The organism is Wolbachia endosymbiont of Trichogramma pretiosum (genome assembly GCF_001439985.1).
Taxonomy (GTDB): domain Bacteria; phylum Pseudomonadota; class Alphaproteobacteria; order Rickettsiales; family Anaplasmataceae; genus Wolbachia.
In genome coordinates this window covers 684,116-741,786 of sequence record NZ_CM003641.1, presented here as the reverse complement: position 1 = coordinate 741,786, position 57,671 = coordinate 684,116, and the positions used below count along the sequence as shown (strand labels likewise).

At 33.5% G+C, this 57,671-nt stretch carries 64 protein-coding genes, 2 tRNA genes and 3 pseudogenes (2 of these 69 running past the window's edge); 38 read left to right on the top strand and 31 right to left on the bottom strand.

Annotated features, from left to right (window positions below):
• Positions 1-43 carry the final stretch of a ribulose-phosphate 3-epimerase gene (gene rpe / locus wTpre_RS03565; protein WP_068652035.1) on the top strand. The gene continues 632 nt to the left of window position 1, outside the view, so 43 of the gene's 675 nt are visible here — the last part of the coding sequence; its start codon lies off the left edge, out of view; the stop codon is at positions 41-43.
• A 100-nt stretch (positions 44-143) separates the two neighbouring features.
• Here rpe and pnp read toward each other — a convergent pair whose 3' ends face one another.
• From pnp to truB, 3 genes and pseudogenes are all read right to left on the bottom strand, one after another.
• Positions 144-2,420: a polyribonucleotide nucleotidyltransferase gene (pnp, locus tag wTpre_RS03560; protein WP_068652034.1), complete on the bottom strand. Its 2,277-nt coding sequence runs from the start codon at positions 2,418-2,420 to the stop codon at positions 144-146.
• Positions 2,421-2,434: 14 nt separating this feature from the next.
• Positions 2,435-2,707 carry a 30S ribosomal protein S15 gene (gene rpsO / locus wTpre_RS03555; protein WP_068652032.1) on the bottom strand — a complete coding sequence of 91 codons (273 nt, stop codon included), beginning with the start codon at positions 2,705-2,707 and terminating at the stop codon, positions 2,435-2,437.
• A gap of 7 nt (positions 2,708-2,714) precedes the next feature.
• Positions 2,715-3,667: pseudogene (gene truB / locus wTpre_RS03550) on the bottom strand (tRNA pseudouridine(55) synthase TruB).
• Positions 3,668-4,025: 358 nt separating this feature from the next.
• On the opposite strand from truB, the gene wTpre_RS05845 reads away from it, so the two are divergent.
• Positions 4,026-4,187 carry a hypothetical protein gene (locus tag wTpre_RS05845; protein WP_179945502.1) on the top strand — a complete coding sequence of 54 codons (162 nt, stop codon included), beginning with the start codon at positions 4,026-4,028 and terminating at the stop codon, positions 4,185-4,187.
• Positions 4,188-4,262: 75 nt separating this feature from the next.
• On the opposite strand, the gene ribD is transcribed toward wTpre_RS05845, so the two are convergent.
• Positions 4,263-5,513 (bottom strand): bifunctional diaminohydroxyphosphoribosylaminopyrimidine deaminase/5-amino-6-(5-phosphoribosylamino)uracil reductase RibD, encoded by a 1,251-nt coding sequence (ribD, locus tag wTpre_RS03540; protein WP_068652028.1) that lies wholly within the window; start codon positions 5,511-5,513, stop codon positions 4,263-4,265.
• The gene (locus tag wTpre_RS03535; RefSeq protein ID WP_068652026.1) at positions 5,513-6,712 is read right to left on the bottom strand and encodes a deoxyguanosinetriphosphate triphosphohydrolase; all 1,200 of its coding nucleotides are present in this window, start codon (positions 6,710-6,712) and stop codon (positions 5,513-5,515) included. Before wTpre_RS03535 ends, ribD begins: the two co-directional genes overlap by 1 nt.
• 47 nt (positions 6,713-6,759) lie before the next feature.
• Between wTpre_RS03535 and wTpre_RS03530 the strand changes: the two genes are divergently transcribed.
• A complete protein-coding gene (locus tag wTpre_RS03530) occupies positions 6,760-7,182 on the top strand; it encodes a HesB/IscA family protein (RefSeq protein ID WP_068652024.1) in 423 nt (140 codons plus the stop codon).
• 26 nt (positions 7,183-7,208) lie between these two features.
• On the top strand, positions 7,209-7,883 hold the full coding sequence (locus tag wTpre_RS03525) for an ABC transporter ATP-binding protein (RefSeq protein WP_068652022.1): 675 nt from the start codon (positions 7,209-7,211) through the stop codon (positions 7,881-7,883).
• A 246-nt stretch (positions 7,884-8,129) separates the two neighbouring features.
• Here wTpre_RS03525 and wTpre_RS03515 read toward each other — a convergent pair whose 3' ends face one another.
• The gene (locus wTpre_RS03515) at positions 8,130-8,828 is read right to left on the bottom strand and encodes an alpha/beta hydrolase (protein ID WP_068652020.1); all 699 of its coding nucleotides are present in this window, start codon (positions 8,826-8,828) and stop codon (positions 8,130-8,132) included.
• A 134-nt stretch (positions 8,829-8,962) separates the two neighbouring features.
• On the opposite strand from wTpre_RS03515, the gene wTpre_RS03510 reads away from it, so the two are divergent.
• From wTpre_RS03510 to wTpre_RS03500, 3 genes are all read left to right on the top strand, one after another.
• The gene (locus wTpre_RS03510) at positions 8,963-10,150 is read left to right on the top strand and encodes a cysteine desulfurase family protein (protein WP_068652018.1); all 1,188 of its coding nucleotides are present in this window, start codon (positions 8,963-8,965) and stop codon (positions 10,148-10,150) included.
• A 200-nt stretch (positions 10,151-10,350) separates the two neighbouring features.
• The gene (locus wTpre_RS03505) at positions 10,351-11,073 is read left to right on the top strand and encodes a Bax inhibitor-1/YccA family protein (RefSeq protein ID WP_068652633.1); all 723 of its coding nucleotides are present in this window, start codon (positions 10,351-10,353) and stop codon (positions 11,071-11,073) included.
• A complete protein-coding gene (locus wTpre_RS03500; protein WP_068652016.1) occupies positions 11,074-11,610 on the top strand; it encodes a cytochrome c oxidase assembly protein in 537 nt (178 codons plus the stop codon).
• 33 nt (positions 11,611-11,643) lie between these two features.
• Here wTpre_RS03500 and wTpre_RS06765 read toward each other — a convergent pair whose 3' ends face one another.
• Genes wTpre_RS06765 through wTpre_RS06755 form a run of 3 tightly spaced genes read right to left on the bottom strand, consistent with a single transcriptional unit; the run spans position 11,644 to position 12,273 of the window.
• A complete protein-coding gene (locus wTpre_RS06765) occupies positions 11,644-11,808 on the bottom strand; it encodes a hypothetical protein (RefSeq protein WP_245609359.1) in 165 nt (54 codons plus the stop codon).
• Between the two features lies 1 nt (position 11,809).
• Positions 11,810-12,052, bottom strand: coding sequence for a hypothetical protein (locus tag wTpre_RS06760; RefSeq protein WP_369665140.1), 243 nt, complete (start codon positions 12,050-12,052; stop codon positions 11,810-11,812).
• Positions 12,053-12,072: 20 nt separating this feature from the next.
• On the bottom strand, positions 12,073-12,273 hold the full coding sequence (locus wTpre_RS06755; protein ID WP_245609357.1) for a hypothetical protein: 201 nt from the start codon (positions 12,271-12,273) through the stop codon (positions 12,073-12,075).
• Positions 12,274-12,392: 119 nt separating this feature from the next.
• On the opposite strand from wTpre_RS06755, the gene wTpre_RS03490 reads away from it, so the two are divergent.
• Both wTpre_RS03490 and wTpre_RS03485 read left to right on the top strand, forming a co-directional pair.
• Complete coding sequence (locus wTpre_RS03490; RefSeq protein ID WP_068652014.1) at positions 12,393-13,370, top strand: quinone oxidoreductase family protein; 978 nt, start codon at positions 12,393-12,395, stop codon at positions 13,368-13,370.
• A gap of 596 nt (positions 13,371-13,966) precedes the next feature.
• Complete coding sequence (locus wTpre_RS03485) at positions 13,967-14,548, top strand: hypothetical protein (protein WP_068652013.1); 582 nt, start codon at positions 13,967-13,969, stop codon at positions 14,546-14,548.
• A gap of 61 nt (positions 14,549-14,609) precedes the next feature.
• Here wTpre_RS03485 and dapA read toward each other — a convergent pair whose 3' ends face one another.
• The 9 genes from dapA to elbB all read right to left on the bottom strand — a co-directional run bounded on the left by dapA (position 14,610) and on the right by elbB (position 21,533).
• Positions 14,610-15,512, bottom strand: a complete 903-nt coding sequence (gene dapA, locus wTpre_RS03480) for a 4-hydroxy-tetrahydrodipicolinate synthase (protein WP_068652011.1) — start codon at positions 15,510-15,512, stop codon at positions 14,610-14,612.
• 9 nt (positions 15,513-15,521) lie between these two features.
• Positions 15,522-16,004: a single-stranded DNA-binding protein gene (ssb, locus tag wTpre_RS03475; protein WP_068652009.1), complete on the bottom strand. Its 483-nt coding sequence runs from the start codon at positions 16,002-16,004 to the stop codon at positions 15,522-15,524.
• Positions 16,005-16,072: 68 nt separating this feature from the next.
• A tRNA-Arg gene (locus tag wTpre_RS03470) sits at positions 16,073-16,146 on the bottom strand.
• 12 nt (positions 16,147-16,158) lie between these two features.
• Complete coding sequence (locus wTpre_RS03465; protein WP_068652007.1) at positions 16,159-16,956, bottom strand: hypothetical protein; 798 nt, start codon at positions 16,954-16,956, stop codon at positions 16,159-16,161.
• Positions 16,953-17,561: a hypothetical protein gene (locus wTpre_RS03460; RefSeq protein WP_068652005.1), complete on the bottom strand. Its 609-nt coding sequence runs from the start codon at positions 17,559-17,561 to the stop codon at positions 16,953-16,955. Before wTpre_RS03460 ends, wTpre_RS03465 begins: the two co-directional genes overlap by 4 nt.
• Before the next feature lie 4 nt (positions 17,562-17,565).
• On the bottom strand, positions 17,566-19,005 hold the full coding sequence (locus wTpre_RS03455; protein WP_179945506.1) for a hypothetical protein: 1,440 nt from the start codon (positions 19,003-19,005) through the stop codon (positions 17,566-17,568).
• 391 nt (positions 19,006-19,396) lie between these two features.
• On the bottom strand, positions 19,397-20,323 hold the full coding sequence (ispH, locus tag wTpre_RS03450; RefSeq protein ID WP_068652003.1) for a 4-hydroxy-3-methylbut-2-enyl diphosphate reductase: 927 nt from the start codon (positions 20,321-20,323) through the stop codon (positions 19,397-19,399).
• A gap of 63 nt (positions 20,324-20,386) precedes the next feature.
• Positions 20,387-20,695 (bottom strand): hypothetical protein, encoded by a 309-nt coding sequence (locus tag wTpre_RS03445; protein WP_068652001.1) that lies wholly within the window; start codon positions 20,693-20,695, stop codon positions 20,387-20,389.
• 139 nt (positions 20,696-20,834) lie between these two features.
• Positions 20,835-21,533, bottom strand: a complete 699-nt coding sequence (gene elbB, locus wTpre_RS03440) for an isoprenoid biosynthesis glyoxalase ElbB (protein ID WP_068651998.1) — start codon at positions 21,531-21,533, stop codon at positions 20,835-20,837.
• 140 nt (positions 21,534-21,673) lie between these two features.
• Here elbB and wTpre_RS06750 point away from each other — a divergent pair, with 140 nt between their 5' ends.
• The 4 genes from wTpre_RS06750 (at position 21,674) to wTpre_RS05675 (ending at position 22,808) form a co-directional block, all read left to right on the top strand.
• Positions 21,674-21,913: a hypothetical protein gene (locus tag wTpre_RS06750; protein ID WP_068651997.1), complete on the top strand. Its 240-nt coding sequence runs from the start codon at positions 21,674-21,676 to the stop codon at positions 21,911-21,913.
• A gap of 102 nt (positions 21,914-22,015) precedes the next feature.
• Complete coding sequence (locus wTpre_RS06745; RefSeq protein ID WP_068651995.1) at positions 22,016-22,435, top strand: hypothetical protein; 420 nt, start codon at positions 22,016-22,018, stop codon at positions 22,433-22,435.
• 18 nt (positions 22,436-22,453) lie between these two features.
• The gene (locus tag wTpre_RS06740; RefSeq protein WP_068651993.1) at positions 22,454-22,672 is read left to right on the top strand and encodes a hypothetical protein; all 219 of its coding nucleotides are present in this window, start codon (positions 22,454-22,456) and stop codon (positions 22,670-22,672) included.
• Positions 22,650-22,808 (top strand): hypothetical protein, encoded by a 159-nt coding sequence (locus tag wTpre_RS05675; RefSeq protein ID WP_157055013.1) that lies wholly within the window; start codon positions 22,650-22,652, stop codon positions 22,806-22,808. The genes wTpre_RS06740 and wTpre_RS05675 overlap by 23 nt, the downstream gene beginning before the upstream one ends.
• 256 nt (positions 22,809-23,064) lie before the next feature.
• Here wTpre_RS05675 and wTpre_RS03430 read toward each other — a convergent pair whose 3' ends face one another.
• The 7 genes and pseudogenes from wTpre_RS03430 to wTpre_RS03395 form a co-directional block, all read right to left on the bottom strand.
• Complete coding sequence (locus tag wTpre_RS03430; protein WP_068651991.1) at positions 23,065-23,652, bottom strand: 5-formyltetrahydrofolate cyclo-ligase; 588 nt, start codon at positions 23,650-23,652, stop codon at positions 23,065-23,067.
• Positions 23,636-24,265, bottom strand: coding sequence for a ferredoxin reductase domain-containing protein (locus wTpre_RS03425; RefSeq protein ID WP_068651990.1), 630 nt, complete (start codon positions 24,263-24,265; stop codon positions 23,636-23,638). The genes wTpre_RS03430 and wTpre_RS03425 overlap by 17 nt, the downstream gene beginning before the upstream one ends.
• A 33-nt stretch (positions 24,266-24,298) precedes the next feature.
• Positions 24,299-25,426 carry a SurA N-terminal domain-containing protein gene (locus wTpre_RS03420; protein WP_068651988.1) on the bottom strand — a complete coding sequence of 376 codons (1,128 nt, stop codon included), beginning with the start codon at positions 25,424-25,426 and terminating at the stop codon, positions 24,299-24,301.
• A gap of 119 nt (positions 25,427-25,545) precedes the next feature.
• Positions 25,546-25,636: transfer RNA gene (locus wTpre_RS03415), tRNA-Ser, on the bottom strand.
• 250 nt (positions 25,637-25,886) lie between these two features.
• Positions 25,887-26,806: pseudogene (locus tag wTpre_RS07495) on the bottom strand (transposase).
• Between the two features lie 371 nt (positions 26,807-27,177).
• Positions 27,178-30,651, bottom strand: a complete 3,474-nt coding sequence (locus wTpre_RS03400) for an ankyrin repeat domain-containing protein (protein WP_068651986.1) — start codon at positions 30,649-30,651, stop codon at positions 27,178-27,180.
• A 9-nt stretch (positions 30,652-30,660) separates the two neighbouring features.
• Positions 30,661-31,647, bottom strand: coding sequence for a hypothetical protein (locus wTpre_RS03395; RefSeq protein ID WP_068651984.1), 987 nt, complete (start codon positions 31,645-31,647; stop codon positions 30,661-30,663).
• 97 nt (positions 31,648-31,744) lie between these two features.
• Between wTpre_RS03395 and priA the strand changes: the two genes are divergently transcribed.
• The 16 genes from priA to hemA all read left to right on the top strand — a co-directional run bounded on the left by priA (position 31,745) and on the right by hemA (position 46,457).
• Positions 31,745-34,267, top strand: coding sequence for a replication restart helicase PriA (priA, locus tag wTpre_RS03390; protein ID WP_068651982.1), 2,523 nt, complete (start codon positions 31,745-31,747; stop codon positions 34,265-34,267).
• A 354-nt stretch (positions 34,268-34,621) separates the two neighbouring features.
• A complete protein-coding gene (locus wTpre_RS03385) occupies positions 34,622-35,167 on the top strand; it encodes an ankyrin repeat domain-containing protein (RefSeq protein ID WP_245609356.1) in 546 nt (181 codons plus the stop codon).
• A 1,535-nt stretch (positions 35,168-36,702) separates the two neighbouring features.
• Positions 36,703-36,870: a hypothetical protein gene (locus wTpre_RS07295; protein WP_369665139.1), complete on the top strand. Its 168-nt coding sequence runs from the start codon at positions 36,703-36,705 to the stop codon at positions 36,868-36,870.
• Between the two features lie 78 nt (positions 36,871-36,948).
• Entirely contained in the window at positions 36,949-37,209 is a 261-nt protein-coding gene (locus wTpre_RS06735) for a hypothetical protein (protein ID WP_245609355.1), read from the top strand.
• 40 nt (positions 37,210-37,249) lie between these two features.
• Complete coding sequence (locus wTpre_RS06730; protein ID WP_245609354.1) at positions 37,250-37,402, top strand: hypothetical protein; 153 nt, start codon at positions 37,250-37,252, stop codon at positions 37,400-37,402.
• A 139-nt stretch (positions 37,403-37,541) separates the two neighbouring features.
• Entirely contained in the window at positions 37,542-38,129 is a 588-nt protein-coding gene (gene recR, locus wTpre_RS03375; protein ID WP_179945535.1) for a recombination mediator RecR, read from the top strand.
• Between the two features lie 346 nt (positions 38,130-38,475).
• On the top strand, positions 38,476-38,637 hold the full coding sequence (locus wTpre_RS05670; RefSeq protein WP_157055012.1) for a hypothetical protein: 162 nt from the start codon (positions 38,476-38,478) through the stop codon (positions 38,635-38,637).
• A 37-nt stretch (positions 38,638-38,674) separates the two neighbouring features.
• A complete protein-coding gene (locus tag wTpre_RS03370) occupies positions 38,675-38,938 on the top strand; it encodes a hypothetical protein (protein WP_157055011.1) in 264 nt (87 codons plus the stop codon).
• Between the two features lie 180 nt (positions 38,939-39,118).
• A complete protein-coding gene (locus tag wTpre_RS03365) occupies positions 39,119-40,321 on the top strand; it encodes a P-loop NTPase fold protein (RefSeq protein ID WP_068651977.1) in 1,203 nt (400 codons plus the stop codon).
• A gap of 151 nt (positions 40,322-40,472) precedes the next feature.
• The gene (gene htpG / locus wTpre_RS03360; protein ID WP_068651975.1) at positions 40,473-42,377 is read left to right on the top strand and encodes a molecular chaperone HtpG; all 1,905 of its coding nucleotides are present in this window, start codon (positions 40,473-40,475) and stop codon (positions 42,375-42,377) included.
• 522 nt (positions 42,378-42,899) lie between these two features.
• Positions 42,900-43,067, top strand: a complete 168-nt coding sequence (locus wTpre_RS06725; RefSeq protein ID WP_245609353.1) for a hypothetical protein — start codon at positions 42,900-42,902, stop codon at positions 43,065-43,067.
• A gap of 188 nt (positions 43,068-43,255) precedes the next feature.
• Positions 43,256-43,615 (top strand): hypothetical protein, encoded by a 360-nt coding sequence (locus tag wTpre_RS06720; RefSeq protein WP_245609352.1) that lies wholly within the window; start codon positions 43,256-43,258, stop codon positions 43,613-43,615.
• Between the two features lie 33 nt (positions 43,616-43,648).
• A complete protein-coding gene (locus tag wTpre_RS06715; RefSeq protein WP_245609351.1) occupies positions 43,649-44,218 on the top strand; it encodes an ankyrin repeat domain-containing protein in 570 nt (189 codons plus the stop codon).
• A 5-nt stretch (positions 44,219-44,223) separates the two neighbouring features.
• On the top strand, positions 44,224-44,403 hold the full coding sequence (locus tag wTpre_RS06710; protein ID WP_245609350.1) for a hypothetical protein: 180 nt from the start codon (positions 44,224-44,226) through the stop codon (positions 44,401-44,403).
• Between the two features lie 130 nt (positions 44,404-44,533).
• The gene (locus wTpre_RS06705; RefSeq protein ID WP_068651973.1) at positions 44,534-45,199 is read left to right on the top strand and encodes a TomO hydrophobic C-terminal domain-containing protein; all 666 of its coding nucleotides are present in this window, start codon (positions 44,534-44,536) and stop codon (positions 45,197-45,199) included.
• Positions 45,200-45,260: 61 nt separating this feature from the next.
• Positions 45,261-46,457 carry a 5-aminolevulinate synthase gene (gene hemA, locus wTpre_RS03345; RefSeq protein WP_179945534.1) on the top strand — a complete coding sequence of 399 codons (1,197 nt, stop codon included), beginning with the start codon at positions 45,261-45,263 and terminating at the stop codon, positions 46,455-46,457.
• Positions 46,458-46,786: 329 nt separating this feature from the next.
• Here the strand turns inward: hemA and wTpre_RS03340 are convergent, their stop codons facing one another.
• From wTpre_RS03340 to rimM, 3 genes are read right to left on the bottom strand one after another with little or no spacing between them, the layout of a single operon-like run.
• The gene (locus wTpre_RS03340; protein ID WP_068651969.1) at positions 46,787-47,479 is read right to left on the bottom strand and encodes an inositol monophosphatase family protein; all 693 of its coding nucleotides are present in this window, start codon (positions 47,477-47,479) and stop codon (positions 46,787-46,789) included.
• On the bottom strand, positions 47,480-48,046 hold the full coding sequence (gene efp, locus wTpre_RS03335) for an elongation factor P (RefSeq protein ID WP_068651968.1): 567 nt from the start codon (positions 48,044-48,046) through the stop codon (positions 47,480-47,482). It abuts the gene before it with no gap.
• A 59-nt stretch (positions 48,047-48,105) separates the two neighbouring features.
• Positions 48,106-48,606 carry a ribosome maturation factor RimM gene (gene rimM, locus wTpre_RS03330; RefSeq protein ID WP_068651966.1) on the bottom strand — a complete coding sequence of 167 codons (501 nt, stop codon included), beginning with the start codon at positions 48,604-48,606 and terminating at the stop codon, positions 48,106-48,108.
• Positions 48,607-48,703: 97 nt separating this feature from the next.
• Between rimM and wTpre_RS06700 the strand changes: the two genes are divergently transcribed.
• The 7 genes and pseudogenes from wTpre_RS06700 (at position 48,704) to wTpre_RS03320 (ending at position 53,650) form a co-directional block, all read left to right on the top strand.
• A complete protein-coding gene (locus wTpre_RS06700) occupies positions 48,704-49,024 on the top strand; it encodes a DEAD/DEAH box helicase family protein (RefSeq protein ID WP_245609349.1) in 321 nt (106 codons plus the stop codon).
• Between the two features lie 91 nt (positions 49,025-49,115).
• Positions 49,116-49,397, top strand: a complete 282-nt coding sequence (locus tag wTpre_RS06695) for a hypothetical protein (protein ID WP_245609348.1) — start codon at positions 49,116-49,118, stop codon at positions 49,395-49,397.
• A gap of 165 nt (positions 49,398-49,562) precedes the next feature.
• Positions 49,563-49,928: a hypothetical protein gene (locus tag wTpre_RS06690; protein ID WP_245609347.1), complete on the top strand. Its 366-nt coding sequence runs from the start codon at positions 49,563-49,565 to the stop codon at positions 49,926-49,928.
• Between the two features lie 244 nt (positions 49,929-50,172).
• The gene (locus wTpre_RS06685; protein ID WP_245609346.1) at positions 50,173-50,376 is read left to right on the top strand and encodes a hypothetical protein; all 204 of its coding nucleotides are present in this window, start codon (positions 50,173-50,175) and stop codon (positions 50,374-50,376) included.
• Positions 50,377-50,596: 220 nt separating this feature from the next.
• Positions 50,597-50,737 carry a hypothetical protein gene (locus wTpre_RS06680; RefSeq protein ID WP_245609345.1) on the top strand — a complete coding sequence of 47 codons (141 nt, stop codon included), beginning with the start codon at positions 50,597-50,599 and terminating at the stop codon, positions 50,735-50,737.
• Between the two features lie 107 nt (positions 50,738-50,844).
• A complete protein-coding gene (locus tag wTpre_RS06675) occupies positions 50,845-51,990 on the top strand; it encodes a hypothetical protein (RefSeq protein WP_245609344.1) in 1,146 nt (381 codons plus the stop codon).
• 329 nt (positions 51,991-52,319) lie between these two features.
• A pseudogene (locus wTpre_RS03320) lies at positions 52,320-53,650 on the top strand (IS4 family transposase).
• Positions 53,651-53,781: 131 nt separating this feature from the next.
• Here the strand turns inward: wTpre_RS03320 and wTpre_RS03315 are convergent.
• The 3 genes from wTpre_RS03315 to ruvA form a co-directional block, all read right to left on the bottom strand.
• A complete protein-coding gene (locus wTpre_RS03315) occupies positions 53,782-54,993 on the bottom strand; it encodes a hypothetical protein (RefSeq protein WP_068651964.1) in 1,212 nt (403 codons plus the stop codon).
• 268 nt (positions 54,994-55,261) lie between these two features.
• Complete coding sequence (ruvB, locus tag wTpre_RS03310; RefSeq protein ID WP_068651961.1) at positions 55,262-56,251, bottom strand: Holliday junction branch migration DNA helicase RuvB; 990 nt, start codon at positions 56,249-56,251, stop codon at positions 55,262-55,264.
• The gene (gene ruvA / locus wTpre_RS03305) at positions 56,248-56,820 is read right to left on the bottom strand and encodes a Holliday junction branch migration protein RuvA (RefSeq protein ID WP_068651959.1); all 573 of its coding nucleotides are present in this window, start codon (positions 56,818-56,820) and stop codon (positions 56,248-56,250) included. Before ruvA ends, ruvB begins: the two co-directional genes overlap by 4 nt.
• Positions 56,821-57,106: 286 nt before the next feature.
• Between ruvA and wTpre_RS03300 the strand changes: the two genes are divergently transcribed.
• Together wTpre_RS03300 and wTpre_RS03295 are read left to right on the top strand one after the other, a co-directional pair.
• On the top strand, positions 57,107-57,634 hold the full coding sequence (locus wTpre_RS03300; RefSeq protein WP_068651957.1) for a c-type cytochrome: 528 nt from the start codon (positions 57,107-57,109) through the stop codon (positions 57,632-57,634).
• A 1-nt stretch (position 57,635) separates the two neighbouring features.
• Positions 57,636-57,671: the 5' end (the start) of an alpha/beta hydrolase gene (locus wTpre_RS03295; protein ID WP_068651955.1), read on the top strand. The gene runs 720 nt beyond the window's last position; 36 of the gene's 756 nt are visible here — the first part of the coding sequence; the start codon lies at positions 57,636-57,638; its stop codon lies beyond the right edge, outside the window.

The following is a 57,671-nucleotide window of genomic DNA, read 5'->3' as shown; positions in this document are numbered from 1 at the left end:
CATGAAAAAGGCTATAAACGATCTTAAAAATCTTTCGTTATAACCCTATAGACAACACAAACTATTTTTGTTGTCTTGTCAGTTTCAATAATTCCTATTATCCCAGTGCTTCGACACTGAGATAATAGAAAGTAAGTTCAACTTCAATAGAAACCTGATGATGAGTCGTTATTACCAAATTTTGGTCTGTGTCTATTACTAAAACCAGAACGAGGACGAGTAGGTCTGTTACTATGATAATTATCTCCAGGTTTTTTATTAAACGAGTTGTTATAATAATTATCCCTATTATTTAAACCATCTCTCCTTTCTTGATTGTAAAGCTTACCTTCAAAAAATTCACCTGTTTCTTGATCAACACGACGTCTTGATAATTTTGGACATCCACCTTTTTCAAAGTCAATTATCAAAGCTTTGAAGGTATCACCCTGTTTAAGTATATCCTCAATGGACTCTACATGTTGATTGGCTACCTCGCTTATATGCATTTTTCCTTTCCTTCCATTAAGAAGTTCTAGCTCTACGATAGACTTCTCTATCTTTACAACTTTAGCATCAATTATAGAACCTTGTTCTAGCTCTGTTATTGAATCAATCATCATATTTTTTGCAGCTTCAGCTTCAGTACTACTAATGGCAAAAACAGAAACTTTACCGTCATCACCTATTTCAATTTTTGCATTACTTCTTTCACATACACTGCGTATATTTTTTCCTTTAGCACCAATAGCTGCAGAAATTTTATCTTTATCTATATAAAACGATAACACTCTTGGTACATGATCTTTTATATCCTTACGATGTTCTGAAATTACTGCATTCATTTTTTCTAAGATATGTAATCTTCCGACTTTTGCTTGTTCTAAAGATTTCTCAACAATTTCAAAGCTTATACCAGGAATTTTCATATCCATCTGCAGTGCTGTAATCCCTTCGCTAGTTCCTGCTACTTTGAAGTCCATATCACCAAGATAGTCTTCATCGCCCAGTATATCAGAAAGTATTATATGCTCATTTTTGTCTTTGATGAGACCCATAGCAATTCCTGCAACGGGAGACTTTATTGGCACACCTGTATCCATTAATGCAATGGAAGTTCCACAAACTGTTGCCATAGAAGAAGAACCATCAGATTCCATAATCTCAGATACCACCCTTATTGTATAAGGAAATTCAGATTTATCAGGTAAAACAGGATGAATTGCTTTCCAAGCAAGTTTACCATGACCAATTTCTCTCCTTCCTGGTGCGCGTATAGAAGAAGCCTCTCCAACAGCAAATGGAGGAAAATTATAATGCAACATAAAATGTTCACGTCTATCGCCTTCAATGTCATCCACAATTTGCTCATCTTGTGTAGTACCAAGAGCAGTAACAACCAGTGCCTGAGTACTACCCCTTGTAAATAGCGCAGAACCGTGAGTCTTGGGTAGAATGTCAGCCTCAATTTCTATCTGGCGTATTTCATCATACTTACGGCTGTCTATCCTCACACTTTTCCTTCTAATCATTTCACGCACTAAGGATCTTTCAAAGCTTTTTACTGCATAAGTAATTAACTTTTCGTCTTTTCCAGCCTCTTTAAGAGTATTCAATATATTATTCCTTACTACTTCCAGAGCTTTAACTCGCTCTTGTTTTACTGTTTTTGAATATACTTCTTCAAAGTCTTTTCGATATTTTTCAAGTTCTTGAGTTATATTTGATATATCAACAGGAGCAAAGCTTTCAGGTTTATTGCCTACTGTATCAGCAAATTCTTTTATAAGCTCAATAACAGGTTGAAGATGTTCATGGCCGAATTTTATTGCACTCAAAACATTTTCTTCAGAGAGCTCTTTGACTTCCGATTCGACCATTAAGATCGAATTTTCATCACCAGACAAAAACAGATCCAAGTTGCTTGCTTTCATCTCTTGAACGGAAGGATTTAGTATATAATTGTTATTTTCATCACAACCGACCATAACTCCAGCTATAGTAAAGTGGAAAGGAACACCAGAAATTGCAAGAGCTGCGACGGTACCTATCAATGCCGGTACTTCAGGAGAATTGACCGTATCGTAAGTTAATAGATTACATACTATACTAATTTCATCATGAAAACCTTCAGGAAATAACGGTCTTATACTTCTATCTATTACTCTTGAAATTAAAGTTTCCCTATCAGATGGTTTTCCTTCTCTTTTAAAAAAACCACCAGGAATCTTACCCATGGCATAACTTTTTGCAATAAACTGCACATTTAAAGGTAGAAAATCAACACTTTCTTCCTTCTTTTTTCGTACAACAGTGACTAAGATAGAAGTATCTCCATAATTTACAACTACTGAACCATCAGCTTGACGTGCTATTTTCCCAGTTTCTAAAGATAAGGTACGCCCCTCCCAATCTATAGATTTTTTTATAATTTCAAACATACAAAATTCCTCGATTATTTTCTAATGCCTAACTTCTCTATTAACTCTTGATAGGCTTCATTACCAAATTTACGTTTTATATAATTTAAGTGCTTGCGCCTTCTACCTATCAATACAAGTAAACCACGCTTAGAATTATGGTCATGCTTATGCTTTTTAAAATGCTCAGTTAAATTACTGATTCTCTCGGTTAAAATTGCACACTGTACAAAAGATGAACCTGTATCATCTTCTTTAATTGCATGTGCACTAATCAAACTTTTTTTCTTTTGGGATGTTATTGACATCTAAACCTCATTTCAAAATATTAAAAACACGAATAGGCTTCACATAACCACGAGTAAAACTGCAAATTGCAATAGGTACATTACCCACTATCGTACAAAAACTATCATAACTCTTTAAATTACGCAAGTTATTTAATGTAATTTCTTGACCTTTTCTGATTTTCTCCGCTTCCTCTAAGGAAATTTCAACTTTGAACATCGATTTTAAAGCCGATTCAATGGGGATGATGAAACTTTTTGTATTACCTACATCATCTTTTGCCATTCCACCTTCCTCTGTCATCCCAGTGTCAATCACTGGGGAGAGTAAGTTTTTTTTTTAGTAAGTTGCTCAATTGTCACTGATTCATCCTCCCTAAAATCACCTACCATCGTTCTTCTTAATTGTATAATATGTCCAAAACAATTTAATTCAATTCCAAGATCTCTTGCAATTGATCTTACATATACGCCGCTACCGCAGATCATAGAAAAATCGGCACTATTATTTATGGTGTCCAAAAATATCATCTTCAGTTCATGTATTTTGACGTGTCGAGGTTTTATATTTACCTTTTGCCCACTTCTTGCTAATTTATATGCTCTTGTTCCCTTGATTTTCACTGCTGAAAATTGAGGAGGAGTTTGTGTTATCTCACCAATAAAATTCTTAATCACACAATTTATTTGGTTATATTCAGGTTTTATAGTGCTAGTTCTAATAATATCACCATCTAAATCGTCCGTAGTTGTTTGCTTTCCCCATTTGATTGTGAAATTGTATGCCTTTAAGTCATGAGATAAATATGGTATAGTTTTTGTTGCTTCACCAAGAGCGATCGGCAATACACCTAAAGCCAAAGGATCAAGTGTTCCCAAATGTCCGGCTTTTTTTATTCCAAAAATCCTTTTAATTTGAGTTACTGCTTGTGCAGAACTCATTCCTGTTGGTTTATCAAGATTCAGCCAGCCATTTACCATGTATCAATCTTACATAATTAGTAACAATTTAGAAAGTAGATAAAATATTAGATTTTTAATAAAATGCTTGAATGGTGTGCATTGTTAATATAAAATTAACTTTTTATTAATCTTAATTAAGGAGGAAGTAATTATGACTACTATATGTAAATTGAAAAAATATGGCACCTATAACAAAAATGAGTATTGAAGGTACATTTGCAACTGCATCTTTGGCAGCAGCAATAACAACAGTATTGATTGCTACTAAAGTAATTGCTGGACCTGCTTAGCACTTGTTGCTAGCCCTGCTGGAATTGCATTTCTATTTATTGACGCTGTATATTTTGCCGCAGCAGCTTATCCTTCATATCAGCAAATGAATGCAATAGAAAATGTTAAGGGTGAAAAAGGCGATAAGGGTGACCAAGGATCTCAAGGTACAGTACTTTCTGACGAAGATTTGAAAGAAAAATTTAAAACTTTCTTATTAGATCATACTGTTATTAGTAAAGATGTTAAAGCTTTATTTAAAGAATAGTAGCTTAATAAATTAACATGACTAGAGGTAAATTTTCTACCTCTTTCTTTTTCCTTTCATCTGAACATGCAAAAGTTACAATAGCCTATCCCACACTTCAACTACATCCTCACTGAACTGTATTATCTCTACTTTTTTGAATCGGTAGCAGTTGTTTATGGATTGAATCCCTAGATCTCCTACAAAAGGAGTAGCATCATTGCCTAGAATTTTACCACTGCGACAGATTATCAACCTGTCGATTAAGTTATGTTTTAATAATTCTGTAACTAACACTCCTCCACCTTCAACTAATAACCTTGTTATGCTAATTTCTGAAACAAGTTTTGATACCATGTCTTTTAAGCAGACTTTGCCGATAACATCATGTTCCGATGTCATTCCAGCGCGTGAACAGTTTTCACTACGCAATTGCTTGAAGTTTTCTGGATCCCATTGTCTGGGCACTGGGATGACAGGAGAAGGCATTGGAATGACAGGAGAGTGTGTTGGGGTAACGGAAGAGTGAGCTGGAATGACAGGAGGTTTGTGGTTTGAATTGACTATCAAATAATTAATGTTTTTTATTTCTCTCTCTATTTCTCTGTTTGTAATTACCCAAGTTGTTACTTTATCTGCAGTTTTTGCAATATTATGCTCTTCCTTCAATTTTCCTTGGCTATCGATAATTAGCCTTACTGGCGACCTGTCTTCGAGTCCTGGAAATCTGCAAGTTAAAAGTGGATCGTCATTGATAAGGGTACTACTGCCAATCATAATTGCATCATATTTTGCTCTGAGCTCATGCACCCAATTTCTCGTATCTTCGCTTGTTATCCATTTGCTATCACCTGTAAATGTTGCGATTTTTCCGTCAAGAGTTGTTGCGATTTTACAAGCTATAAATGGTCTATGGAGTTTCTTAGTGGTAAAAAAGCCAATATTTAGTTTCTCTGCTTCTTTCTGCATAATCCCTTGCTCAACTTCAATTCCTCCATCTACTAAGGCTTTTATGCCTCTGCCTAAAACTCTATTATCTGGATCAATTGCTGCAATCACTACCTTTCTTATTCCTGATTTTATGATTTCTGTAGTGCAAGGTTCTGTAACTCCAAAGTGGCAGCATGGTTCGAGAGTAACGTACATAGTTGCACCATGAGTTAAGTTTTTAGCTTTTTGTAAAGCAACTACTTCTGCATGTGGACGTCCACCGATTCCTGTGTAGCCTGCACCGATCACTATACCGTTTTTTACAATGATACATCCGACAGTGGGATTTGGTGCAACACTTCCAAGACTTTTTTCTGCAAGTTTTAATGCGATCGACATGAAATAATCATCGGTCATTAGAAAGAAGTCATTTCGTATGAGGTATCAAAAATTCTTCTGTGCTCATGTATGGCAAATCTATCTGTCATGCCTGAGATATAATCACATATTATTACCGAACGTTGAGATTCACAAGCAAGCTTGTTCCACTCTATAGGTAATAACCCTGGGTTTTCATAAAAGCATTGCAAAAGCTCCTGTACTATACGTTTTGCTTTGTTCATTGTTCTATTCAATTTATAGCTTCTGTATATTTTTTCCATGTTAAATTTTTTCATCTCTTTTGTGGAATTTGCAATTTCTGGTGAAAATGTGACTAGCATTGTATTTAGACCTCTTACATCTTCTACGCTTTTTATTTCGTAGTCTTTAATATTTTTTTCAGTCTGAAAAACAACATCATTTATCATAATCCCTATAGTTCTACTCAGTGATTCATGTATGAGTTTGCTCTGAGACAAATCTGAATATTCACTCCTTACGTTTTTAAACATTTTGCCAATTAAGGGAACATTAAGCAAATCTTCAATAGTTACTAAATTTGCTCTGAGTGCATCATCAAGATCATGAACACTGTAAGCGATGTCATCCGCAATTGAAGCAACTTGTGCTTCAATGCTTGAAAATTCCTCAAGTTTTAGATCATATTTTTCATTGTATTTTAATAATAGATGATTATTTGTAGAGGACTCTGCGTTTTGACCAAGCAAGGGACCGTTATGTTTTGCAATCCCTTCAATCACCTCCCAACTTAGATTCATACCATCAAAATCAGCATGTTTTTGTTCAAGATAAGTTAAAATCCTTATAGCTTGAACATTATGATCAAACTCATACTTCTCATTATCAAGATTCAAATCTTGAACTGATTTCTTTAGAGCATCTTCACCTGCATGACCAAATGGAGGATGACCAAGATCATGTGCGAGCGCTATGCATTCAGTGATATCCTCATTCAAGCCAAGTATACGAGTAATAGACCTTGCAATTTGTGCAACTTCAAGGCTATGAGTAAGCCGAGTGCGATAGTAGTCGTGCTCATAATTGATAAAAACTTGTGTTTTATATCCTAATTTCCTAAACGCATTAGAGTGAATAATACGGTCCCTATCACGCTGAAAGCAGCTGCGATTTTCATCTTCTGGCTCTTTAAAATTTCTTCCTTTTGTTTTATTTGGAAAGCACGCGTAACTTAATAAAAAATTATTGTTTGACATGTAAAATTTCTACTATAATAGGTAATCAATAATGGAGGGTGGTTGTTATGTCAACAGATTACAATATTAGCTTAACTGACAACGCATTAAGGAAGATCTACTCCCTTGTAGAACAGGAAGGAGATGAGAGTTCTATTTTGCGGGTTGCAGTTTCAGGTGGTGGATGCTCTGGCTTCAAGTATGATTTTCTTATGGATCAAATAAATAAGAAGGTGTCTTTGGATGACGATTTTGACGATGACGAAGATAGCGAGGATTATAGAAACCACTCCAGTTTTAGTGAAAAAGGTAAAGATATAGTAATTAATGATGAGAATGGAAACCCTGTATTAATGGTTGATAATTGTTCAGCGAAATTTTTAAATAACTCAACTATAGATTATACTGAAGATCTAAGTGGTTCTGGTTTTCAAGTCAAGAATGCTCTCGCTAAGTCTCGATGTGGGTGTGGTAACAGTTTCTCGGTATAATTCTCCCTCCTGGATCTTTTTATAATATGGGTAGTGGTGTAACACTAGAGCTAGCTTCTGTAAGTAAGAGCTTCAAAAAAAGTCCTGCTGTTGTAGAAGATATCAATCTGTGTCTTACAAAAGGGCAAGTAGTTGCATTGATTGGTAGTTCGGGATCAGGAAAAACAACTATACTACAAATTGCAGGTCTATTGGATAAGCCAACTTTAGGTGTAGTGACAGTAGATGGAGTGAATTGTACTCAAGCCAGCAATAAATATAAAACTCATGTAAGAAGAAATTTTCTCAGCTTTATTTATCAATTTCACTATTTATTACAGGAGTTATCAGTATTAGAAAACATTATGCTTCCTCAGCTCATTGCAGGAAAAAGTAAAGCTGAAGCAGAAAAAAAATCGCAAGCAATATTGGAAAAATTTGGTCTGGAAAGTAAAGCAAGTAGTATGGTATCTAAAATTTCTGGTGGAGAAAGGCAGAGGGTTGCAATTGCAAGGAGCATTGTAAACTCTCCAAAGCTCTTACTTGCAGATGAGCCAACGGGAAATTTAGACCCAACAAATTCTTTGAATGTATTTTTGCTGTTACATTCATATGTAAAGGAAAATAACAGCTCTATGCTTGTAGTAACACACAACTATATCCTTGCAGAAAAAGCAGATCACATTTTTCATTTAAAAGACCGATCATTAGTAAAGTTGTGAATGGAAGAAATGTTATAATACAAAGCTACCTATAACTTGTACTTATTTAACCAATGATCATTAACGGAGTATAATTCGCATGAAATGCCTTCATTGTTTTTTATACACGGACTCTTTAATTTATGCTGTTTACTTGGAAAGCATCCTGACAGAATAAACATCGCTAAAACGAGAAATAATAATTGCCTAAACATAACAAGGCTTTTTTTATTTATATTAATACATTCATTTCTCTCATTTCTAAAGTTAGGCATATTCTTTTACCCTTATCTCTTTTTTTACTTTTTTGTAGGAAGTGACTGCACTGTTTAAACGTAGTTTTATATAGTTATCTATAATTTGAGCTACTTCCTCTTCTTTATCCCTTAAAAAGTGGTTAGTATCGTCCACTATATGATATTCCATATGGTTATTTTTTACCGAATTTATTAACCTTCGTGCTAATTCTGTTACATCGCTTTCTTCTGAAATTGTATCATTGTTACTTTGTATTATAAGTCCAGGAACTGGGCAAGGAGAGAGGAAAGAGAAATCGTATTTAGTTGCTGGAAGAGAAAGAGCAATAAAACTTACTATCTCTGGACGGCGCATTGTTAATTGCATAGCTACCCATGCTCCAAAAGAAAAACCAACTATCCAAATTGGAACGTTGTTAGAGTTATGCTCCTGAAGCCAATCAATAGCCACTGCAGCATCAGTTAATTCTCCTATACCCTTATCAAAAGTTCCGGTAGATTTTCCGACGCCACGAAAATTAATTTTCAACGCAGAAAAGTCATTATCGACAAAAGATTCATATATACTATTTATAATCTTACTATCCATACTACCCCCATATTGGGGATGGTGATGTAAAATTAGCACAACCGGTGCATTGGTATCTTTGCTTTGATGGTATCTACCTTCTATCTTTTTCGTTGAATTATTTAAAAAGACTTCTACCATGATAACTCCTAATAAAAACCTGTTTTGACAGGGGTTGATAATGTAAATTACTTATTAAGTATGTATTAATTTTGCTGTTTTTGCAATAAATTTTTATTGTGTTAAAGTTAGCATGCATAATTGGTTGATGATAAGTGACAAATAAGCCTGTGAGTCTATTCTCCCTGGAAGATAGTAGTTATGTGTATGCTGATTATAATGCAACTGCTCCAGTGAGTAAAAATGTAAAAAAAAGTATACTTGAGATTTTATCAAAACAAACACTAAATCCATCATCCCTGCATAAAAGAGGACAAGAAGCGAGGAAGATTCTTAAAGAGGTAAGAGATAACGTACGTGATGCTCTTAGCATTCCAGATGATAAAGAAATAGTTTTTACGTCTGGTGCAACTGAAGCAAACAACCTCGTCATGAGAGGAATGAAAGGCTATCTGCATGTAATTTCAGCTACAGAGCATCCTTCAATTCTTAATTCTGCATATAATCCACATATAATACCGGTTAATCAAGAGGGTATTGTTGACTTTTTAGAGCTAGAAAAAATTCTAAGCGAACTTGAAGGGAGTAAAGTAATAATTTCAGTGATGATGGCTAATAACGAAACTGGAGTTATCCAGCCTGTTAAGGAAATAGCTAAAATAGCACATAAATTCGGGGCAATCTGTCACACTGACGCTGCTCAAAGCATTGGGAAAGTCGAATTAAATATGGAAGATTTAGAAGTGGATTTACTTACTTTATCTGCTCACAAATTTGGTGGTATAGCAGGTAGTGGAGTTTTAATATTTGACAAAAAGCTTGTAATAGAACCTACTATAATAGGTGGTGGGCAAGAAAAAGGGTTGCGTGGTGGTACAGAAAATATTATTGCAATAGTAGGTCTTTCTGCTGCGTTGCAAAACATTCCAGATCTTCTATCAAAGATGGATGAAGTAGAGAAGATGCGTGATCAATTGGAGTGTGGGTTATTAAGTCTTGTCAGTGATATCAAGATCTTTGGCAGAAATTCTAAAAGATTGCCAAATACAAGTTTCATTTATATGCCGAGAGTGAAGAATGATCTGCAGCTCATGCACTTTGACTTAAATAATATTGCAGTCAGTAATGGTTCTGCATGTTCTTCTGGAAAAGTTGGACCTTCTCATGTTTTGCTTGCAATGGGAGCAACAAAAGAGCAAGCAGAATGTTCAATTAGAATCAGTATAGGTCCAGAGGTTAAACCGCGAGACATAGAAAAAATAGTGGATTGTTGGTATAGTGTCTATAAGAAGAATGCTTTAGTAAATGTAAAAACTGCTTTCACCATTCCCCTTAAATCATGATAGAGGGAATGGTGAAAGTAATTTCTGTTGCCAGAGGTTGTTATAATAGTTAAATGCTGCTGAAAACCGATTTGCTTGTAGTTATGGAAGAATTCTCTAATTGCATACCACGCCATTCAATTGGCGTATGTCATTTTATACTTGATAAAGACGCTGTGTTGTATTATAATGTATCATCAAGAGATAATAGGGAGTTATATATGTCTTATATGAAAAACGAACAGGATATTCGCTCTCAGGGCGTTTATTATAGTGCTGGACTCAGGAGTTACCTAACCAAGGTATACAATTATATGGCTTTAGCTTTAGGTGTTACAGGGCTTGTTGCGTTTTTAACAGTGTCCTCTGGTCTTTTTCAGATGATTTATTCCAATCCTGTTCTATCGCTTGTGGTAATGCTATCTCCAGTTGCATTGGTGTTTTATATGTCTTTTAGGCTTCAACACCTAAGTGCTCAGTCAACACTTACTGTGTTTTTTCTATTCTCAGTTTTAATGGGAATTTCTTTATCTCATATTTTTATAATTTATACTGCAGGAAATATAGCCAGAGCATTTTTCATTACATCGATCATGTTTGGTTCTATGGCTTTGTATGGTAATACTACAAAAAATGATCTGACCAGTATGGGTTCTTTTTTGATCATGGGAATCTGGGGATTAATCGTTGCATCTATAGTTAATCTGTTACTTGGGAGTAGTTCACTATATTTTGCAATATCATTTGTGTCAGTAATAGTGTTTACTTTAATGACCGCGTACGATGCTCAGAGAATCAGAGATGTCTATTATAGGTATAATGATGGCTCAGAGGTTGCAGCTACTAAGCTGGCAGTACTTGGTGCAACTAATCTTTACTTTGACTTCATCAATATATTCCTCAATTTGCTGAGGTTACTTAATTTATTCAACAATAAGGATTAGATGATTTCCTTTCTAAGGGGAAATAATGGAAATTCTATAGTTTTTTTCCTATTATCTTTAGTTGTATTAATGCTTTGTCTTGCATATGCTTCAGTGCCATTGTATAGTATCTTTTGCAAAGCAACTGGATATGGTGGCACAACGAGAAAAGCAACTAATACGACAATAAGTGCAACTAACCAAAAAATCAGGGTTTACTTCAATGCTGATGTAATGTCCGGTCTGCCTTGGGAATTTAAATCAGAAACTAACTACATTGATATTAATATAGGGCAAAAAAGTTTAGTGTTTTATTATGCAGAAAATTTATCTGACCAGCCTTCACTTGGAATGGCAGTGTATAATGTCACACCTTTTAAAGCAGGTAAGTATTTCAATAAAGTTGCATGCTTCTGCTTTGAAGAACAAATTTTGCAGCCAAAACAAAAAACAGCTATGCCAGTATCTTTTTACATAGACCCTGAAATAATTCGTGACAATAGTACAAAAGATTTAAGTGAAATAACACTATCATATACGTTTTTTAAGCTTAAGTAACCAACCTGTGCCTATTGTTGATTTAAATAATAGTTATGCAACAGATCTATTTAATTGGGCAGAAGCACTTATTTGTTTTTGCACACTAAGTACTTGTATTGAGGTTTTTGGTATTGCGAATTCCCATTCTTCACTATTTGCTTTACAGGCATTCCAGTGCTCAGTTAACTCTTTATTACTTTTTATAGAGTCTGGCATTTTACTGTGAGTTTTTTTCTAATGTATGCTCAATTAGAATTTCACAGCAATCCTTGGATTTCGTTGACTTATCTCTACCATATAATTTAGTAACATAGTCTAAAACGGTATTTCCACCATAGTTTTCATTTGGGTTATCATTTACTCCCGCTTTTATAAGAGCCTTTAATATGTCCGGAGAATGGGTCAAAACACAGGTATGTAAACATCCTTTTTCGTCTTGAACATGAGCTCCTGCTTTTATTAAAACTTGAGCTAGATTTGTTAAAGTGTACGGTCTATAGTTAATGGCGATGGAAAAAAAAGACTATCTATTGGAAAGTCGTCATAATCTTTCAAGTCAAATCTATGGTTAACATCAAATCCTTTATTTTTTATTATATTGTTAACATCCAAATCATTATCTTCATCCACTTTGCACAACACATTGAATAAAACACCATAAAGCCAAACTTCTTTGTTCATTATAATTTGTGCCTCAAAACTATTAACACTACGCTTATGTAGCGTATAAACTCTAAATAACATTTTGCAAAACACTAATTGCTAGATAACATAGTTAAAGTTTTTGTCTTACATTTATCATGGTTAGAGCTATACAAATTAAAAAAACTGGGGGGCTAGAAGTATTAGAATTTGTAGATAAGAGCATAGGTGAACCAAAAGATGAGGAAGTCTTAATACGTCATACAACTATCGGCTTAAATCGTTATGATTTAGAACATAGAAAAGGTATACGCAAAATTAAAGATTTGCCATCAGTACTTGGAGTAGAGGCAGTAGGAGTTGTTGAAAAGCTTGGTAAAAAAATTAGTGATGGATTTAAGGTTGGAGATAGAGTTGGATATTGCACAGCTCTTCCAGGGGCATATTGTGAGAAGCGCATTTTACACCAGAAATATTTAATAAAAATTCCGAATGATATACCTAATGAAGTTGCTGCTGCAGTATTGTTTAAAGGTATGACAGCTCACTATTTAGTTAATCAATCTTATAAAATCAGGCCTGGTGCTTTTGTACTAGTTCATGGAGCTAATGGTGGTTTGGGGCAAATAATATGCCAATGGGCAAAGGATAAAAAAGGTATAGTGATAGGTTCTATAAGCTCTGATGAAAAAATGAAGATAGCTTTACAAAATGGCTGCACATACGCAATAAACTACAATGATAAAGATTTCGTTTCTAAAATCATGGAGATTACGAAAAATAGAGGAGTAGGAGCAGTGTATGACCCTATAGGTTACGCTACAAGCAAGCTCTCTTTTGAATCTTTGGGTAAGTTTGGCATATATGTTTCCTATGGGAAGATATCAGGTAATACTCCTATTACTTTCTCTTTACTTAGTTCACGTTCGTTATTTGCAGCTGGAACTTCGATATATCATTACAAGAATAATAGACTTACGTTAGTTCTTACTGCAATGGAAATTTTTGAAATGATAAGAAAAAAACTTTTAATTGTACGAATTAATAAAAAATATAAATTTGATGAAATAATAGAGGCTCATCGTGACATGGAAAATAGAAAAGTAAGTGGGCTAAATATTATCAAAGTTTCTTAAATAACTTAGTAACCTAAAATAATTATTCATTAAGTCATATCAACAAGAATTTCACATGGTTAATTTTCTTTTTGGGAGATTTAAAAGCATACAGCTGTAGCTAAACTGACTGAGATTTACCAACAAGTTTGGAAAATTGTTATTCTGCTACTCGTTAGTGGAGTGGTAATGCAATATTTTATCTATAGATATTATTTTCACAGTAGTTTCAAAAGAAGCTGAGTAAATAAGTTATATTTTAAATTAGATTTGATGTCACATCTACTATTTAAGTATTATAACTTCAATAGTATATGGAGCTGTTATTCTCCTTTTAAATAACTACTTTTCTCTATTTTACAATAATTTTAGGGTTAAAGTTATAGTACTTAGAAAGTTTACATTACCCTATTATTGTTTCTGTTGCTCTGACAAATCCAGTAATCATAAATTCTCCTTTAATGGCATTTTGTTCTCATATTTTATATACCATTACACTCTGGGACCATACATATAGGCTAAAGTGTGCTGAAAGTAAATAAAATTCCTTAATAAGTTGACTACATAAATTAAAAATGCTAGTATTATATTAGCAATTTTAAGTAAGAGTACATACTATGAGCTATACAATAGAACAGTTAAAAGAGGCAAGGCAAGCAAAAAGTATCCTAGAAAAGAAATTTGAATTAAAACTAGCAATAACAATAGCACTAGGAATGCCAGCTATTACTGGGGCTCTTGCAGGTTTAGCTCTAAGTTATGTTAACTTGCCACCTCTAGTTGCAGGTGGAATCATTGGTTCTGCAATGTTATTAGTACGATGTGTAATCAGTGCTTGTTCTTTCTCAAAAACTACAAATCTCAACGATATACCAGAAAGCATGTCCGAAGAAAACAAACAAATTTTGAGAGAATATAGCAACAGTGCTGAATATAAAATTAAAAATTATGCACATACTATCAGTAGTATTGGTGTTTCTTTTGGAGTTGGAGAAGGGCTAGTTGCTCTTGGTATCAAATCATCAGCAGCTATAGGTGCTTTAACTTTTGTAGTGAATATGATTCCTTGTATTTCTTTAAATTTATTAATTGATAAAGCAATTGAGTGCTTTTTTCCAGAAGGAAATAGACAGTCAGGCAGCTCAGTTGATAGCGACGTGAAAATTATTGATGGGGATACGTGCAGGAGAGTATTTTAAGAAACGATAGATAGAAGTTTTTGAAAAGGATTTAGAACATTTCATGTTAAGCATAATTGAATTATCCGCTCAAGTCCTCATCCTGAATAGTTAGTTGATTTTCCCACCCAAGAATCATTTTATTAGCTTGTCTTAATGTTTCAACGGCAGGCAAGTCCTCTGTGCTCAGTGGAAGACGAACAGTTTCGTGTTCTATGAGCCCAATATCATGCAGGAGTGCTTTAGTAGGTATTGGATTACTGGCAGTAAATAGAGCTTTGCAAGCTTGTTGCCAACTGTCTGCTTGAGGGTTCTTGCCACTCATGCATTGCTTAACATATTTATGTACTACACTTGGCCAAACATTAGCGGCAACAGAAACTAGACCAGCCGCACCCTTAGCAGCCATATCGGGTATCATATTATCATCTCCACAAAACACCTTAATATTTGGTGCAACTTTTTTATACTCAATTAAACTGTAAACAGTTCCACTTGAATCTTTGATAGCCCAAAATTTTTCGTTGCTGGATAAGTTGCGTACAGTTTCAGCGTGAAGACTCACTCCTGCTCTTGATGGAATATTGTAAAGCATGGCTGGCACATGTGCTTTTTCAAGCAGCTTTTCAAACCATAAAGTTTGCCCCATGATTCCGGGCTTTGCATAAATGGGAGTTGTCATTAGATAGCCATGAATAGGGATATCCTTGCAAAAATCAAGCCATTCAAGAGTCTGATATAGATTCGCTCCTGGTACACCAATTATAATTTTCGTATTTAATTTTAGCTCACATACAAATTCAACTAAGGTGCACTTTTCAGAATCAGTAAGTGATAAGCTTTCACCTGTGCTGCCGAGCAATACTACACCATTTTTAGCTTGAGCCTGCATTACAAGCAAGCACTGCAAACTTTTGTAATCTACGCTATCTCCATTAGAATTAAAAGGAGTAACACAAGCAGTCCATAAAAATGTAGGTTTCAATTGAAGTTATTAAAATGGTATTTCATCATCGATTAGTTCATCTTTTATATTGTTGTCAAAACTTCCGTGTTCATCTTTTTGTTCCGTTTCATTCTGTTTGTATTCACCTGGCTTGTAATCAGAGTTTGACATACTGTTTCGTGAATCTAAAAGGGTAAGGGCACTATTAAAGTTGTATAGCACCACCTCTGTTGTGTACTTTTCAGTACCATTTTGGTCAGTCCATTTTCTGGTTCTCAGAGAGCCTTCAACGTACATTTTACTACCTTTCCGTGCAAAGTCTTTAACAATTTTTACTAGTCCTTCACTAAAAATTACAATATTATGCCATTCTGTCTTTTCAGAGCGAGTACCAGAAAGTTTGTCAGTCCAACTTTCAGACGTGGCTATTGAAAAACTTGCCATCTCTTTTCCATTTTGTGTAGTCCTAATTTCAGGATCTTTTCCTAAATTACCAACTAATATGACTTTATTTATAGTACCACTAGACATAATTACGCTTTAAAATAAACATCCTCATTATCTGATGTGAGAGTATTATTGTCAAATTTAATTAGAAACGCGCTTGGAGGGATTCGAACCCACGACCTTTGCCTCCGGAGGGCAACGCTCTATCCAATTGAGCTACAAGCGCAGATGTATTAGATTATTTAATAGATAAACTGTCTAAATCAAACTTTTGTTCTGGATAAAGAGTAAACATAATACCCTCATGTCCAAAATTTACATTTTTAGAATTGCTTATCCTTTCTTTTGTTATCTTTTGGTTTACGGCCCATGAAAAAGTTACATAATTTTCGGTTACTGAGTGCACTTTTAAATCCTTAGTATTTATAAACAACTTTCCATTTATCCATATTTTCCATGTATCAGGGGAAAAGTATAAGATTGAATCTAAACTGACTACTTTACAATTGAAATTTTCTTCCTCTGTAACTCCTAAAGACTGTAAGTTAAACTTTTCCATCTCACTAACGATTCTATTAACCTGCTCTTCATCAAAGAAAATGCTTTTTATGCTACCATATTGCGATAAAGTACTCTCTGCTGCCTCTTTTATTATATCATCTCGATCTATATAGCTTAGTTTATAATTGTTGATAAAAAAACACTCCTTCGCACGCAAATTTGCTATATCAATGAAATCATTTATTTCTTGATTTCCAACTTTAAAAATACTTTTTAAGTACTCCTTTTCTGTCATCATTCCATTGTTAGAATGATGACAGAGCATTTCATCATTGCCTCGTTTTTCTATATATACACATAAATTTTCACTATTTAACCCTAATATCTTATGCTCAATAAAATCTTCATCACTAATATGCTGTTGGCAAGAATATTTTTTACAAATCCCCATATTTTCTACGAGATCTTCACAATTGCAATATGCACTAACACTAAAAAATAGCAGCGTAAAAATAAAAAACAGCTTTATATTCATCTACTTAATATGGTATACCAATCAAAAACTATACTAGCTCTCACTATCTCTATCATATTACCACTTAAAATCTGGTTTATAGCTGAAGAATCTATATTTCTCTGCTTATTCAAGGTAAGAGATCTGATCATAACATAACCAGGAAGATTTGGAAGAGACTGTAGAAATAAAAAAATATGCTTATCGCTAATTGAGCTTAAACTTAGAACCACTTCACTTCTTATTACTTTTGTACATTCACTTTTGTTGTGGAGTTCAGCTTCTTCAGGTATAGAAATTGATATTTTAGGTTCTAACATGTAGTATTTTTTATATAGCTTGTGAAGCTCAAAATTTAAATTTGTAACATATCTGCTACTATGTAAGTTTGAAGAAGAAATTCTTTTCCATAAATCTAGGTTTTTATTTAGAATGACTTCTTTCTTTTGAATTTCAATGATCTGTAAATTAATAGAGTGTATTTCCTCAGCTGCAGTGTGATTTTTATTATAAACCTTTTTGTTATAGAGAATAAAACACGTTGATAACCCTATTAATACAATAGATAACAGTAAATAATATATGCACTGAATTGTAGCTTTTCTTTTTAGTTGAGAGATAGTCATCAATCTACATTGCCTCTCCTATTTCAACATCAATAGATAGATTTTTCTCTTTAGTAGTGGTTAAGCTAGAAATATTAATATCATGAGTACGGAAATTATCGTTTAAATTTTTATGTAGTGTCTCGTATTGATAAGAAATGTCTTGATCAGATTGAAAATTAAACCTTAAAGTTGTGGTGATATAACTTTTTGCCTCATTATAATTCCACTCAAACGATTGGAGCTCTGCACCTGGTACTTTTAACTTTTCTACATACTTAATTTGTGTAAGAGGAGAGTACTCTATTTTTGATAAAATATTATTTATATTAATAAAATCATAAACTTCATCTATCTTTTTTACATTATAGCTTTGGCTAAGTTTTATTAGTTTGTTATTTAAAGCACTACGCTTTGTAGATAAATTATCAGCAATATTAAAATTTGAATACAAATTTTGCAAACAAAAGGCGTTAATTACAACTAAAACCAAGAGTAGGTATAGAAAAATTTGAGGAGCATTTAAATAAAGATAATTAAATAGATAAAATTCTTTAGTTTCTTTTGTGTTAAAAATATTTGTTGGCTTATTCTTAAAGCTATGGAACAAAATTGTAGTATCACAAAAGCTATCTTTTTTGCATATAGCTAATTCTGCTCCCAATAGTTTACCTAGCTCATATGGAGTCAATATGTTCACACTATTCTCTGAAAAATTTATAACTGATAAACTAGATTTAATATCTTCTGATACTATGATGCAAAGGTCGATAGGGTCATTTTTTTCAAATCCAAACTTAGTTAAAGATTGAATTGTATTTTTCACTTCCTGATATATTTCACCAGCAATGATTCCTGGTAAATTACCATTAGTAAATGGTATTAAACGTGTAAATATCATTTTGTTCTCTTTAAGAACCACTTGTCTATAGCCACCTGTTTTAGTTGCAGCAACTATAATTTTCCAGTTACTAGGATCTTTGTGTGGAATCTTTTTTGCTATACTGGCTAGTTCTATAGGAAACATTAATATTCCTTTAAAGTTAGAGCCTATTTCAACAAACACGTCCAACCAATATTCTATTAAATGATTTGCTTTTGATGAAACAAATAGATACCACCAGTTTTGATTAAATTTATTCGGCTTTTCGACCAAGAGAATAGAATTTATATCGTTATTATGAGCAAAATGCTCTACTTTTGTTTTTGCTGATAGATAAGCACTAATCCTATTTACTCTTGGGATAGACTGTAACAAATAGTTCTGATCAGTGTGATTGAGAACCAGATATAGGGGTGCTTTTTTATCTGACGAGAGACATGAAATTAAGTCAGAAACAACTTTATTATTTTTGTCCTTAGCAAAATATCTTTTATTTAAAGTATCATTCTTAAAATATAGTAACATTGTGCCTTCTTTTCCTATAAAAAGCATAAACTTACTTTTAGGTTTTGACCCAAACATATTAACAAAGTGCATACTCAAAACATTAGATGACAATATTACTTATATTATAAGTTTTTGATAAAATTAGTAGTAACATTCTTAAAATATAGTAACACTGTGCCTTCTTTTCCTATAAAAAGCATAAACTTACTTTTAGGTTTTGACCCAAACATATTAACAAAGTGCATACTCAAAACATTAGATGACAATATTACTTATATTATAAGTTTTTGATAAAATTAGTAGTAACATTAACCTTTTTGTATGATGAAGGTTTTTTTATATTTGTGCTAGACACAACTTAACCTGACAAAAGAGGATTAATTATATCTCAGCTTGATGTTTTATTCTCCAACAGACTGAAAATTGAATTGAGCTAAAGACTTGATTTGAAGCACTTTGTTGCACATTACCATTTAGTATACTTGAACTGAACATTTTCAGTGAATCCATCTGGCATGACTGAAACTTTTGTATTCATATTTATTTTTAAGTAATTTACTAGCTCATCAACTAATATATCAGGAGCAGAAGCACCTGCAGTAATTCCTATTTTTTCTGCGCCCTGTAACCAATTTTTGTTCATACATTTATAATTATCAATCAAATAGGCTCTTTTTCCTCTGGAAATACACAGGTCTAGTAAACGGTTTGAATTTGAACTGTTTTTACTTCCTACAATCAACACTACATCTGTAATTTTAGCCAATTTTTTAACAGCGTTCTGCCTATTTTGTGTTGCATAGCATATATCTTTTAAGTCGGGGCCTGTAATGCTTGGAAATCTGAGCTTCAGTGTAGCAATAATTTCTTTGGTATCGTCAATACTTAACGTGGTTTGTGTTACATAAGATAAATGATCTGGATTTTTGATTTGTAAATTGTATACGTCTTGCATAGTTTGCACTAGAGATATAGGATTACTTACTCTTCCTACAATTCCTTTAACTTCTGGATGATTTTCATGTCCAACTAGAATTAATTCTTTACCACTATCCTCATACCTTTTTGCCTCTTTATGTACTTTACTAACTAATGGACATGTTGCATCAATCACTTGAACACCCTTTCTTTTTGCCTCATCCTCTATACTTTTCGACACTCCATGTGCGCTAAAGATCAATATTCCTCTATTGTCTTTAATGTCTTCTATGCTGTCTACAAAAACCACTCCTTGTTTCTTGAAGTCCTCTACTATATACTTATTATGAACGATTTCGTTTAGTACATAAACTTGGCGTTCATTTTTGTATTTCTTTAAAGTGATTGCTAATATGTCTACAGCTCTTTTAACCCCTGCACAGAAACCTCGTGGTTCAGCTAAGATAATCTCCATTTTTTTAATCAAGTAAGTATGTAAACATTGCTAAAAAGCAATCTCCGCTCACTATGTTTCATATCACGACTGCTTTACTATAATTTCAAATTTATCATTACCAAGATTCTTATTAATATACCAGGAACCATCATCTTTAATTACAAATTCAGGACCCTTGAGGTCTCTTGTTATTGTCCTTCCATCCTGGTCATCCATGGCAATATGGATATCGAATGTAGCGATGTCTAGATTTATTATAGCTTTTTTCCCACTGCATGAATTTAGACTAAACTTGCCCAACATGACATCATTGATACTCACTTCTCCTGCATAAGTATCACACTGACCATCTACATAACACTCACTTTCAATATAAAAAAGGTCTGACATATTTACATCTATAAAAAAAAAAGAACTAAACTTACGTTCTAAATATAGCTTGCTGTTAATAAGCAATTACAGATCACTCTGGCTAAAATAATAATGTAACTCGAAGTATAAAATAATTAATTTTATAAGAAACTACTCTTTAGAGAAATGGTTGTTTGGCTTTTTTATTAATTTTTTTCACCATACTGTCAATCATGTGTTTTATTCCTTGATATACAGAGTGTGTACTTTCGTCACTACGCATATAAGCAGAGCAGGAAAATGTATTATGCTTTTCGTCTTCTATTGATAGCTTTGTATCGCATGTTATATGTTCGCCGCCGAGCTTCTCTATCAACTGGTCTTTGTCGTCTCCTATAGTTACCTTGATCTTACTTTCTTCTTTACCTATCTTGCTACTTAAAATTAAAACAATAATGGCTGAAGATATACATATAGTTCCTATTGGCTTTTTTGCAACAAAGAACTCTGAGACTAATCTTTCAAACTCAGGCATTACTGTTTTATTTTCAGATAAGTCAGATAAATTTTTCGCAACTCCATATCCACCAGGTACGACTAGCATGTCAAAATTTTCAGCTTTCGCTTCTCTTAAATCATTTATCTCACCTCTTGCAATTCTTGCTGCTTCTACAAGTACATTCCTTTTTTCTTTTACCGCCTTTTTTGTTTTGTGGTTCATAACTTGTGTAACATCAATGTCAGGAGCAAAACATTTGACTTCAACTTCCTGCTGATCAAGAACAAGCAGAGTTAAGACCGCTTCTCTCACCTCTGTGCCGTCGAGGTGGCCGCATCCTGATAAAACCACAGCGGCTCTTAATTTTTTCTCACCCATAAAGTACCTTGATTTCATATAATCTAGGTATTGTAATACAAATTCCATATTTGGAAAGGAGTAATTATATATGCTAATTATAATATAATTAATAATTAGCATATATAATTAGGCATATTTATAATTGACGGGAGTTAAATATGGTACAAGCTGGTACAGCACACCTAACCAATTCGGATAAGTTCATTGAAAGTATAGTAAAATATATTAGTGGAAAAGAAGATTTGTTACGAAAATTGCAAGATCTATTAGTACTATATAAATTTGAAAAGAAAGGTAAAAATTCTGATGAATCAACTATCAATGATATGTCTAAATTTCTGATGGAAAATAAAGATTTTTTTGGGGGATGTAATAATTCTTATATTGGAAGATTTTGAGAAAAACAAAGTTGAATCAAAAAAATTTTTGGAACAAGTAAATAAAGTAGAAGGCATGGAGAAAGAGCTTAAAACTTTAGGCAATAACTGTTAGCTCAAGGATTGATAAGTGGAGCAGCAGTGACAACACTAACAGGTGCACTAGCAGGTTTATTAACATTAGGAGGAGTGAACAGTGCATTAATTGTTGGTGGAGCAGCATTTGTAAGGTTTGTAGCACTAGTTGCTATAGCTGCTATTGGTTATGCTATATATCAGCATAGAGGTGAGATAAAAGAAGGAGCGATTGAACCAGGAAAAGCAGTGAAAAGTTTTGTGAACGATGTGATCGATAAATTAACTACGATTCAAGCAAGAGAGAATAATGTTGGAAAGTTAATAAGCAATTTAACAAAACTGGGTCTTAAAGCTAATGAAGAAGAAAGAACAACTCTTGATAATAAAGTAAAAATAATAGAAATGCTTCAAAACAAAGAGCAATTAATGGCAATAAAGGAATTAGTAAAAGATCGAACCATGTAAAATTTTTCAAAAGATGATATGAGTAGATTTCTGGAAAAGGGCCTCAGTACTCATGAGAGTGATGAGAAAGAACTTGAGGATTCTATAGACAAATTAAAAGCTGCAATTACTGCAGATAGCAAAACAGTAGAAGATTTTATACAAGAGATGAATAATAAAGCTAAAGAAATGAAGCCAAGTTCTAAAGTAAAGGAGTCAAATTCTGAACAAGTTGATGGAAACAACATTACAAAATAGAATTGATACATTTGGGGAGCGTTTTGATGTAAAAATGTATCTGTCTATCTTATTTTGCCACCCTGCTAAGCGGACACAAAAAATTACTTCCGCATATTTTAAATCTGATGATAATGACAATCATAGATATTTTTAGAGCTCAAAAATCTATCTTTGTCTGCAGACCTTTTTATTAAACTCATAAAAAAATGTAGCGTATCCTCTTTAGTGTATACTTAATTTCTGTCATATGTGCGCTGCATTTTTTTTCTAATCTTTTTTACAGGGGTATTTTATGTCCAGAATTACAGATATTTGACCTTTACTTTAGCTAATAAAAACCAACTTTTACCTGCAGTTTGTGCAAAAAACGTTGTAAAGTGTTTACCAACTTAGTTGGATCCCAGTGTCAGTTACTCTGATGACAAGAAAGGGAGTACAGGTTTCAACATTTCCTTTTTATCTGCCTTCTTGAGCAATTCACTTTCAAATCTAACACATATCTCAGTGATTATGATATCCAATTTTTGATCATGTTTTTCTACAGGTAAATTTTTACAATATTGCTTCTCATAGGCTACACCTATAAATATTTTTCCAAGTGGCCGTAATTTTTTTATCATTTCATCATACCAACCACCGCCAAAACCTAACCTATTAAAATGATCATCAAAAGCAATAACAGGAGTAATGATTGTGTCGGGAATTATATCTTCATCTGCTTTATTCCATTCCTCAAATTTTAATAACTTATTTTTATTAGGAATTGCTACTTTATATCCTAAATCTAGTAAATGATGCATCAAAGGCACAACATTAATTTCTCCGTCTGTTGGAATGTACGCTGCTATTGTTTTACTTTTAACGCAACTTAAATTTTTGTTAAAGAGATTAATAAGAGAATTTGCTGCATAATTAGAATAACTTTCATCAACATCTTTTCTTATGGTTCTATATTGCTTCCTTAGTTCCTCTTTGTTCTGTTTAGTGTCTTTGAACATGTTCTATCCATTTTGTAGTGAGCTTTTCTTGTAAACTATTTTGCTTCAAGCGCTCACTTAAAAAATCAAAGTCAATGAGCTCCATATCCTGGTCTTGATTGCTGCAACTATAAACAAAACTTATTTCTCTTGTTTCCTTATTTATGTGTTGCTGAATACATTGAGCGCAGATTTCTTTCATCATGCACTGCATAGGAGAGTTAACTGATGATATTGCTATGTGTTTTGGTTTTAGATATGGCTTTAAAATTGTTTTTCTAGCTTCATTTATAGCTTTCATCATTTTATCAGAACCAATAGTGATGATTTTATCTATAGTGTTTAAACTAATAGTCATTTTACCTAACTTTCCTTGCTGATATGAGATTATCGCATCAACTATATTACCATGAAAGGATTTATCATGTTCTCTGCTTGTCTCTATCAATCCTTCTTCACATGCCCAAATTACTGCACTTGATGCACGTTCTATCAGTGCTCGTTTAAATACATCACTTAATTTTTTATAGCCAGCGAAATATAAAACCTTATGATTCTTTTCAAGAAATGCCTTCCCTATTGAAAACAACACTGCATTTCCAACTCCACCGCCAATGAGCATTACATTCTTCACAAACTTTTTATGGAGTAGAAAACCTCTCTAACTTCAATTAAACTTATAACTAACAGCTGCATTTTTACGCATATTATCCAATAATAGGTTGCTTTGTATCATAATCTTTTGTTGATACATTTCCTGTTTGATTGCTTCTAGATCCATTGCATTATTTTTGATATCACATAACATCATCAACTTTGCAGTGCTATTTTCTCTTAATTCTACTATTTCATTCATATTTGTTTTACTAAATAAAATCTGTAAATCAGGATTTAAACTTCGCATTTTTATTTCAAACTCTTTTACGCTTGGCAACTTGAAATCATCTGCTAACTTGTCAAAAGTTAAACAACTGACCTTTTGTTCCTTAAAATTAGAGAGTAAATTTTCTGAATCTTTAACCACAACCTGTTTTACTTTTAAAATACTTTCCAGCAGTGTATGATTGAGCTGTACCTTATCTATGACTTTTATAACAGAGTAACCTTCGCTTAAACTAATCGGACCTGCTACGTCATTAATTTCTAATCTTTCCAAAACGTCCTTGAGGTTACCTTTTAGCTGACTTAAATTAACGTTTGCTTTGCGCATCTTTATTGAAGATTCTGGATTATTACTGGTACGTAATTGTTTTATTAAATCTTCAGCCATCTTCTGATCATGAATTACAAACTCCTGAAATGTAATAATGTAGTCATGTTTCTCTTTTTGTTTTCTTACATCGTCCACTTCTTTATCGCTGATATTGACAAGTTGCACAATTCCTACTTCAATAATCTTGTTCCACAGTAGCTGACACTTTACTTGTTTTTTTAGAGTATTGAGATCTATATTATGCTTTTTTACGTATTGATCAACTTCATCAGCCCCAAGTTTTAAACTTTGAGTTAAGAATAACGTGACAGCATTGTTTAACTCCTCGTTACTCAATTCTATATTCATCTTCTGTGCTTCGCTGACAATGATAATTTCGTCTATTAACTGTCTTAGAATTTGAGATTTTGCCTCTTTTTGATTAATCTTCTGAGTGCCAAGCAATGAATTTATGAAGTTGATACGTCTTTCAATATCTAAATTTGAAATTGGCTCACCATTTACATCTGCAACAATTTCAATCTCAGTTGCAAGTAACCTAAGCGGCAGCATTATTAATATCAAAATTAGCATTTTATGCATATAAAATTATTTAGCCAATAACTAATTCTATAATAAATACTGAATAAACGCTAGCTAACTTTTTAATAATTAAAAAAGAGGGTGAAATTACTGTAAATGAGTACCTAAACAATAATACACGGAAGGAGAGGGATTCGAACCCTCGATACGACTTTTCAATCGTATAACGGTTTAGCAAACCGCCGCCTTCAGCCGCTCGGCCACCCTTCCAAGTTTAGAACCTAATACTATATAATATCAAGACCTTTACTGCCTGTCTAATGCTTTTAATTGCAATATTTGTATCTGTTCAGATGCATGCAAATATTGAAACCTGTACTCCCTTTCTTGTCATCAGAGTAGCTGACACTGGGATCCAACTAAGTTGGTAAACACTTTACAACGTTTTTTGTGCGGAAAGGACTCGATTCCAGTGGGCTTTGTTGCATAGCACCTTAAGCAGTGATGGTTTACGACAAATTTATGTAATGATTTCAAATTTAGCCATACCAGTATCAGTGAATTTGTTGAGCAAATAGCACTTAATTAGTAATTCTTTTTCACGGTTTACCTCAGATTTATTCCTAAACAAATACTTGCTTCAACCTTGAGAAAAATCCTTCTATGCAAGATCTTTTTCCATAAATTGCTTCCTTTTTCCACTATTTTACACCATCTTGTCTATATAATTTTTTAACCTAATAGCAGCATTTCTGTCATACATATAATCCATTTGAATGTTCTGCTACATCCTTTTTTGGTAGAACTTTTGTCTTTATATCGTATTTCTTACACAATTTATAAAGTTTTTGCCTATCTTATGCCCCATCTGCATATAATGTTCATTTTTTGCTGAAAATTAACTTCTTCAAGCAAGCTCCATAATGGTCAGAGTAGATGCCATTACTGTATCTTGCAGCTATAGCTTTTTTACTATTCACACTTAACATAACATGTAACTTTCTTACTTGCTCGTAGCTTCGGTACTTTCTATCTGCACTGTTTTCCTTACTGTGGCCAGGAGTGTTACTGCAAATTTGTACTATCTATGATAATTTCAATACTTTCCATGTTGCTTTTATCAATCCTGCAATCATCTATCTTAATATTAAGTTTTTTTTTGATGCTTGTGAATAGTTGATAACTGCCAAATTTTTCTTATTTGTTGTAGATATCCTTTTACAAACCTTACCGTTTGTCTTAAACTAACTCTAAAAAGGTTAACGATTATACACACCAAAATCACAACTTTATCACTATAAATATAGTTGCCGCACTACATTTTTGGACTGTTTTCATACAAATTTTCGATAGCTTCACCGATGTAACGAAAAATATTCCCCCTTTTTCAAGGAATTTGTTATACCCGTTTTGGTTGCTGACTTTCATTTTCTGTGGCATATTTCTCTTCAACAGTTAAATGGCTGTTTTATAACGAATTTTTTCAGTAGCCACCAGATTTTTTCAGTTGCTATGCAACAAAGCCATCCCAGTGTCACGCACTGTGATGAGAGAAGAGGAAAATACTGGAACATTTATTTTTGAAAGTGAGTTGAATAGTAGATGATATCATTCCATTACTTGATACTGGAATCCAGGAATTTTGATTCTAAATTAGATATTGGTCTTAAATTAAAATAAGCATTTGTAATGAGATTATATGAACACTTGATCCCAGTGTCGGGGCACTGGGATGACAGGAAAAGGAAACGCTGGAATGAAAATAGAAGATCTAATTACTCATATCAATTAATTCTCATCCACCTTTTATGTTACATAAACTCATCACTTTTATAGAACATCTCATTAAAATCATTCAAAATTCCAAAATCTTGATTTTTAATAAATAGATGCCCATCTGCAATATAGGACTCAGCAAGAGTAAATGGTTCATCATGATGCTGTGATGCTGGCCTAACAATTTCATTGTACAAAACCATTAATTGCTCATAATTGTATTCACTACCATCATGATATTTACCACGTATAGTGTCATAAAAATTTCTTACATCATCATACGTAACTTGCAGTTCTACCTTATATTTCCCTATTTCAATAGCCTCACCCACTTTGATTTTTAAAGGATGCTGTGATTCTTCTTTCACATTATCTATAACAATTGTTTCCTCTTGCTTCTCTTCGTCTCCTCTTATCGATCTTTCACTCCTTTCTTCACTTGCAGGTTGATCTGCTGGCATTTGGTCAATATCGTTAGATTCTTCTTCTTGCATAGTAATTTTTTTGAGATAGCTAAGCATATCCTTTCCAGCTTTTTCCCAAGTTGCAGCTTCTTTTGAAAGCTCACGATAATAAGAATCATTATCGCCTTTGCTATCTATTACATCTCTTGCTAGTCCTTTCTCTTCTGCCCATAACTCAGCATGTTCAACAAGTTTCCTGCCATCTTTACCTACAACGTCAACGTCAGCTTTGTTTTTTATTAGATATTCTATTGTATCTAACTTTCCATGCCTCACTGCATGAACTAAAGGTGTCCAACCATCATTATCCTGAGCATTAATATTCGCACCTTTTTCAACTAACTGCTCTATCATCTTCTTATTACAAAGATCAACAGCAAGATGCAAAGGTGTTAAGCCGTAGCTATCCTGAATATCAATATCCGCATTATGCTCTATGAGATATCTAACTACTTCCATATTTTTCATGTGCATCGCAAAATGTAGTGGAGATTTACCAGAGCTAATATCACGGGTATCAACATCTATACCACGATCTATTAAGTATTTAGCAATTTCCGTATGTTTTAGCTCAATTGCATAGTGCAGCAGTGTTTGAGCTGACGTGTTTTTGATACCAAGATCTGCGCCATGCTCAATTAAACTCTTAACTATTTCCGCATTCCCTAGCTTAATAGCAGCAAGTAACGGAAAAGTATAATAACTTTTACTATTAGGATCTGCGTTATGATCTAATAGATACTTCACTATTTCTGTATTACCTGAATAAATAGCACTGTATAATGGCGTTTTGGAATAAGCATCTTGAATGTTAGGATTTGCACCACGATCTATTAAGTATTTAGCTATCTCTATATTTCCAGACTCAATAGCATAGTGTAAAGGTGTCTTATAATACACATATTTAGTATTAGTTTTCTGATAATAATTGTCATGAACATTAAGATTTGCTCCATGATCAATAAGATATTTTGCTACTTCCGTATTTCCTGACTGAATAGCATAATATAGTGGCGTTTGTCCATTATGGTCTCTTGTATCAATATATGAACTGTTTTTTAGTAGCGTTGCTACTTTGCTTAAATCTCCCAATGAAGCAGTAAAATGTAAACTATTCGCACCTGTTACCTTATTTATCTCGTTTACTTTTCCTATAGTGTTTTCTACATTATTGTCATCAATATTCACCTTTAAGAAAGGATGTTTATTATACTTTATAACTTTTGTTGTAACAGCCTTTCCTTGTTCGTCTTCACTCGCTTTTTTAGCAGGTTGCATATAATCTTCTCTACTGACACTTGATTTAGATTCTATCTTGGTTTTATCACCACTTACATTATGTGCTGGGCTATAACCATATAGACCCTTACCTGCACTTTGTTGGCTTGTTGAATTTTCAACACTGTTAGATTCAACAACATTATATTCCATATGTTGTTCACCACTCAGCTCAGCTTTGACCCACTGTTTAAATTCCTGAGTATAACCTTTTAGCTCAGTCAAAAAATCCTCAAATGATTTATTACCTTGAGACCTATTTGCACCAGATTTAGAAAGGCTCTTGAGCAAATTATCAATCATATCCGGGTGTTTATCTTCAAGAAATTTGATCACTTGTTCAGCATCTGAATGATAATGTTCCCCTTTATTAATCCAAATATTATTGCGCAATATTTCATCTGGTTTGAGACCTTTACTCTTTATTGAAATCAAGGCCTCTTTATCTCCATGGTCATTGACATGACGACCATCTTCTAAACTTGCCATATAGTTAGCAACCCCTTCATGCATAGCCTTAGATAAGATATCACCTGTACCATAATAGGAATTAATGATAGTTAAGGCGTGTCCCAATTCGTGTTTCAAAGTTTTACACGAGTCATCAAATTGTTCTTGTAGATAAAAATAAACATGAATTTCTGAGCCACGCCCTTGAATTGTTAAGCCAGAAGCGCCCTTATAGTTAACGCTCAACTCCTTAAGATAATTTTCGTAGTCACTCTTTGTATTAAATACGAAAACATTAACTTTATTTGGTATGTTGTGCCAAGGCTGAGAATTATTAATGCCAAATGCTGAATCAAAATCTTTTATAGTACTCTCGATGGCATTTTTTACACCACTCAATTTGCTCTGAGTTAATTCCTCATCATTATATTTTATATTTATTTGAAGCTTGTGTTCGCTGAAAGTCATAACTTCATTATCTGGCACAAGATCTGCCACGATTTTATCGCCACTTTTTACATCCATCCACTGCTTAAATTCTTTTTCAACTTCTGAGTTATTCAAAAGATGCTTGAATTTTGATATCGCTTCTGCTCTATCGAAGGACATCTCAGTAAGTAATTGCTTTATGAATTGAGGATGTTTTTCTTGTAGGAATGTCACTAAGCAATCTGATATTCTACAGTCGTTAGACATACTTGCTATTTTATATGGTGTATCATGCCCAGATTCATGCATTTTATTGTATGCTTCTTTCGTATAATGCATATCGCGAGTGCTTTCTTTTTTAGCTGTATCATAGCTCCACATAAAAAGCTTCATACCGGTACGTAAAACTTCAGGTACTGTATCCATATTACCGGTAGAGTACTCAAGAAATGCATCGCTCATTTTTTCCATTAAAATTTTAGATTTTGCACAAAGTAAGCCATTTACATCTCCAACAACAAAAGTCTTTGCTATCGTGCCGTCAGCTTCGTGTGCTCTTACTGTTCCACCACCCCATAATTCTCTATGGTCTTTACCACCGGAAAGTTCCTTTATGTGAGCCTTGTAATCATCGTAATTTTTCAGCACATAAAGCTGCAATTTTACTGGACCAGAATGAGCGCTTTTTTGTGAATAGAAATTATCAGACCAGGCTCCGTAAGCATCTTGTACAGTTTGTTTTATATACTCAGTGTTATAACTAGCCAATCCACCATATTTCACTTCTATCGTAAGCTGATCGTTTATTACTATACTTTCTTTATTTGGAAATAACTTTTTAATCAACGTTTGTGATTTATCACATTCAGAATTTGCTTTAAATTTCATATTCACCTCTTAAAAATTTTCACCATAAATGAGTCTTGAGAAAAATGCGTTAACTGTAGATTCAGCCTTTACCTTGTTTTTGCACAACTGATGAGATAGTTGATCATCGCTAAAAAGCCGATTCTTAGTATTGAGATATTTAGCATAGCTTCTAGAATTAAATTCAGGGATTGAGTAGAACCCGCTTTCAAGTTCAAGATAAGAGCTGCTATTCAGAACAAAAAATAAATCGCTCTGGTCAAGCATTATGTCATAAACAGAGCTCGTGCAATGTAAGTATTCATTGCTTTCATACTCTGCTATGTAGTATTTACTTGCATCAAGATCACCATTAAGCTGTAGAATTCCTGCTGAACGTCCATTCTCAATACTATGGCCTTTTATTACTTTAAGTACTTTAATCTCATCATTTTCTATTAGTTCTCTTAACTTTTCATTCTTTTGATTTAATTCTTCCTCTGCTTTTCTTCTGTCTTCTTCTAATTTTATTTCTTTTTCAATAAGCTCATCTTGTATTTGCAAAAACATATCTTGAATGGTGAAGCCATTTAGAAAGTAATCCAATACACTTGACACAAACGGCTGCAATTCACCAGTATCTTCAAAGCTCTTTTCCTGCTTTTTATCATATTGAGTGGGATTATAGATTGCATACAGAGGATAAAAACCATAATTCACCTCGTCGAATGATAACTCTATCGAAAATCCGCTCTGATCAAGTGGAAGTTTAGTAGCTAAATATCTACCATTATCATCTCTGATATGTAGCTCATTTATACCATAGTGACCACTATATTTGTTGTAATAAATGTAAAAATTTTCAGGACTCAGATCAAAGTAATTATCTAGATTATCAAGCTGAATTGTACTTCCAAGCTTTTTACGCAAAAGATTTTTGCTATTATCTGTAAGTTTGACACGTGTAGAAAAGTAACACCGATCTATTCGGTCACCTTTTTCTACTTCAAAGTCTAGGACGATTTTATCGCTAAACATACAGAATTTCCTCACATTTCCAGTATTTATGATTATAAATGTGTACTATGAAAAAAGCATTAAGGCTTCTCTATGTATCTAAAAACAGCGCTAACTTATGACAAGAACAGTTGACGTATTACTGCCACTTCCAATTGATCAGCTATTTTCATATGCATTTGAGGAAGATACCGAAGTTTCAATTGGAGATTACGTATTGGTTCCGTTTGGCAGAAAGCGTTTGATTGGAATAGTTTGGAGAGAAAGTAGCAAAAGCGGTCGAGAATTAAAATTTATTGAACAAAAGGTCGATTTGCCGAGAATCAGACCAAAACTGATCGAATTTGCAGAGTGGGTTGCGCAATATAATGTAATACCTATTGGTATGCTTGCCAAAGTGATAATGGGAGGAATATTAAAGATAAATCAAATAGATAAGTTAGTTTGCACTAAGCAAAAGCAGGAAATAAGTGAAATAGATTACCAATTAAACCCTGAGCAGCAAGCAGCTCTAGATAAAATAATAAGTAATTTGAATGAGTATTCAGTAACTTTACTTGACGGTGAAACCGGGTCTGGAAAAACGGAAGTTTATCTCTCTGTAATTGCACAGTTGATTAAGAATCATAGCATTTACGAACATTGTGATTTGGGTCTACGAGTAAGGCGTCATTCCAGTGCTCAGGCACTGGGATCCAGTTTTTCATATAATCTCATCACAAATGTTTATTTTAATTTAAGACCAACACCCAACTTAGAATCAAAATTCCTGGATTCCAGTGTCAAGCACTGGAATGACACCTTTGCATTTAAGGCAAAATCCTCTGTAACATTTAGCATACTGTTTTTGCCACGTACTGGAATGACACCATTTGCTATGCAATTTACTTTCAAAAATAAACGTTATGTCATTCCAGCGTTCAATACGCAACTATACGAATGTTACAATATAAGAGTAATTTTTACCAACAAGGATGTCATCCCAGTGCACCGACACTGGGATCCAGAAAACTTAATTTCAAATCAGTACACTAAGCAGTTGTACGATAAAGACTGGATTCCAGTGTCAAGAACTGGAATGACATCATCTACTACTAAAACTACCTGCAAATGTTCAAACACCAAAAGGTTACACATTGGAATGACACCAGAAGAGGGTGATGTACAAGTACTAATCCTCTTACCTGAAATTGTCCTAACTTCACAATTGGTAAATCGCGTTTGCAGTCAGACATCTGGAAATATAGCTGAGTGGCATTCAGGACTTACTCCAAAAGCTCGCCGAAATAATTGGCTCAGTATTGCAAATGGAAGTGCGCAGATCATTATTGGGGCACGTTCAGCGCTTTTTTTGCCTTGTAAAAATCTAAAATTAATTATCGTCGATGAAGAGCATGACTCATCCTTTAAACAAGAACAGGGGATTATATATAATGCTCGAGATATGGCCATTATCTTAGCCAAGCTCGAAAATATTCCGATTATTTTATCATCAGCCACTCCGCTACTTGAAACAATTTATCACGTTAAAAAAGGGAATTACAATCATGTAAAGCTAACCGAACGATTCGGTGGTGCAGAGTTGCCGCATATAAAAGTAGTGAATAATAAGCAATGGATTTCCAATGAGCTTTTCGAAGGGATAAAACAAACCATAGAGAAAAAACAGCAAGTTATGCTCTTTCTAAATCGTAGAGGATACGCACAACTTGCAGTTTGTAAAAAGTGTGGATACAAAATTTCCTGCTCAAATTGCACTGTATGGCTTACTTACCACAAGAAAAAGAACGTCCTTTTGTGTCACCATTGTTCTTATCAATCAAAACTTCCAGAAAAATGTTCCACTTGTCAAAGTGAGCAGTCATTGATTCTTTATGGTGTGGGAATTGAAAGATTAGTTGAAGAAATAGTGAAATTAATACCAAATGCAAAAACTGCAATTATCAGCAGCGATCAGAAGTCTCTTGGTAGCGTCATTGACTCAGTGCTCAAGGAAGAGGTGAATATTATAATCGGTACACAAGTGATTGCGAAAGGACATAATTTCCCTAAATTAACTTTAGTTGGAGTGATAAATGCAGATTTAGGACTTGAAAATTCTGATCTTAGGGCAGCAGAAAAGACGTATCAATTATTGCATCAAGTTGCGGGTAGATCTGGGAGGTTTAACGAAAAAGGAACGGTAATAGTGCAAACTAATAATCCTGAAAGTTTGATAATAAAAGCATTGCAGCAGCAAAAAAGGGATTTGTTTTATGAAGTTGAACTTGAGTCGAGACGCAAAGCTAAAATGCCCCCATTTAGTAGACTAATAGCGCTTATAGTTTGCGGTAAGGATCAATTTGCAACGCAGAAAGCAGCAAGTGAGATAACAAGCTTTTTGCATGATCAATGTTCAGCTACTATTCCTTCTGCGTTGTCATTCCAGTGCATGACTAGAAAAGAAGAACTCGAAATTTTTGGTCCATCACCAGCAGTAATAAATTTTTTAAACAATAAATATCGTTATAGAGTGTTACTAAAGATACATAGTAAACATAGTCTATTTATAAAGAAAAAGCTGAAACATTGGATTAAAAACTATAATTCGAGTTCAAACATTACAGTAACAATAGATGTTGATCCTGTGAGTTTTTTTTAACAAAATTACGGAATTTATTTGACATTTACAGAATTAATTGTATTAATTTTTTAATTAAAAATTTGACTTTTGTTAGAGTTAATTTTTTTTTAGTATAAAATGGGTGGATAACATTACTCTACTTGAACTTGTTACTAATAGAAAAACTAAAGAATCGCAAGAGTATCTTAATTATAATAGCGAAATTGTGATTAACAAGACGTTATTAATATAAGCTATTTCAAATAGAACCCCTGTAAATGGGGATCTTATCAATAACGAAGGAAGAAAGATAGTATACCTATCTTGCATTACTGTATTAAACACGATAGTGCAAGGTATGAAGAAGGAGATATATTACCGTTTCAAAACGCGATGAGGATTTTAGATGAAGAGGTGAATGGATTTGTTACTCCTCAGTATTTCTACAAATTGATCAATTTTCGAGATCAAAGTAGTGAAAGTACATTATTACACCAAGCTGTTATAGGTAATAACACTGACGCAATAGAAGCGCTTTTGAAATATGGTGCAAATCCTTTGTTAAAGAATAAAGAAGGTAATATTCCATTAGATTTAGCTCAAGGAAATACAAGAGAAGCACTCATTCAATCTATGAAAGACCAAGCTCAATCGAAAAAAGAAAGTGCTAGATGTAATAGTTTGATTAGTATTATACCTGGCGTTTTTCTTGGCATTGGACTCGGTGTTGGTGGTGATTTAGTCCCTTCAATGACTATTATATTATGCGCACTTGCAGTATCTGCTCTTGTTGCTGGAATAGCAATTGGAGTGGCTATATATTTCTTAAGTGAGGACTATAAACAGGCTAAATTAATAGAAGAAGCTGTTAACCCTCAACTCTTTTCTGTCAAGCAGAAAAAGTCTTATACAAATAAAGCAATGCTAAAAGATGAATAATCACTGTGAGTTTTTTAACATTAGATTCTTGCATAACTGGAATTCGAAAGTTCCAGCACATTTGTCTTGTTGGATCCCAGTGTCAAGCACTGGGATGACATCTGATTGTGCAAGAAATCTATTCATTTAAAACTTATTTGAGAAAACGTAGCTATAAAAACCGCAGGTACCAGTTGGTTTTTATTAGCTAAATTAAAGGTCAAGTATCTGTAATTCTGAACATAAGATCCTCCTGTATAAAAAAGATTAGAAAAAATGCAGTGCACGTACGACAGAAATTAAGCACACTTACATTCTCTGAAGAATATACGCTACATTTTTAATAATTTTAATTAAAAAGTCTGCAGAAGGAGATAGATTTTTGAGCTCAATAAGTATCTCCAATTGTAATTATAATGAGATAAAAACATGCGGAAGTAATTTTTTGTATCCGTTCAGCAGAGTGGTAAAATAGGATAGACAAAAACATAAGAACAAATGGTGTCATTTGGCACGTGCATGACAGGGAAGGGCTTTAGGACGATGAAGTGGAACTAGTAGCAGATGGTGTCATACCAGTGCTTGACACTGGCATCCATCTTTTTCATAATCATCAGAAAGGTTGATTGCTTTCATACTCATAAATTTAACTGGATCCCAGTGTCTAGACACTGGGATGATAAAAAAGAAAGCGCTGGTTTCAATATGTTCACATTAGCCATGCATCTGAACGGATACAATTTTTAGCTATAAAATCTTCTAAAAATTTAACACAAAAATTAGTGTCATAAATATTTTTATCAAAAACTATTTTTAAAAAAAAATTTAAATAGAGTTGAAAAGTTTTAAAGATGAGATACCCTACCTGAAATGTAACTTCTGTAAAAAAAGAAATATGAAAGGCGAAATAAACGCTGCAGCAAATTTTCAATCAGAAGACTTTATATCTAAAAATACGGTTTTGCTTGTTTAGCTAACCCTATAAGTGCTTCGAATGCAAAGCTAGAGAATAGTGTTAAAGATAAAGATAAAAAGAATGATGCGCCTTTTTCAAGTAGAAGAGGCAGATCGCACGTTTTAGAACTTTTTTTTTTCTAATGAAAATGTTGAGATTCACATTCAAGATAAAACGCCTTGTTCTGCTTGGAGTAAATCAGGTATAGCTGGAATATTTAGAGGTATAGCGGGGTTGTTTAAAGGTAGGAATAGTATGAACGTAACCCTTTATCAATCTAAAGTGCAACGTAGCTCTGCAATTGATTACAGTACTACAGAAAGTATAGGGTCACGTCTACTAAATATCTGTGAAGGAGAAGAAGATATCTCTTTTGATCAAGAGATTAATTTTTGTATAAATAGGGTTGTTTGTATGATGCCTTATTGTTGCAAGATGAAAAAAAATCAGGATACACTTTTACATGTGGCTATCAAAAAATCATGCTGGTTTTGTAAAAGCAAATGAGTTTTACAAGCACAAATATTTTTAACATAAGGAAGAGAATGAAAAGCCGCTTTTCAAAGTTGTTAATACTAAGAACAAAGACGAAAAAGACGTAATTACTCTGACTATTGAAGGTAATAATTCAGAATGCATTTCAGCTCTTTTTAACTACTTAACTGATAAAAATATTAACAGAAGAAAAGATGTTGAAAATGAGTACACACCTCTACACGAAGCTGTGCTTCTTAACAAGAATGAAGCAATTAAAGAGCTTCTCAAGTGAAAGGATATAGATACTGATCTCATAGATAAGGAATCTTACAAAGCATATAATTATACTAATAACCAAGAGGCAATAGAATTGTTTATTAAGTACTATAGTAGTAAAATTAGTGAGTTGCGTATAAAATTAGAAGATAATAATAAAAAACTAGCGCGAATTAAGTGCATCCTAAGCAAAACAAAACTTACTTGTGTATGCTTAGCAGTCTTTGGCTCTTGTTTTAGAATGTATAGAAATTCCCATGACATAATAAATGAAGAAGTGAGCGAAGATATGTTGTATTATTCTCTTGCATTGCTTGCCAATACTACAGGTCTAATATTATTCTTAATTATTTGATCGATACAATACTTTCCAAGTATGAAGAAAAAATTCTAGTTTGAGTAAAGAATCAGACAATTCTGCAGAAGAAAGGAACATGTTGAAAAATAAATTGCGTCACTTTCAAAAAAGAGGTAATGTAGCAACTACGCGAATGTATGAGATCATTTCAGTTACACCTGAGTCAGACTTAAGTTACAGTAGATTGTGATGACATTGATTTTTTCAAGACAATTTCTGAGAAAAGTGGAAAAATTTTTCTATAGATAATCAAGATAAAGACTTACTACTTTCTTTACGAAAGGTTTGATGTTACCATTTTTGAACTATCTTGAATTTACTGAATGAACATTAATATAAGGAATTTAGTTCATGCTTTTTCTAAATTGCCAAGTTTAGGGCCATCGTCATCAAGAAGGTTAGTTATACATTTGCTCCAAAATAAAGAGAAAGTTATGCTACCGCTTGCATCTTTGATTAAAGAGCTAGCGAATCTTATAATAGAATGTAAGATCTGTGGAAACCTAGATACTAAATCACCTTGTTCTATTTGTACTAACCCAAAGCGTGACACCAAGTTAATGTGTGTGGTAGAAGAGTTGGGTGATCTATGGGCATTTGAAAAAGGAAATATATATTCAGGTATGTATCATGTTTTGGGTGGAAGGCTATCAGCAATAAATGGTATAGGTCCAAAAGAACTGAATCTTGATAACATTTCCAAAAGAGTTACAGAATTTAAAATTGAAGAGGTCATTATTGCAATAAATCCGACATTAGAAGGCCAAGTTACTGCGCAATATATAATTGAATTGCTAAAGAATTCGAATGTAAAAATATCGCGCCTTGCTTGTGGTATACCGATAGGTGGAGAAATTGACTACCTAGATGAAGGGACGCTGAAGATAGCGCTTACGTCAAGACAGGATATTAAATAATATTCCATTTCTTCTGAGCAACATACCTTAAAAATACCATAACATACTTCAGCCTAGAAACTTGCTTCCTAATTGAAAATATTATACATTTAAATATGGCGTTTTAAAATGAGGGGTTATGTTAACTTTTGCACTAGACGGAGTGCGTTATGCTTATAATTGGTTAATCAAAAAATCAAGATCAACCGCTCTTGATTTCATTGTGCTATTTAACAAAGAATACGCAGATAGTAAACGAATTTGATATATAATAGAAGATCATCTAGTTAAAAAGGATCTGATAAATATTGAGCCTAAATTTAAAATCAAATATGACCTATATATCACAAAAATAGATTCTTCAAAAATGTTTAAAGTAATGGAACAAGAGCATAGATCTATTGCAAATCTGAAAAATGTGATTCGAGTAAGAATTAATGATCAAATTAGTTCAGGGGTGTCGAGGTTTAATTATTCTTATGATGGCAAGGACCTTATTTTTATGCAAGCGTTCAGGCAAGTAAAATAAGGGGGATAACAAAAGATAATAAGGCCTAGTTCTTCTTTTGTCTCTAATTTATATTCATGTGCCTATAGATGAACATGGAAAGCTATTAGAGGATATTGTAAAGAACCACTCCGGTAATAGAGCTGAGATGATAGAAGAGTTATATCTAATTCAACAAGAAGGTAAATTATCAATAACCAATCGTGAGAGCCTAGATAGGATAATTAAAATATCCCCTCTGATAGAGAGGGAGTATATTTCAAATGGGAAATTTTCTTTTATGGGAATGATAAGTTCTGGCAATGTAGATGATTTAACATAAAGGTTAACAAAAGATACAGAAGGAAGGGTAAAAAAATTAACCGTAATAGATATTCGATATAGTCCCGAAAGCAGCTTGAAGAATCTTTTCATTTCTGCAGTGATAGAAAATTATGGATTATTTAAGTAGACTGATTCTTAACTTATAAAATACTATAGTAAAATATAGTGTAAGAGTCTTATGTGCTTAAAAAAACTTACATCCCTAATAACCTTCAGAAAAAAAGAAACGGAGCATCTATCCAAGGTAATAACATGGGAAGGTGATTGCTTAGGCTATAAGCAAGTTGCAAGTAGATTTAGTAATATAATTAAGACAATTGATCAGTCTTTTTCGATCGTATCCTTAGAAGGATATAATGAGTGGGGAAAGACATTTTTTTTGAAAGAATGGGTAAAGGATCTAGAGCAGCAAAATGAAATTGCAGCTTATTACAGCGCATGGGATATTAGTGCGCTAGATCAACCATTGCCTTCTTTTTTGCATTTCCTGTTTGAGGATCTATTTGCGTCATACGAAGTAAAAAGAAGCGTTATACAGCAGTTCAAAAACATAAACCAAGAACTATTTTCTTTCAATACATTAGGAAAGCTAATCAGTAAATCTCCACTCGCTATGCTTTCAGTATTTCTCGATGCTGCAAAAGAGGCTGATAAGAAAGACATAGGTTTTGTCTTTGGTGAATTAAATCTTCTCCAAAGGAGAAAAGAGAACATTAGAGATTTTAAAATACAACTAGTAGATGTGGTTAACAAAATCAGAAAAGGTAAAAACATTTATATAATGGTCGATAATCTTGATATATGCCGCCCCAAATTCATTGTCGATTTTTTAGAATCCATAAAGTACATGCTTGATGTTGAGGGACTGGTTTTCATTATCTCTGTTAGTCAAGATAAAAGTAACGTGCAAAGAGCAATCAGCACAATACTTGGACCAAATTTCAGCCTAAAATCTTTTACTGATCTCTCTTTGCATTTGCCAAAACAGCCAATAGAGAAATTTACAAGAAAGCTGTTTCAAAATATTGAATTGCCGAAAAAATCAAAGAGCTTAATTATAGATAGCTTTATATTTTATGCAGAAAGATTCTCATTATCACTTCAGGCAATAGAATACTGTGTAAAGAAAATAAAGCTATGTTATGCGAAAATTGATCCGAATTTATTTACATTTTTAGTAATACTACAGTCAGTAAACACTGATTTATATGAGGAATTATATTTATCACCTCAGAAGGCACTGGAGAAGATTGAGAGCGCTTTGATTCTAAACGGTCAGGAAGAATGGGAAAATCTTAAAACTTCTCTTGAGACTACTTTGAAAGAAAAAAAATCAAAGACTAACAAATCTTTGAAGCAAATAAGAAATATCTTATTCTAAGAATAAAGAGAATTGTAGAACAGAACCCTCTTCTTATCATTTCAGCTTGTATGACAAATTGGCTCACATAATATTTTATCATATATGACCTTGAAAGATCTCTGTGCAATACCTAAATCGTTAGAATAGCAGGCTAATAACGGAGCTCAAAATGCATAACATACAAGAAACTGAAGATTTAAAATTCGACGCTGAAGTAGGCAAAGTACTAAATATAGTAATTCATTCACTTTATACCAATAAGGATATTTTCTTGCGTGAGTTAATATCAAACGCATCAGATGCATGTGATAAATTGCGCTATGAATCGCAATTAAATCCTAATTTACTAGATTCAAGCGATGAATTCAAGATTACTATTAGCTCAAGTAAAGATAAGAGTGAGCTGTATATAACCGACAATGGAATTGGCATGAACAGGCAAGATTTAATAGATAATCTTGGCACGATTGCAAGTTCTGGTACGCAAAAATTCTTGGATGCAATTAAGAATAATAAAGATTCAAACCAAGCTGTAGAACTGATTGGAAAGTTTGGTGTTGGTTTTTATTCAAGCTTCATGGTTGCCTCAGAAGTTATAGTAGAGTCAAGGAAAGCCGGAGAAGAAGAATCTTGGGTATGGAAATCTAAAGGAGATGGAGAATATTCAATCAGCAAGTTAGATGGTCAGATCTCTCGTGGAACAAAAATTATTCTCATCATTCGTCCTGAAGAAAGCGAATTTTTAGACAAATTCCGTATTGAAAACATTGTTACTACTTATTCAGATCACATAAATTTTCCTGTTGAATTTGTAAATGAAGAAGGGAAAAGTGAAAAATTAAATAGCAAAGCTGCAATTTGGACTAAGCCAAAAAATGACGTTACTCAAGAAGAGCACAACGACTTCTTCCGCGGTGTTGCGCACGTAGGTGGTGAGCCTTGGATGATACTGCATAATAAAAATGAAGGTGCAATAGAATATACGAATTTGCTTTATGTTCCTTCTATCAAGCCTTATGATTTGTTTCATCCAGATAGACGCTGCTCTGTAAAGTTATATGTCAATAAAGTGTTTATTACTGAAGATAATGTACAAATTATACCACAATACCTGCGTTTCTTGAAAGGTGTGGTTGATTCACCAGATTTGCCTCTTAACATCAGCAGAGAAACATTGCAGAATAATCGCGTTGTTGAGCAGATTAGGAAATCCCTAACTAAACGCGCGGTATCAGAGCTAGGCAAAAAAGCAAAAGATAATTTAGAGGAATACACAAAATTCTGGGGCAATTTTGGTGCGGTGTTAAAAGAAGGTCTTTGCGAAGCTATGCCAACTGATGAAAGAGAAGCATTGCTTTCCATTTGTAGATTTCATAGCACCATTGATGATAAGCTAGTTAGCATTGATGCTTATATAAGCAGAATGAAGCCTGAACAGGAACATATCTACTATCTCACAGGAAATAGTCTCGATTCAGTAAAAAACAGTCCACAACTTGAAGGATTCGTCAGCAAAGGATTGGAAGTGCTTCTATTTGTTGATCCAGTTGATGATTTCTGGACTAGCGTGATTCATGAATATAAAGATCAAAAATTTAAATCTGTAACTCGTGCTGATGTTGATTTAGAAAAATTCTCTTCAGAAGAAGGTAAGAAAGATGAAGAAAATAGATCGGATGAAAACAAAAGCGAAGAAAACGCAGATTCTATACTCGAATACTTCACTAAGGTTCTTGGAAGCTTAGTAAAAAGTGTAAAGATATCTAAGAAATTAACCGATAGTCCTGTGTGTCTAGCAGTTGATGAAGGAACTATGGATCTTCGTATGGAGCGTTTTTTACGTGAACAGAAGCAGCTAAATTACCGCACGCCAAAAGTACTTGAAATTAACATTAAGCATCCTTTGATAAGAAACATAATGGAATCTCACTCTGAAAATGGTGAAAATCCAACACTTGGAGATATGATTTACTTACTGTTCTATCAAGCTTGTATAGTCGAAGGTGAAGAGATGGAAGATGTAAGTCTTTTTGCTAAAAGACTCAATAATTTGCTTGGCAAAATTTCCGTTTAATGCTATAATTAGCTTACCTGATGGTCAGGGGGTAAATCATAGGTGGTTGGAATTTATTTGGTGGGCTCATGCTACCAGCAGTAGATACTGCAGAAGAAAGGGAGCATCTCTAGCCTGGAGATTCAAGTAATGAGAGTCAAGAAGAAGCTAATATGAGGGATTCTGATGTTGAACCTAGTGTACCGATTACGTTACTAGTTTCAACTGACACAATCTCTGCTAAGTCAAGTAAAGGCAAGTGAGGATAATAGGGATGCAAATTCTGGCAAGCAAGCTTACAAAGACCTACCCAGGATAAATTTTGTAATTAATGGTCAAGTTATAGATAAGAATTTCGTTAGCTAGCTTTGTGATAAATGTAATCAGAATGACCGACGCCAAATCGCAAAACATGTTTTTACAAAAATGTTTGAACATGCTAAAGGAGAAATTCCAGATAATAATCTATTAGAAGAATTAATTACTAGTTGCAATCAGGCTGGTTATGATGGCTCTTTGTTAATGTAGCTCTCTCCTATATTTTTGGGACAGAATTTGCGATTGCCTAATGCTAATGATAGACATATAGAGATTGTCTGTAGTGATCAGGATTCTTTAAACGTTAAATATTTTTCAAATATGCCTGTTAAGCAACTGGGTAAAGAAATATGCAGGGTTGATGCTATTTTAGAGTTCACCCTTAAGTTTTGAGATAGTAAGGTAGATTATGAAAACGGCAAAGTAACATTTACCATTCCTGAACAATTAGAGAATTACAAAGCTGATGGCAAAAGTTTGTTAGATGAAATAAATAGGCATTTCGAAGATGAGGATAATAGAATTACAGAGACTCTTGAGAAAAATATGAATGAAGGACTAAGTCATTTGCTGCTGAAGCCTTGTCTATTACTGAGAGTGCATCTGATAGTAGTGAAGTAGCAAACAAAGTAGTTACTGATCCAGGCATTTTAGGTAATGTTGCGAATGTATTGGTAGGTGTTGCAGAAGTTACAGCAGTTGTAGCAACAGAGTTATTTTGGCCTCAAGATCAGGTTAATATAGAACCAAGGCATAATGAAGAAGAATTTACCATTATCCCTGAAAATTTAACCTTTGATGGATTAATAGATGTTATAAATAAAGCAAAAAATTATGGTGATTACGCAGATTTAGATAAAACTATAAATAATATAGAGGAAAGCGATAGATTTGTTAATGATTTGAATTGTGGTAATTTGAAGGATTTTTGCTCCCATTAGCTTAATTTGGCTGATCATACGCACAATGTACTGTTGAATAATAGCTATGATGAAACAAATGGTTATTGTAATTATTTAGTAAAAGAGCTTTCACTACTAGCCATTGCAGCTGATGACACACTTGTCGAAAGGTATGCAGAAACACATAAAAGTATATTCTTTATGCAAGACAAAGGGCTCGATAGGCTGCTTATTGGTGTTGGTGGACAACGCTATACTAAGCTTTTATTAGAAGATTTGGAAAAAAATCGAAGTACTATTCTACCTTGGCATAGAATATGTGAAAAACTTGGAAGGGCGTTGTCTATTCGTAATCAAGAATGCGTGAAAGCGGTATTAGATAAATTTAAAGATACTGAAGCCAAGTCTAGACTTTCTGATATTTTAGAAGAATTTTTGCACTATGCCATACAACAAGATTTTATAGATGTAGCAAAGACTATTATTAATCATAAAATTGCTGATATTAATAGTATAGACAATTCAGGGAATGCACCTTTGAATTGGGCTGTAGCATGTAATAATTTAGAATTAATCGGCTTGCTTATTAAAATGGTGCTAATATTGATGTTCAAGATGAGAGGTATGGCAGAACAGCTTTAGATCTGGTGGGAACGAAAAGTTTATGTTTGGTGAGGGAAGAAAACAGGGAAAAGTCTTCTGGTGAATCAAAAATCACAAAATTTATTGAAGGTTTAGATGATAAAACATCTTTGCATTTAAATATTAAAAAAGATCCAGAATCCAAAAATATTGATAATCAACAGCCGCAAAAAAAATATCGTTGATACAGTAGAGAGTATTATGTATAATGAAGAGGCTATGGATAATAGCTATGGGGGGTGAGATAACTGGAGATAGAGAACCTATACGGCAAGGACTATGTAATCATACAGAGGACCTGAACGAGGAGAACCGTTGCTTAAAAGGAGCCTAGAGTGCGCTGATGTAACATCAGGCAATGATGTAGGCGCTACTGCAACTGCTCAACAAATTTCTGTGGAAGAGATTAAAGGACGTGAATCAGATTCACCATCACTGAGTTTTGAAGATTATGGTGAATCTGACCTTGAAGGTGGTAGAAGTGATTTTTCTGACGGAACTTCCTCAGATCCTAATAGTAATTCTCCATTTAAAAAAGAAAATAGTGAAGAAGTTCATAAAACAGGAATTCCTGTAATTGATACAGTGGGATATGAGGTTCTTTCTGATGGAATTAAAGATGTTAATAGTGGTATTAACGTTAATCAACCTAATAAGTGTGTAGAACAGGTTGCTAACGGAAATGGACAGCCAGAAACAAGATTGCCAGGCATTGATGAGCAAAACAGCAAAAGTGGCCTCAAAAAAAATCCACAAAATACAAAGAGGTATGTTGTGGCTGCTTCTGCGCTTGCAATAGCCGGTATTGTTTCAGGGGTGGCTGTTGCAGTTTCCTTGGAAATGTTAGTGGTAGGAATAGCAGTTGCAGCTTGTTATCTTATTGTAGCTACAATTACGTACTGCTATAGGCCTAAAAGCTTAGTTGAGGATAATCAGGTCAAAAAGGTTATGCAGACAGAAGAATGTCAGTCTAAGTACTAAATATAGTAGTCTATCATTTAATAATTTATTATAGTTATATTGGTTGTTAATAGATAAAAACTTGGTAGACTACGAAGAAATATTCTTAAATAAAATCAAAGATATAAAAGAAGAAGGGCGCTATCGTGAATTTACGCACTTTGCTTCATTACCTGGTAAACTTCCCTATATTATGGATTATGAAAGAAATAGAGAGGTTATTGTCTGGTGCAGTAATAGTTATCTGGGAATGTCACAAAACGATAGTGTCATTGCTGCTATTCAAAATTCATCTGTTGGTGCTGGAGGAACAAGAAATATATCAGGTACAACAAAGGAAGTTGTTGAGCTCGAGAAGTCTTTGGCTGACTTGCATCAAAAAGAAGCTGCTTTAACTTTTGCTTGTGGCTATCTTGCCAACCAAACTACACTTAGTACTTTATCGTCTATTATTCCGGGCGTGGTAATTTTTTCAGATGAGAAGAACCATTCTTCAATGATAGAAGGTATAAAATCAGGAAAAAGACCGAAGCACATATTTAGGCATAATGATGTTGATCACTTAGAGCAGTTGCTAAAGTCTATAGATATAAAAACTCCGAAAATAATAGCACTTGAATCTGTATACTCAATGGATGGTGATGTAGCACCGCTTGAAGCGATATGTGATCTAGCAGATCAGTATAGTGCAATTACCTATTTGGATGAGGTACACGCAGTTGGCATGTATGGACCGCGTGGTGGCGGAATTGCAGAAAGAGAAGGTTTGATGGATAGAATAACTGTTATTCAGGGTACATTATCAAAAGCTTTTGGAGTGATGGGTGGATATATAGCGTCTTCAAAGAGCTTGGTGGATGTAATAAGAAGTTCAGCCCCAGGATTTATTTTTACTACTGCTATGTCACCCGTTTTAGCAGCAGCAGCAAAGGCAAGCGTTGAGCATTTGAAATCGAGCAATGTTGAAAGAGAGAAGCAAAAGCAGTCTGTTGAAAAGGTAAAAGACTCACTGAGAAACGCAGGAGTGAATTTTATTCAAACAGAAACTCATATAATTCCAATCATAATTGGCGATCCTGAGTTGTCCAAAAAAGCATCAAAGTTGTTATTTGATGAGTATGGAATATATGTACAACATATAAATTACCCAACAGTTTCAAAGGGGACTGAGCGCTTCCGTATTACTCCTACGCCTGACCATACAAATGAAATGATAGAGCATTTAACAAAATCTCTTGTAAAAGTTTTTAAGAAATTGTCTGTTTGTGTCTGTTGTTGAGTTTAGAGTTACCAAGAATAAGGTATCTATTTAAAAGCATGGTTAATGTACGAAATCAGTGCTTTATTTCTTATCATGAAAGTAGCTAACACTGGGACCTATAGCTCATACAGGTAAAGTTTACTCTTTTGTCATCCTATGGCTTGACCATAGGATCCAGTCTAAACAATCTGGATTCTAGTGTCACGTGCTGGAATGACACCTATTTATTCCTATAGTTGTCTTGTCCCGTCTATCTTATTTTACCACCCTGCTGCAATGAGGAGTAGGTAAGGAAAGATAACCATTTATTATTTTTACTACGTGACTTTTGCTCTTTTGAATAAACTTTAGTTTATATCTCCAGCAATGACAAGCGCGTTATCTTTCCTTAATCTCCCACCGCTTTCTTGCAGAAAAAGCCTACCGAGTGAAGTTTTATATTTATTAATTTCAGAGTAAATTATTCCATTGTATCTTCCGGCAGCAAGATATGCAAAACCTAGTACCGTTGAGCCAAGAGAGCGTAGATTATTATTGTCAAGTGGTAATTTATTTAACAAATTACCACTTATGTCTATTATTCCCCCTTCACGAGCTTTCATCCGCATTTTTATATGGCGAGATTTGAAATCTTCAAGAAAAGCTCCTTTCTTTTCCTCTGCCCAAAAAGTTTCTCTAAGGGCTGGAGCATCAATCACAGCTGCTACAACTCTGTTTTTATGAATGAGACAAACTGATACTGCAAAGTAAACCATACAACTAAAAAGGTTTTCCTTGCCTTCTATAGGCATAATAAACCAAGTATAACTGCCTTCTTTTAGATCTTGGACTACATTGTCTTCAAAAATAAAGTCATAGTTCTGGTTGTAGTTTTTCAAGCAATCGTACATAAGTTGCTTGGATTTCGAATAAGTTTTATTGATAAAGTCTGCTGACTTAACGCTTGAAATTTGCAATTCATTAAAATCACGTATAAGCTGCTTGGAGGCACTGCGTACAGAATTAAGCATCACATTGATTCGTGGTGATGAAATTGCCATTTACTCTTTCACTCTTTCATAATAGCTGTTATCAGGAGTATGTACTAGAATTTTATCACCTTCTTTTATAAATTGAGGCACGTTAACGCGTATTCCGTTTTCCAAAATTGCAGGCTTATAAGAAGCAGTAATAGTCTGCCCTTTGATAACAGACTCTGTTTCTTTTACAGTTAGTGTAACGTGATCAGGCACATGTGCAGAAATTATTTTATCTTGATAAGTTACTACTTTAATTTTCATATTATCTTGCAAATAAGCCTTCTTTTCTCCTAATAAGTCTAAATTTATAACAATCTGCCCGTAATTACTTGGGTGCATAAGATTTACGATATTTTTTTCAGTAAAAAGATAAACATATTCATCTTCATCCAAAATAGCCCTTCTGATTGTTGCATCAGAGCGGAATCTTTCATAGTGCTTTGCTCCTGTTTGGATATTTTTCATTTCAGCTTGTATATATGCACCACCTTTACCAGGTTGAGTATGCATAATACTTACAACCAAAAATAATCCACCGTTATGTTCTAGTACCTGACCTGGCCTGATATCATTAGCCCTTTCTGCCATAATTACACTTCTAATTTAGTCTCATAATTATAAATAACTTTATACAAATATCAAAATTTTTATTGGCCAATAAATTCTGGCATGTTGATTACTATATATCTTTCCTTCATGTTGATGTATGGAAATATTTCTTTAGTGAAAGATAACATAATGTTTTTTTTTGTGCTGATAACCAAAATTTCTAATATATCCCCCGAGCCGAAATTATTCACAGACTTCACATAGCCATATAATTCATTACTCTCTAGTCTTACTTCCATGTTTACAAGATCATCTTGGTAAAATTCATCCTCATCATTTAACTGTGGTAGCTTATTTCTTTCTATATATAACTTTTTATTTCTAAAAAGTTCTGCTTCATTACGGGAATTCACACCGCTAATTGTTGCTATTACTAAATTATTATTGACAATAGACACCAAACTTATTTTATAATTTTCACTTCCGATTACTAGTTCACCATATAGGAAAATATTTTCGGGCTTTTCAGTAAAGGTTTTTATCTTAACAGCTCCTTTGATTCCATGGGGAGAAGTAATTATTCCGAGGCATATATTCATATTAATATGATAGTTGAAATCAGCTTTTTGTCCATAGAATTGACAATTTACTTAATTAACATACAATTAATATTGTGATAATTATAGTGAGTAATGTGTGAGTTCTATCAGCAATCAAGAAAAGCAAAGTATTATAAGTGGCTTAGAAGAAATCAACTGTAAGTTGCAAGGTGAATCTATAAAACTTGATGATACAAAGGAATCTATAATAGTAGTACGTCGTAAACCTTTTGTTGAAGGGGTATTAGAACATCTACGCAACCCTTCTACTACTAACTGTAATGTTATGATCGGTGCAGAAACTGGGTTTGGCAAGACTTACGATATTGGAATGCTGAGTCACGTACTAACCCAAGCAGGGTTTCATCATCTGGTTGCAGTACCAAGTAGTGACCTAGTGAATCAAGCTAAAAAATGATGAGCAGTGCATTTACTGTAAACATTAGGACACCTAAAAATGCTGAGGAAATTGAAATGCACTGAAGGCAACTAAACCTACAACAATTATAGTGACACATGACCTGTTATTACAGCAAGAAAATGATCGTAAATTTAAAGACCAAAATACCAAGTTGTGGATTAGTATTGATGAAGCAGACAGTATTAACAAGCAGCAGGATTTTGAGAACATGTGCAAGCTTGATGAGAAATATCCTACGACTTACCTCACTGCAACACCAAAGAGAAGGATTTTAAATAGATGCGGAAAAGTTATCAGCCCGACAAGATTAAGTAGACGTTGTATTGCAAACGCCATCGAAACAGCAAGTGTTATTGCAAAAACCAAATAGGATAACAAATTTCAATCAAGCACTTGTAGTGAACATTGCTACCTCCATCATATCTTTAGCTATATTGCTTCCTATTATCAATAGTAATGTTGCTGCCGTAATTGGTCTCACTTCAGATTATTGGCTGTATTCTGCTTGGATTGGGCAGCTATACTATACAATTATATGTTTATATTTGGTATGGTAATGTTGCCAGTTTGGTGGGTGCTAACTAAAGCAACTAGAGTGGGATCAAGAGAACTGCTCTCTAGATTTCTTGCTAACGTGCGTAGCTTGTTTACTAGAGAAAAATCCAGTCTAGCTCATGAGTATGTTGAAGAAAGCGAAGAAGTTTTTAATTACAGTAAACTTGTCGATAACAATGATTTATTAACTTCTATAAGATGGAATGTGCAAAGCCCAATTGGAGGAAGTGCTCTGCTTTTAGCTAATGATGTAAATAGTATAGTTAACCTTAACTTTGCGTTGCAGGGTAGATATAATTTAGTATATGAAGGTAGTACACGTTATAAAGTGTATAATAAATTTTAGCCTGAAGGAATGTCATATCAAGACTACAGGCCCCAATTACGTCAATTAAACTTTATAAACTGCGTTAAAAAGCAACATCCTAGTTTGACAGAAGAGCAGATATCTGAATTAAAAGAAAAGGTGGATTTCAGTAGTACTGCTGAATATCTAAAATATAGAGTAATGAATTCAATGATCGATCTTACTCTCTTATATTTTATGAAGTGTGATAATATTACCTTAGATAAAAAAAAGAAGAGAAGGTTTGAGTGAATTGATAGAAGATGTTAAAAAGAATGTTAGCACCACTAATGATAACAATATTATAAGCTACCTAGAGAGAAAAGGCTTTAGTGAGCAATTTGCTAGAGATGAGCTCTTACTGCAAATAAAGACAGTAATTGAAGCACTGAGTAAAAGTGATAATGAGCAATGCAGCTTAATAGTTGATAATTGGCGCTTAAGCTAAGAGCTCTATGACCTCATGGAAAGAGAGGAAGGTATACTACATAGTCTCATTGATTTCTGTAAACAAAATAAATGTATCTTTGCAGGAATTGGGAAAATGACTTGGTATTGGAGAAAATAGAACCTTTTCAGCGATAATACGTAATCAAATAGGTAATCGAACTATTTATTGTAATTATGAAAAAAGAGATTTTGATGCATTAGCTAAATCTGCGTTGACAATGGTTATAGATGGATCGAAAGGTCGTGGATTTGATAGTGAATATAATCATGTTGCATCAATATTTGCAGATTCGGTTAATCAGTTCAATAATCCATCTGAAGCCCTACGGAATCTTGGAAGAAACAGAGAGCGTAATTAGAGCAGACAATCATGGTTTTTCGCTGCTACAGGTGAAAAAGTTGAGCTATTTGTGAATAAGATCTTAGCAAATTTTAAAACGAACCACAGAAATTTTGTCAGAAAGTTTTGTTTCCAGCTACTAATAAATACAATAAGTTGCTAAAAAATAGAATGGGAGAGGAACTTGGAAGAAAAATAGAAATCTATATTAGTAGAAATATTGATGATTCAGCTCTGAAGAAGTTTTCTAGTGATTTGATAAAAGAAATGTATGAAAAAGTTCATGATATAAATGATTTTGATGTCAAAAAGACAGAACAAGATTCACATAGGATTTTAAAAAGTACAGAGGCATACCTTCGTTCATATGAGAACAGAATTAAAAACAACGGTAAACTATCTTGCACACGCTCAGCTTTATTTTCTGTGGGGAGTGCTATAACAAAGGTAATGTATTATCATTGGTCAGGGTTTGACTACTTAGTCTTTTTGGCTAAAGCATATAATATAGATAAATCTGGAGATACCAGTGCAAGAGCGTATGTACACATAATCAGAAACTGTCACTGTGAAAGTAGTGTGAAGGCGCAAAATGTATTGGTCCATGCATTAGAAATTGCCAAAGAACATGACAGCAGTTTCAAAAGAAATAGTTTGTATGAAGGCAATGAGGATAGATGTAAAGAAAAAATCATCTCATATTTTCAATCCAAGCAATATATACGTGCATTAGATAGAACAATTGCTCAAATTGAAAATAAACACTTGGTAAAATTTTTGAAAGCTGTAGGCTACGAAGATGGTGCTAATAAAATGGCACAAGAAATCAAAGATTTTTTATGTGATTTAAAGAATTTAAATTGTTTAGACATGAGAGAAAAATATTATCAAGGCAACTTATATCAAGAAAGCAAATTATACAAAATCAACAATCAAGTTAGTACGATAATTGATGAAATTATAAGGTATCATAAGTGGCATCATGGAATAGAGGACTTAGAGCTAAAATTAAAAATCAACTATAATATTTTTGAAGTCAGAGTTAACAATGATTTTTCTAAGTTACATGAGAAAAACTTTAACAAATGTTCTAAAGAAAGGACATATCTAGGTAGAGCTATGTTACTTATTGGGTCCATAATTTCAATGGAGCTTATAGGTAGAATATCATCAGGTAAGACCATGCCATTGCCTTTACTTTGCGGTTTTATAGTATTTGGACCACTGGCACTCTTGTGTGGTGCATTGTTATATGAAATACGACCTGTTTAGTAAGAGGAGTATTTTTTATTTTTGGAGTGCCAATTCTTTTAGGAGAACTGTCTAAATGTGTTTTGAGAAACGGATCAATGAAAAGTTTGTTAGATATGACATTATCGCTTGGTAACTCGGCTTTTTCAATATTCCGAAAGACATCGTGCAATCGTTTATATTTGAGGATATAACAAAATTTGACTCACTAAGTGATATAAATGAGCTTACTCTGATAAGAGAACCATATGTGTAAAGTTAAGAAGAAGTGAGGTAAAGTTGGTGTAAAGAAAAGAAAAAGAAGATATAAATTCTTCTAAATTTAACAAACAAAATGGAGAACTTATACAATGAAAAGAATAGTTTGCATCTCAAAAAAGCTCAAAGAATTTTTTAATGAAAAAGCAGATAAAATCTCAACCACAACAGGATTCATAAAAAGAAAGAGGAAGCTAAAAGGCTCATCGTTTGTAAAAGCCATAGTCTTGGGTAATATAGGGATTGATAATTGTAGTATAGAGATAATTTGTTAATTATTGAGTGGAGACTCGATAAATATAACAAAGCAAGTTCTGGACTTTAGATTTACCAAGGAAGCAGTGGAATTTATGAAAAGAATGTATAATGAGTCTTTAGTTTTATTTAAAAATAGCTTAAAAGGTTGATTGCAGAACTTTGAAGCACTTTAGAAGTGTTAAGCTATTGGATAGTAGCTATATCAGCCATACCTAATGGTATGGAAAATATATATAAAGGTTATGGTAATAGCTACAGTAGTTATGAAAGTAATACTAAGTATGGAATAAAGTTACAATTAGTTTTTGACTACCTAACCCAGACATTAGAGCAGCTTAATATAACTGAGGGAATAAGGTCAGATCAGTTGTATAGAAGACATTTAAGCAATATATCGAGCAACGATTGACTAATATCTGATTTGGGTTATTTTGTGCCAAGTTCCTTTAAACAAATCAATGAAGCCGGAGCTTATTTTATAAGTCGTTATAAATCTGATACCACCATATATGGTATATAAACAAATCAAAAAATAGAGTTATTAGAATGTTTAGAGGATAAATTGTTTCTAGAAAATGAGGTGCTGTTAGGAAAAGAAATAAAAATTAAAGTGAGAATTATATGTCAAAAATTAACTGAAGAACAGTCTATAATTAGAAGAAGTGCTAATAGGTTAGCAAAATCAAATGGATATACATCTTCTCAAAAGAATCAAAAATTGCTGGATTGGTTAATATTCATAACTAACGTTCTAGAAAATAAAATTAGTGCTGAGCAGGTATTAATAATTTACCGAGTAAGATGGCAGATTGAATTATTATTTAAATTGTATAAGAGTCACATCAGGCTTGACGAATTTAAAGGAAAACCATACAGAGTATTATGTAAACTATACGCTAAATTGCGCGCAATTATTATATTTCATGGAATGGTTGGTTGTACAGAACTAAAAAAGGGTACAGAACTTAGTCTAATAAAGGAATTTATTGAGCTTAAAAGGCAAGTTAGAGAGCTATTCTTAACATTAAATTGTGTAGTCAGTAAGATACAAATTTTCCTCAAAAAAAAACTCGCCTCAACCTGGTCAAAATTCTCCTTAAAAGACAAATATAGAAAAACAAGAATATCAAATTTGAGTGCACTAAATTTGCTCATTTTCCCTTAACTTGACGCGTATGACATTCAAGACGGTGTCATTCCAATATTTTCTCTCTTGTCATTCAAGTAGCCTCTTTGCTATCATTAAGTAGCTCCTTTAATGTTATTCCAGTCTGGAATGAGAAAGAGAGAGAACCTTTACACACTTCTCTTTTTGCTAACTGAAGAAACATGGTTTTCAACTCTTACATTATCAGTTAATCCTCCTGGCAGTTCAACAGAAGCATTAGACTTAGTAGCTTCTCTCTGATCACTATTGCGGTTATATTTAGCTCCTTCTTTACTTAATTTACTTGCATCGCAATTAAAGCGCCTAATTCTCCTGTGTTGCTTTTGCTCTGGAGTGGGTGAATAGACAGCTAATTTTGGTTTTTCATTTTTTCCTTCTTTCTTTTCTTTATTCATTTTTTCCAGTTTTTGTACCTCATTATTATTGTGACTCATAACAGGTTCAGGCAGAGTGTCTACTAATTTTTCTACAGGCTTTGGTAAAATAGCACGTTCTTGTTTGTTTAGAACGATTGGCATTGAAACTTGAGATGAAAAATTAAATGGGGAAATTGGTGTGATTTCATTCACTTTTGTTTCTATTTCTCGACAAACTCCTTTTGATTCTGCTTTTTTGTCTCTTTTTCTCTCAGTTACATCTTGCTCTACTAATGCTGCTAAATTAACTGTAAAAATTTCTGCAAACATTGCAATGACTGAGCCCACGATAAAAGTTTGAAGCTTCAATTTTAAATTTTGCAACGCTTGCAAACGTTCGAGTATTGCTATTTCCTCTTCCGGAGATAACCCACCACTGAGTAATTTCTTTTGTAATTCTTTTATCTCTTTTTCTAGCCTTTTATCCAAATTTAAGTCTAAATCTTTTTTGAAAACCTTTTTAACTAATTCATTAAGCTTATCACGCAAAAACTTAATTATCGAAAGAAGCAGATTTTTCTCTTTCTTCTCCTTGAGCATTGTGTAGACTTGCGGATCTACATTTACTTCAAAAAGATTAAAGAGGGATTCAAAGAAATTTGCGAATACCCCTTGATTATTATCAGTAAAGTAATCCTCACTATCTTGTATCTGTAGCTCTACTTGAGATAATGTTTCATCAATGTAACTCACAGCCTGACGCTCAAGCTCTATTCTCTTGAGCTCAGCTTTCCTAGTAAGCTCCTCAATGAATTCTTTTAATTCATTGAGCTTCTGCTCTGCAGAGAGATCTTGCTCCCTGATTCGATTAATGAAGATTGAGCCACCGTCCTCTTCGTTGTTATTGATTAAAAAATTTTCCATTGCTTTTTCTCCATTAATTGAATTACTGTTTCTATGATTGTTTAGAAAGCTTTTTACCATTTTATCTTAGGTCTATAAAACATAATAATTCAATCTTACAATATGAAGTATTTAATAAGTATTAATCTTAAAAAATATCAATAAGTTATTGATATTTTTACATTTATAGTATATACAGACTAGCATATATTACGTAATTTTTCAAGAACATATTCACTACAACAGAAGACTTTCTTATTTGCCTTTAAAACATCTGCAAATCATATAATAAAAGGATATTATAATTTTTAGTGTAATACTATACAATGTTCTAGTATATAGTATAATACTAGCATACCACTGAATTAGTGCTGAGGTATTCCTTTGCTTGATCAGTTAAAACACGTCCTCTTGGTGTACGCTTTATGAAACTGACCTTGATTAAATAAGGTTCTATTGTTTCTTCAATATTGCCAACATCTTCAGATAGTGCAATAGATATGGTGTCAATTCCAACAGGTCCTGAGGTGTTAAACAAAAATCTCAGATAATCCATATCTAATTTATTTAGTCCCATTTTGTCTATACCCAATTTTGATAGTGCAGAACCGGCAATTTCACAGGTAATTTTTTTATCATCTTTTACTTCAACAAAATCTCTTATTCTTCTCAGTAATCTCAAAGCAATTCTTGGAGTACCACGGGAGCGGCAGGCAATTTCTTGCACAGCATCCTTTTCGATTTCAGCACAAAGAACTCTTGCACCTCTTTTTATAATATCAACCAGTTCCTCAAAAGAATAAAACTCAAGATGCAGGGGAATACCAAAACGATCCCTCAGCGGTGCAGAAAGAAGTCCAAGCCGTGTTGTTGCCCCAATCAGTGTAAATGGTGGTAAGTCTATTCTTAAAGTTCTGGTAGATGGGCCCTCACCTACCAGTATATCTAGGCAAAAATCTTCCATAGCAGTATATAAAACTTCCTCAATGCTACGATTTAATCTATGGATCTCATCGATAAATAGAACATCTTTTGCATTTAAAGTAGTGAGCACTGCAGCTAAGTCCCCAGCTTTACTAAGCAATGGACCAGAAGTTGCACGAAAGCTAACCCTTAATTCCTTAGAGACAATTTGTGCTAAAGTTGTTTTACCAAGACCTGGAGGACCATAGAGCAATACGTGATCCAAAGCTTCAGCTCTCGTCTGTGCAGCATTTATAAACACTTTTAAATTTTGTATTAAGTCTTTTTGCCCGACAAAATCATCAAGTTGCTCAGGCCTGATATTTAAATTACGTACATCTTCAGAGTATTCCTTACTACATGATATTGACTTCATATTGTTTTAAGCGCCATACGAATAATATCTTTAGTGTCCAAGTTTGGTGATTCATCTTTTATTTTTTTTATTGTATCATAAGCTTTTGTTCTTTCATATCCAAGATTGATCAAAGCTGAAAGAGCATCTTCACTAATTGAGTGAAAATGATTGTTATTTGTTTCTAATTTACTTACTTTGCCATTCAGCTCAGTAATAATTCGATTTATGAGTTTTAGGCCAAGTCCACTTACCTTAAGTGCTAGTTTATCCTCATTTATAATTGCCAAAAACAGTTGCTCTGGAGTTAATTTGCTCAAAATTGACATTGCGGTTTTATAGCTGACACCGCTGACTTTAACTAATAAACGCAGACACTGCTGTTCTTCTTTAATTATAAAGCCATATAGCTGAGTAACGTTTTCTCTGCTATTTGCATAACTGTCGATAAGTAATTTTACTCTACTTCCAATCGAACAAGCACTTAAAGTTTTGGCTGAAAGATATACGATGTAGCCAACATCATTCACATTCAGGATTATGTGATCGCTACACACCTCATCAACTATTCCTCTTAGATTTCCTATCATTTCTAGTACTTTATAAAATTCAGTTTAAATGCTCCTGAATCTTAGGTCAAGCAAACGAACATTATAGAAGTGGTTTCAGTTTCAATGTAGACAGGTTTCCAAGAAATCTATTTGAATATATTATTACGGACCAGTATGTGACTGGACCACGGAGTTACTCAGCAGCAGAATTGTGTTTTATTAACTAAGTAATAGAAATTCTATCTTTGGTAGAATAAAGGTAATTGTTTGCTGTTTGCGAAAATATTTGCATAATTTAAGTAACATTACTTGATAAGAATTAACTATGGAGCTTAATAAGATTGCGGCATCGATTTTGCTTTCTGGACTAATAATTATGATAGTTAGTAATGTAGTTGATATGCTTTATAGTCCAGAGGAGTACAAGATTGAACATCAAACGATAGTAGCTGCTGGCAGCAATGAGTCTCAGCAAAAAATCGAGCAAGTGGTGCTCGATATTGGAGCGCTCATGCAGAATGCTAGCTTTGAAAAAGGCAAGTCAGCAGCAAAAAAATGTATAGCTTGCCATAGTTTTGAGAAAGGTGGAATGAATAAAGTGGGACCAAACTTATGGAACATAGTTGAAAATAAAAAAGCCCATCTTGGCAGCTCATTCAGTTACTCAAAAGCACTACTTGAAAAAGGTGGGAAATGGGAGTATGAGGAATTATTTGCTTTTTTAAAAAATCCAAAAGCCTACATAAAAGGTACACGTATGGCATTTGCAGGCATTTCCAATCCACAAGAGATTGCAGATCTAGTCGGCTATTTGCGTTCGATGAGCGATAGTCCGGTTGCCTTGCCAAAGTAGTATGAATTATTGTAAATTACTCGATGGAAGTAATGGC

Excerpts from the sequence above, each read along its gene's own strand:
- pnp (WP_068652034.1), bottom strand. The coding sequence starts at position 2,420 with ATGTTTGAAATTATAAAAAAATCTATAGATTGGGAGGGGCGTACCTTA.
- rpsO (WP_068652032.1), bottom strand. The coding sequence starts at position 2,707 with ATGTCAATAACATCCCAAAAGAAAAAAAGTTTGATTAGTGCACATGCA.
- wTpre_RS05845 (WP_179945502.1), top strand. The coding sequence starts at position 4,026 with ATGAATGCAATAGAAAATGTTAAGGGTGAAAAAGGCGATAAGGGTGAC.
- ribD (WP_068652028.1), bottom strand. The coding sequence starts at position 5,513 with ATGACCGATGATTATTTCATGTCGATCGCATTAAAACTTGCAGAAAAA.
- wTpre_RS03535 (WP_068652026.1), bottom strand. The coding sequence starts at position 6,712 with ATGTCAAACAATAATTTTTTATTAAGTTACGCGTGCTTTCCAAATAAA.
- wTpre_RS03530 (WP_068652024.1), top strand. The coding sequence starts at position 6,760 with ATGTCAACAGATTACAATATTAGCTTAACTGACAACGCATTAAGGAAG.
- wTpre_RS03525 (WP_068652022.1), top strand. The coding sequence starts at position 7,209 with ATGGGTAGTGGTGTAACACTAGAGCTAGCTTCTGTAAGTAAGAGCTTC.
- wTpre_RS03515 (WP_068652020.1), bottom strand. The coding sequence starts at position 8,828 with ATGGTAGAAGTCTTTTTAAATAATTCAACGAAAAAGATAGAAGGTAGA.
- wTpre_RS03505 (WP_068652633.1), top strand. The coding sequence starts at position 10,351 with ATGTCTTATATGAAAAACGAACAGGATATTCGCTCTCAGGGCGTTTAT.
- wTpre_RS03500 (WP_068652016.1), top strand. The coding sequence starts at position 11,074 with ATGATTTCCTTTCTAAGGGGAAATAATGGAAATTCTATAGTTTTTTTC.
- wTpre_RS06765 (WP_245609359.1), bottom strand. The coding sequence starts at position 11,808 with ATGCCAGACTCTATAAAAAGTAATAAAGAGTTAACTGAGCACTGGAAT.
- wTpre_RS06755 (WP_245609357.1), bottom strand. The coding sequence starts at position 12,273 with ATGAACAAAGAAGTTTGGCTTTATGGTGTTTTATTCAATGTGTTGTGC.
- wTpre_RS03490 (WP_068652014.1), top strand. The coding sequence starts at position 12,393 with ATGGTTAGAGCTATACAAATTAAAAAAACTGGGGGGCTAGAAGTATTA.
- wTpre_RS03485 (WP_068652013.1), top strand. The coding sequence starts at position 13,967 with ATGAGCTATACAATAGAACAGTTAAAAGAGGCAAGGCAAGCAAAAAGT.
- ssb (WP_068652009.1), bottom strand. The coding sequence starts at position 16,004 with ATGTCTAGTGGTACTATAAATAAAGTCATATTAGTTGGTAATTTAGGA.
- wTpre_RS03465 (WP_068652007.1), bottom strand. The coding sequence starts at position 16,956 with ATGAATATAAAGCTGTTTTTTATTTTTACGCTGCTATTTTTTAGTGTT.
- wTpre_RS03460 (WP_068652005.1), bottom strand. The coding sequence starts at position 17,561 with ATGACTATCTCTCAACTAAAAAGAAAAGCTACAATTCAGTGCATATAT.
- wTpre_RS03455 (WP_179945506.1), bottom strand. The coding sequence starts at position 19,005 with ATGTTTGGGTCAAAACCTAAAAGTAAGTTTATGCTTTTTATAGGAAAA.
- ispH (WP_068652003.1), bottom strand. The coding sequence starts at position 20,323 with ATGGAGATTATCTTAGCTGAACCACGAGGTTTCTGTGCAGGGGTTAAA.
- wTpre_RS03445 (WP_068652001.1), bottom strand. The coding sequence starts at position 20,695 with ATGTCAGACCTTTTTTATATTGAAAGTGAGTGTTATGTAGATGGTCAG.
- elbB (WP_068651998.1), bottom strand. The coding sequence starts at position 21,533 with ATGGGTGAGAAAAAATTAAGAGCCGCTGTGGTTTTATCAGGATGCGGC.
- wTpre_RS06750 (WP_068651997.1), top strand. The coding sequence starts at position 21,674 with ATGGTACAAGCTGGTACAGCACACCTAACCAATTCGGATAAGTTCATT.
- wTpre_RS06740 (WP_068651993.1), top strand. The coding sequence starts at position 22,454 with ATGAGTAGATTTCTGGAAAAGGGCCTCAGTACTCATGAGAGTGATGAG.
- wTpre_RS05675 (WP_157055013.1), top strand. The coding sequence starts at position 22,650 with ATGGAAACAACATTACAAAATAGAATTGATACATTTGGGGAGCGTTTT.
- wTpre_RS03430 (WP_068651991.1), bottom strand. The coding sequence starts at position 23,652 with ATGTTCAAAGACACTAAACAGAACAAAGAGGAACTAAGGAAGCAATAT.
- wTpre_RS03420 (WP_068651988.1), bottom strand. The coding sequence starts at position 25,426 with ATGCATAAAATGCTAATTTTGATATTAATAATGCTGCCGCTTAGGTTA.
- wTpre_RS03400 (WP_068651986.1), bottom strand. The coding sequence starts at position 30,651 with ATGAAATTTAAAGCAAATTCTGAATGTGATAAATCACAAACGTTGATT.
- wTpre_RS03395 (WP_068651984.1), bottom strand. The coding sequence starts at position 31,647 with ATGTTTAGCGATAAAATCGTCCTAGACTTTGAAGTAGAAAAAGGTGAC.
- priA (WP_068651982.1), top strand. The coding sequence starts at position 31,745 with ATGACAAGAACAGTTGACGTATTACTGCCACTTCCAATTGATCAGCTA.
- wTpre_RS03385 (WP_245609356.1), top strand. The coding sequence starts at position 34,622 with ATGAGGATTTTAGATGAAGAGGTGAATGGATTTGTTACTCCTCAGTAT.
- wTpre_RS05670 (WP_157055012.1), top strand. The coding sequence starts at position 38,476 with ATGTTTAAAGTAATGGAACAAGAGCATAGATCTATTGCAAATCTGAAA.
- wTpre_RS03365 (WP_068651977.1), top strand. The coding sequence starts at position 39,119 with ATGTGCTTAAAAAAACTTACATCCCTAATAACCTTCAGAAAAAAAGAA.
- htpG (WP_068651975.1), top strand. The coding sequence starts at position 40,473 with ATGCATAACATACAAGAAACTGAAGATTTAAAATTCGACGCTGAAGTA.
- wTpre_RS03340 (WP_068651969.1), bottom strand. The coding sequence starts at position 47,479 with ATGGCAATTTCATCACCACGAATCAATGTGATGCTTAATTCTGTACGC.
- efp (WP_068651968.1), bottom strand. The coding sequence starts at position 48,046 with ATGGCAGAAAGGGCTAATGATATCAGGCCAGGTCAGGTACTAGAACAT.
- rimM (WP_068651966.1), bottom strand. The coding sequence starts at position 48,606 with ATGAATATATGCCTCGGAATAATTACTTCTCCCCATGGAATCAAAGGA.
- wTpre_RS06690 (WP_245609347.1), top strand. The coding sequence starts at position 49,563 with ATGTTTATATTTGGTATGGTAATGTTGCCAGTTTGGTGGGTGCTAACT.
- wTpre_RS06680 (WP_245609345.1), top strand. The coding sequence starts at position 50,597 with ATGGTTATAGATGGATCGAAAGGTCGTGGATTTGATAGTGAATATAAT.
- wTpre_RS03315 (WP_068651964.1), bottom strand. The coding sequence starts at position 54,993 with ATGGTAAAAAGCTTTCTAAACAATCATAGAAACAGTAATTCAATTAAT.
- ruvB (WP_068651961.1), bottom strand. The coding sequence starts at position 56,251 with ATGAAGTCAATATCATGTAGTAAGGAATACTCTGAAGATGTACGTAAT.
- ruvA (WP_068651959.1), bottom strand. The coding sequence starts at position 56,820 with ATGATAGGAAATCTAAGAGGAATAGTTGATGAGGTGTGTAGCGATCAC.
- wTpre_RS03300 (WP_068651957.1), top strand. The coding sequence starts at position 57,107 with ATGGAGCTTAATAAGATTGCGGCATCGATTTTGCTTTCTGGACTAATA.